This window comes from Streptomyces shenzhenensis (assembly GCF_021462265.1).
Taxonomy (GTDB): domain Bacteria; phylum Actinomycetota; class Actinomycetes; order Streptomycetales; family Streptomycetaceae; genus Streptomyces; species Streptomyces shenzhenensis.
Genome location: NZ_JAJONF010000001.1, coordinates 336,660 through 394,042, shown reverse-complemented (window position 1 = coordinate 394,042; position 57,383 = coordinate 336,660). Strand labels below are relative to the sequence as shown.

General features: G+C 65.3%; 49 protein-coding genes, 2 tRNA genes and 2 pseudogenes. 24 read left to right on the top strand and 29 right to left on the bottom strand.

The features are described from left to right. Positions 1-51: 51 nt before the first annotated feature. From LQ326_RS01875 to pgsA, 4 genes and pseudogenes are all read right to left on the bottom strand, one after another. Positions 52-603 (bottom strand): LemA family protein, encoded by a 552-nt coding sequence (locus tag LQ326_RS01875; protein ID WP_234531701.1) that lies wholly within the window; start codon positions 601-603, stop codon positions 52-54. A 194-nt stretch (positions 604-797) separates the two neighbouring features. Beyond that, complete coding sequence (locus tag LQ326_RS01870) at positions 798-2,006, bottom strand: glycosyltransferase family 4 protein (RefSeq protein WP_234531699.1); 1,209 nt, start codon at positions 2,004-2,006, stop codon at positions 798-800. Then, a complete protein-coding gene (locus tag LQ326_RS01865) occupies positions 2,003-2,911 on the bottom strand; it encodes a phosphatidylinositol mannoside acyltransferase (RefSeq protein ID WP_234531697.1) in 909 nt (302 codons plus the stop codon). The genes LQ326_RS01870 and LQ326_RS01865 overlap by 4 nt, the downstream gene beginning before the upstream one ends. Beyond that, a pseudogene (gene pgsA, locus LQ326_RS01860) lies at positions 2,908-3,643 on the bottom strand (phosphatidylinositol phosphate synthase). Before pgsA ends, LQ326_RS01865 begins: the two are co-directional and overlap by 4 nt. A gap of 221 nt (positions 3,644-3,864) precedes the next feature. Between pgsA and LQ326_RS01855 the strand changes: the two are divergent. Beyond that, entirely contained in the window at positions 3,865-6,063 is a 2,199-nt protein-coding gene (locus LQ326_RS01855) for an elongation factor G-like protein EF-G2 (protein ID WP_234531695.1), read from the top strand. Positions 6,064-6,258: 195 nt separating this feature from the next. Further along, positions 6,259-7,902, top strand: a complete 1,644-nt coding sequence (locus LQ326_RS01850) for an AbeC-like domain-containing protein (protein WP_234531693.1) — start codon at positions 6,259-6,261, stop codon at positions 7,900-7,902. Between the two features lie 62 nt (positions 7,903-7,964). Here the strand turns inward: LQ326_RS01850 and LQ326_RS01845 are convergent, their stop codons facing one another. Further along, the gene (locus LQ326_RS01845) at positions 7,965-8,525 is read right to left on the bottom strand and encodes an HIT family protein (protein ID WP_181801780.1); all 561 of its coding nucleotides are present in this window, start codon (positions 8,523-8,525) and stop codon (positions 7,965-7,967) included. A gap of 67 nt (positions 8,526-8,592) precedes the next feature. On the opposite strand from LQ326_RS01845, the gene LQ326_RS01840 reads away from it, so the two are divergent. Beyond that, a complete protein-coding gene (locus tag LQ326_RS01840) occupies positions 8,593-9,261 on the top strand; it encodes a potassium channel family protein (RefSeq protein WP_234531692.1) in 669 nt (222 codons plus the stop codon). A 31-nt stretch (positions 9,262-9,292) separates the two neighbouring features. Here LQ326_RS01840 and thrS read toward each other — a convergent pair whose 3' ends face one another. From thrS to LQ326_RS01825, 3 genes are all read right to left on the bottom strand, one after another. After that, on the bottom strand, positions 9,293-11,269 hold the full coding sequence (gene thrS / locus LQ326_RS01835; RefSeq protein ID WP_234531691.1) for a threonine--tRNA ligase: 1,977 nt from the start codon (positions 11,267-11,269) through the stop codon (positions 9,293-9,295). A 110-nt stretch (positions 11,270-11,379) separates the two neighbouring features. Next, positions 11,380-12,615: a hypothetical protein gene (locus tag LQ326_RS01830; RefSeq protein WP_234531690.1), complete on the bottom strand. Its 1,236-nt coding sequence runs from the start codon at positions 12,613-12,615 to the stop codon at positions 11,380-11,382. Next, positions 12,612-13,178 carry a DUF4365 domain-containing protein gene (locus LQ326_RS01825; RefSeq protein WP_093505297.1) on the bottom strand — a complete coding sequence of 189 codons (567 nt, stop codon included), beginning with the start codon at positions 13,176-13,178 and terminating at the stop codon, positions 12,612-12,614. Before LQ326_RS01825 ends, LQ326_RS01830 begins: the two co-directional genes overlap by 4 nt. 168 nt (positions 13,179-13,346) lie before the next feature. On the opposite strand from LQ326_RS01825, the gene LQ326_RS01820 reads away from it, so the two are divergent. Together LQ326_RS01820 and LQ326_RS01815 are read left to right on the top strand one after the other, a co-directional pair. Further along, on the top strand, positions 13,347-14,072 hold the full coding sequence (locus LQ326_RS01820; RefSeq protein ID WP_234531689.1) for a 3'-5' exonuclease: 726 nt from the start codon (positions 13,347-13,349) through the stop codon (positions 14,070-14,072). A 638-nt stretch (positions 14,073-14,710) separates the two neighbouring features. Further along, the gene (locus LQ326_RS01815; protein ID WP_234531688.1) at positions 14,711-15,088 is read left to right on the top strand and encodes a hypothetical protein; all 378 of its coding nucleotides are present in this window, start codon (positions 14,711-14,713) and stop codon (positions 15,086-15,088) included. An 82-nt stretch (positions 15,089-15,170) separates the two neighbouring features. On the opposite strand, the gene LQ326_RS01810 is transcribed toward LQ326_RS01815, so the two are convergent. Beyond that, positions 15,171-16,964, bottom strand: a complete 1,794-nt coding sequence (locus LQ326_RS01810) for a PLL family lectin (protein ID WP_234531687.1) — start codon at positions 16,962-16,964, stop codon at positions 15,171-15,173. Between the two features lie 809 nt (positions 16,965-17,773). Between LQ326_RS01810 and LQ326_RS01805 the strand changes: the two genes are divergently transcribed. After that, positions 17,774-18,361 carry a hypothetical protein gene (locus LQ326_RS01805; RefSeq protein ID WP_234531686.1) on the top strand — a complete coding sequence of 196 codons (588 nt, stop codon included), beginning with the start codon at positions 17,774-17,776 and terminating at the stop codon, positions 18,359-18,361. 478 nt (positions 18,362-18,839) lie between these two features. Here the strand turns inward: LQ326_RS01805 and LQ326_RS01800 are convergent, their stop codons facing one another. The 5 genes from LQ326_RS01800 to LQ326_RS01780 form a co-directional block, all read right to left on the bottom strand. After that, entirely contained in the window at positions 18,840-19,562 is a 723-nt protein-coding gene (locus LQ326_RS01800) for a M48 family metallopeptidase (RefSeq protein WP_234531684.1), read from the bottom strand. Then, positions 19,549-22,635 carry a type I restriction endonuclease subunit R gene (locus LQ326_RS01795; RefSeq protein WP_234531682.1) on the bottom strand — a complete coding sequence of 1,029 codons (3,087 nt, stop codon included), beginning with the start codon at positions 22,633-22,635 and terminating at the stop codon, positions 19,549-19,551. Before LQ326_RS01795 ends, LQ326_RS01800 begins: the two co-directional genes overlap by 14 nt. Beyond that, the gene (locus LQ326_RS48210; protein WP_234531680.1) at positions 22,632-23,858 is read right to left on the bottom strand and encodes a restriction endonuclease subunit S; all 1,227 of its coding nucleotides are present in this window, start codon (positions 23,856-23,858) and stop codon (positions 22,632-22,634) included. Before LQ326_RS48210 ends, LQ326_RS01795 begins: the two co-directional genes overlap by 4 nt. Then, on the bottom strand, positions 23,855-26,296 hold the full coding sequence (locus LQ326_RS01785; RefSeq protein ID WP_234531679.1) for a type I restriction-modification system subunit M: 2,442 nt from the start codon (positions 26,294-26,296) through the stop codon (positions 23,855-23,857). Before LQ326_RS01785 ends, LQ326_RS48210 begins: the two co-directional genes overlap by 4 nt. Before the next feature lie 232 nt (positions 26,297-26,528). Further along, the gene (locus tag LQ326_RS01780; protein ID WP_234531678.1) at positions 26,529-27,626 is read right to left on the bottom strand and encodes a hypothetical protein; all 1,098 of its coding nucleotides are present in this window, start codon (positions 27,624-27,626) and stop codon (positions 26,529-26,531) included. Positions 27,627-27,902: 276 nt separating this feature from the next. Here LQ326_RS01780 and LQ326_RS01775 point away from each other — a divergent pair, with 276 nt between their 5' ends. The 3 genes from LQ326_RS01775 to LQ326_RS01765 all read left to right on the top strand — a co-directional run bounded on the left by LQ326_RS01775 (position 27,903) and on the right by LQ326_RS01765 (position 30,729). After that, the gene (locus LQ326_RS01775; RefSeq protein WP_234531677.1) at positions 27,903-28,163 is read left to right on the top strand and encodes a helix-turn-helix domain-containing protein; all 261 of its coding nucleotides are present in this window, start codon (positions 27,903-27,905) and stop codon (positions 28,161-28,163) included. A gap of 7 nt (positions 28,164-28,170) precedes the next feature. Continuing rightward, complete coding sequence (locus LQ326_RS01770; protein ID WP_234531676.1) at positions 28,171-29,805, top strand: hypothetical protein; 1,635 nt, start codon at positions 28,171-28,173, stop codon at positions 29,803-29,805. A gap of 102 nt (positions 29,806-29,907) precedes the next feature. Then, a complete protein-coding gene (locus LQ326_RS01765; RefSeq protein ID WP_234531675.1) occupies positions 29,908-30,729 on the top strand; it encodes an alpha/beta hydrolase in 822 nt (273 codons plus the stop codon). Positions 30,730-30,732: 3 nt separating this feature from the next. Here the strand turns inward: LQ326_RS01765 and LQ326_RS01760 are convergent, their stop codons facing one another. Next, positions 30,733-32,184, bottom strand: a complete 1,452-nt coding sequence (locus LQ326_RS01760) for a helix-turn-helix domain-containing protein (protein WP_234531674.1) — start codon at positions 32,182-32,184, stop codon at positions 30,733-30,735. A gap of 348 nt (positions 32,185-32,532) precedes the next feature. On the opposite strand from LQ326_RS01760, the gene LQ326_RS01755 reads away from it, so the two are divergent. Both LQ326_RS01755 and LQ326_RS01750 read left to right on the top strand, forming a co-directional pair. Then, complete coding sequence (locus LQ326_RS01755) at positions 32,533-32,892, top strand: hypothetical protein (protein ID WP_234531673.1); 360 nt, start codon at positions 32,533-32,535, stop codon at positions 32,890-32,892. After that, complete coding sequence (locus LQ326_RS01750; protein ID WP_234531672.1) at positions 32,889-33,305, top strand: ATP-binding protein; 417 nt, start codon at positions 32,889-32,891, stop codon at positions 33,303-33,305. Before LQ326_RS01755 ends, LQ326_RS01750 begins: the two co-directional genes overlap by 4 nt. A 96-nt stretch (positions 33,306-33,401) precedes the next feature. On the opposite strand, the gene LQ326_RS01745 is transcribed toward LQ326_RS01750, so the two are convergent. Further along, positions 33,402-36,284 carry an NACHT domain-containing protein gene (locus LQ326_RS01745; RefSeq protein ID WP_234531671.1) on the bottom strand — a complete coding sequence of 961 codons (2,883 nt, stop codon included), beginning with the start codon at positions 36,282-36,284 and terminating at the stop codon, positions 33,402-33,404. Between the two features lie 109 nt (positions 36,285-36,393). Between LQ326_RS01745 and LQ326_RS01740 the strand changes: the two genes are divergently transcribed. The 10 genes and pseudogenes from LQ326_RS01740 to LQ326_RS48550 all read left to right on the top strand — a co-directional run. Beyond that, entirely contained in the window at positions 36,394-37,005 is a 612-nt protein-coding gene (locus LQ326_RS01740; protein ID WP_234531669.1) for a hypothetical protein, read from the top strand. A 212-nt stretch (positions 37,006-37,217) separates the two neighbouring features. Then, complete coding sequence (locus LQ326_RS01735; protein WP_234531664.1) at positions 37,218-37,502, top strand: hypothetical protein; 285 nt, start codon at positions 37,218-37,220, stop codon at positions 37,500-37,502. Then, positions 37,499-37,708, top strand: a complete 210-nt coding sequence (locus LQ326_RS01730; RefSeq protein WP_234531663.1) for a hypothetical protein — start codon at positions 37,499-37,501, stop codon at positions 37,706-37,708. The genes LQ326_RS01735 and LQ326_RS01730 overlap by 4 nt, the downstream gene beginning before the upstream one ends. Then, positions 37,705-37,860, top strand: coding sequence for a hypothetical protein (locus LQ326_RS01725; RefSeq protein WP_234531662.1), 156 nt, complete (start codon positions 37,705-37,707; stop codon positions 37,858-37,860). The genes LQ326_RS01730 and LQ326_RS01725 overlap by 4 nt, the downstream gene beginning before the upstream one ends. Before the next feature lie 41 nt (positions 37,861-37,901). Next, positions 37,902-38,075, top strand: a complete 174-nt coding sequence (locus LQ326_RS01720; protein ID WP_234531661.1) for a hypothetical protein — start codon at positions 37,902-37,904, stop codon at positions 38,073-38,075. A gap of 412 nt (positions 38,076-38,487) precedes the next feature. Beyond that, entirely contained in the window at positions 38,488-39,087 is a 600-nt protein-coding gene (locus LQ326_RS01715; RefSeq protein WP_234531659.1) for an MT-A70 family methyltransferase, read from the top strand. Beyond that, positions 39,088-39,261: a hypothetical protein gene (locus LQ326_RS01710; protein WP_234531658.1), complete on the top strand. Its 174-nt coding sequence runs from the start codon at positions 39,088-39,090 to the stop codon at positions 39,259-39,261. Beyond that, positions 39,258-41,456 carry a type IV secretory system conjugative DNA transfer family protein gene (locus LQ326_RS01705; protein ID WP_234531657.1) on the top strand — a complete coding sequence of 733 codons (2,199 nt, stop codon included), beginning with the start codon at positions 39,258-39,260 and terminating at the stop codon, positions 41,454-41,456. Before LQ326_RS01710 ends, LQ326_RS01705 begins: the two co-directional genes overlap by 4 nt. Before the next feature lie 285 nt (positions 41,457-41,741). Next, complete coding sequence (locus LQ326_RS01700; RefSeq protein WP_234531656.1) at positions 41,742-42,596, top strand: replication-relaxation family protein; 855 nt, start codon at positions 41,742-41,744, stop codon at positions 42,594-42,596. Positions 42,597-42,687: 91 nt separating this feature from the next. Then, positions 42,688-43,494 (top strand): annotated as a pseudogene (locus LQ326_RS48550) (recombinase family protein); the annotation flags it as partial. An 81-nt stretch (positions 43,495-43,575) separates the two neighbouring features. On the opposite strand, the gene LQ326_RS01690 reads toward LQ326_RS48550, so the two are convergent. The 10 genes from LQ326_RS01690 to LQ326_RS01645 all read right to left on the bottom strand — a co-directional run bounded on the left by LQ326_RS01690 (position 43,576) and on the right by LQ326_RS01645 (position 53,195). Beyond that, a complete protein-coding gene (locus LQ326_RS01690; protein ID WP_234531654.1) occupies positions 43,576-44,247 on the bottom strand; it encodes a hypothetical protein in 672 nt (223 codons plus the stop codon). A 187-nt stretch (positions 44,248-44,434) separates the two neighbouring features. Beyond that, positions 44,435-44,509: transfer RNA gene (locus LQ326_RS01685), tRNA-Val, on the bottom strand. A gap of 39 nt (positions 44,510-44,548) precedes the next feature. After that, positions 44,549-44,995, bottom strand: a complete 447-nt coding sequence (locus LQ326_RS01680; protein ID WP_234531653.1) for an SRPBCC family protein — start codon at positions 44,993-44,995, stop codon at positions 44,549-44,551. Between the two features lie 119 nt (positions 44,996-45,114). Continuing rightward, the gene (locus LQ326_RS01675) at positions 45,115-47,853 is read right to left on the bottom strand and encodes an exo-rhamnogalacturonan lyase family protein (protein WP_234531647.1); all 2,739 of its coding nucleotides are present in this window, start codon (positions 47,851-47,853) and stop codon (positions 45,115-45,117) included. 111 nt (positions 47,854-47,964) lie between these two features. Continuing rightward, positions 47,965-48,543 (bottom strand): hypothetical protein, encoded by a 579-nt coding sequence (locus tag LQ326_RS01670; RefSeq protein WP_234531646.1) that lies wholly within the window; start codon positions 48,541-48,543, stop codon positions 47,965-47,967. A 16-nt stretch (positions 48,544-48,559) separates the two neighbouring features. Next, positions 48,560-49,456 carry a carbohydrate ABC transporter permease gene (locus tag LQ326_RS01665; RefSeq protein ID WP_234531645.1) on the bottom strand — a complete coding sequence of 299 codons (897 nt, stop codon included), beginning with the start codon at positions 49,454-49,456 and terminating at the stop codon, positions 48,560-48,562. Next, positions 49,453-50,415, bottom strand: a complete 963-nt coding sequence (locus tag LQ326_RS01660; protein WP_234531641.1) for a carbohydrate ABC transporter permease — start codon at positions 50,413-50,415, stop codon at positions 49,453-49,455. The genes LQ326_RS01665 and LQ326_RS01660 overlap by 4 nt, the downstream gene beginning before the upstream one ends. Before the next feature lie 11 nt (positions 50,416-50,426). Beyond that, complete coding sequence (locus LQ326_RS01655; RefSeq protein ID WP_234531639.1) at positions 50,427-51,710, bottom strand: ABC transporter substrate-binding protein; 1,284 nt, start codon at positions 51,708-51,710, stop codon at positions 50,427-50,429. Between the two features lie 872 nt (positions 51,711-52,582). Next, positions 52,583-52,654, bottom strand: a tRNA-Val gene (locus LQ326_RS01650). 76 nt (positions 52,655-52,730) lie between these two features. After that, positions 52,731-53,195 (bottom strand): TIGR02611 family protein, encoded by a 465-nt coding sequence (locus LQ326_RS01645; RefSeq protein ID WP_234531637.1) that lies wholly within the window; start codon positions 53,193-53,195, stop codon positions 52,731-52,733. A gap of 191 nt (positions 53,196-53,386) precedes the next feature. Between LQ326_RS01645 and LQ326_RS01640 the strand changes: the two genes are divergently transcribed. Together LQ326_RS01640 and LQ326_RS01635 are read left to right on the top strand one after the other, a co-directional pair. After that, on the top strand, positions 53,387-53,800 hold the full coding sequence (locus LQ326_RS01640) for an SsgA family sporulation/cell division regulator (protein ID WP_004002642.1): 414 nt from the start codon (positions 53,387-53,389) through the stop codon (positions 53,798-53,800). Between the two features lie 270 nt (positions 53,801-54,070). Then, the gene (locus tag LQ326_RS01635; protein ID WP_181806804.1) at positions 54,071-54,631 is read left to right on the top strand and encodes a CGNR zinc finger domain-containing protein; all 561 of its coding nucleotides are present in this window, start codon (positions 54,071-54,073) and stop codon (positions 54,629-54,631) included. Positions 54,632-54,700: 69 nt separating this feature from the next. On the opposite strand, the gene LQ326_RS01630 is transcribed toward LQ326_RS01635, so the two are convergent. After that, positions 54,701-54,853 carry a hypothetical protein gene (locus LQ326_RS01630; RefSeq protein ID WP_234531635.1) on the bottom strand — a complete coding sequence of 51 codons (153 nt, stop codon included), beginning with the start codon at positions 54,851-54,853 and terminating at the stop codon, positions 54,701-54,703. A gap of 222 nt (positions 54,854-55,075) precedes the next feature. Further along, entirely contained in the window at positions 55,076-55,531 is a 456-nt protein-coding gene (locus LQ326_RS01625) for a hypothetical protein (RefSeq protein ID WP_234531633.1), read from the bottom strand. 312 nt (positions 55,532-55,843) lie between these two features. Here LQ326_RS01625 and LQ326_RS01620 point away from each other — a divergent pair, with 312 nt between their 5' ends. Beyond that, positions 55,844-56,362 carry a DsbA family protein gene (locus tag LQ326_RS01620; RefSeq protein WP_234531632.1) on the top strand — a complete coding sequence of 173 codons (519 nt, stop codon included), beginning with the start codon at positions 55,844-55,846 and terminating at the stop codon, positions 56,360-56,362. 26 nt (positions 56,363-56,388) lie between these two features. Here the strand turns inward: LQ326_RS01620 and LQ326_RS01615 are convergent, their stop codons facing one another. Then, positions 56,389-57,213, bottom strand: a complete 825-nt coding sequence (locus tag LQ326_RS01615) for a GNAT family N-acetyltransferase (protein ID WP_234531631.1) — start codon at positions 57,211-57,213, stop codon at positions 56,389-56,391. Positions 57,214-57,383: the final 170 nt, after the last annotated feature.

The window sequence follows — 57,383 nt, the reverse complement described above, 5'->3', positions numbered from 1 at the left end:
TGGACCAGTCCACAGCAAGGGCCAATGGGAAGCCGGTGGATCCTTTTGCGGTCAGGCCGGGCGCTCGACCAGCGCGGGGGGCGGTTCGTCGTCCATCTCGAAGGCCAGCGGGAAGGGGGCGTGTCCGGCCAGCCGGAACCAGCGGACCTTGCGGTGTTCGCGCAGCCGGCGGGCCGCGCCGACGGCGTCGTTGTGGAAGCGGCGGGCCATCGGCACCCGGCGCACCGCCTCGGCCAGCTCGCTCGCGGCCGCCTCGCCGCCGGGGGCCTGACGGACCTCCTCGACCTGCTGCGGGTGCTCGAAGACGGCACGCAGGGCCTGGCTCAGCTCGCTCTCCGCGACCTCCCGCTGCTCCTCCTCGGCCTGCCGGGCGGCGTGCGCGGCCTCGTACAGCACGATCGAGGCGGCGGGATCCAGCACGCCCGAGGTCGCCAGTTCCTGGGCCACGGAGGCCCGCCGCAGCAACTGGGCGTCGAGGGCGGCACGGGCGGCGTCGATGCGCGCGTGCAGCCGGTCGAGACGGCCTGCGGTCCAGCTCAGGTACAGGCCGATCACCGCGAGGGCGGCGAGGATCCAGAGCGTCCAGATGAGCGTTGCGGTCACGGGCCGAACGCTATCGGACGCGCCCGCGGCAGCGCCCCGGGAGGGGCGCGGGGCCGCGTTCGACACGCGGCTGCCGCCGCGATGGGGGTCCCCCCGCGTCCCCCCTCGCGAGCGAAGCCGAGAGTGGGGGAGCGACCAGCCACGACGGCGCCGCAGCCGTCAGACGGCACGGCGAGGCGCCGCCGGCGGAGCGCTCAGTCCCGCGCCAGCCCGAACCGCGCCCGCAGGCCCGAGCGCTCGTCGGTCGCCACCGCTGCCGCGCCCGCCGTCACCGTCTCGTAGACGGACATGATGTCCGCGCCCACGGTGGACCAGTCGAAGCGCCGTACGTGCACGCTGCCGCGGGCGCTCAGCCCGGCCCGGCGCTCCGGGTCCTTCAGGAGCCGTACCGCCGCTTCCGCCAGCGCGTCCGCGTCCTCGTTGGCGAAGAGCTCGCCCGCCGTGCCCTGGTCCAGGACCTGGGTGAAGGCGTCGAGGTCGGAGGCGAGCACCGGGGCACCCGCGGACAGGGCTTCCACCAGGATTATCCCGAAGCTCTCGCCGCCCGTGTTGGGTGCGACGTACAGGTCGAGGCTGCGCAGGAATCGGGCCTTGTCCTCGTCGCTGATCATGCCCAGGAACTCCACTCGGGAGCGCAGCTCGGCGGGGAGGGACTCGACCGCGGCCTCCTCGTCGCCCCGGCCGGCCACCAGGAGCCGGGTCTGCGGGCACTCGGCGAGGATCCTGGGCATCGCCTTCATCAGCACCGGGAGGCCCTTGCGGGGTTCGTCGATGCGGCCGATGAACCCGATCGTCCCGCCCGCCGGACTGCCACCGCCGCCCTCGGCCGCGCTTCGCGCCCCTGCCGACTGCCACTCGGGGCGCGGCTCCGCCCTGGCGAAGAAGTCGACGTCGACGCCGTTGGGGATCACGACCGCGTCCCCGCCGAGGTGCTCGACCAGCGTGCGGCGGGCGTACTCGCTCACCGCGATCCGGGCGCTGATCTTCTCCAGGGCGGCCTGGAGGATCGAGTACGCGGCGATCATCGCGCGGGAGCGGGGGTTGGAGGTGTGGAAGGTCGCCACCATCGGGCCCTGCGCCGCCCAGCAGGTCAGCAGGCCGAGGGAGGGCGAGGTCGGCTCGTGGATGTGGACCACGTCGAACGCGCCGTCGTGCAGCCAGCGGCGTACCCGAGCGGCGGACAGGAACCCGAAGTTGAGCCGGGCCACCGAGCCGTTGTAGGGCACCGGTACCGCACGGCCCGCCGAGACGACGTAGGGCGGCAGCGGGGTGTCGTCGTCGGCGGGGGCGAGGACGGAGACGTGGTGACCGAGGCCGATGAAGTACTGGGCGAGGTCGCGGATGTGGAACTGGACGCCGCCGGGGACGTCCCAGGAGTAGGGGCAGACGATGCCGATCCTCACGACGGTCCCTTCGCGGGGTCGAGGTCGGCGAGCCACAAGCGCTGGAGCATGTGCCAGTCCTCCGGATGGTCGGCGATCCCGGTGGCGAAGGCGTCGGCCAGCGCCTGTGTCATGACAGACGTCCGCGCGGCCTTGTCACCTGTCTCGGGTACCTCGATCGGGGCGTGCACCCGGCCCTTCATGACGGGGGTGTCGTCGTACCAGAGCGTGACGGGGAGCAGCTGGGCGCCGGTCTGCTGGGCCAGCAGGGCCGGACCGGCGGGCATCCGCGCGGTGTCGCCGAAGAAGCCGACCTCGACGCCGGAGGCGGACAGGTCGCGGTCGGCGACCAGGCAGACCAGGCCGCCGTCGCGCAGCCTGCGGGCCAGGGTGCCGAAGGCGGTGCCGCCGCTGTGCGGCAGGACCTCCATGCCGAGGCCCTCGCGGTAGGCGACGAAACGGTCGTAGAGGGTCTCGGGTCTGAGCCGCTCGGCGACCGTGGTGAACGGGGTCCGCAGCTCGGTGGTGACCCAGGCGCCGGCCAGGTCCCAGTTGGCCAGGTGCGGCAGCGCGAGGATCACACCGCGGCCGGAGGCGAGGCCGTCGGTGAGGTGGTGGAGGTCCTTGACGTCGAAACCGGTCCGGATCCGCTCCTCGCTCCAGGACGGCAGCCGGAAGGACTCCATCCAGTAGCGCAGGTACGAGCGCATGCCCGCGCGGGAGAGCTCGCGCAGCCGCTCGGGAGTCGCGTCGGGCAGCACGTGCGCGTAGTTGGATTCGAGCCGCTGGACACCCTTGCCGCGCTGTTTCCAGGCGAGGTCCGCGACGGAGGTGCCGAGGCGCACGGCGACCGGCTCGGGGAGCTTCTTGACGGTGCTCCAGCCGAGACCGTACAGAGCGTCGGTGAGTCGGTCGGCGGCGGTCACTGCGCGGCCTCGCTCCCGTGGGAGGCCTTCTCCCGCTCGGCCGCGGCCTCCGCCTCGGCGGACTCCCGGCGGACCGTGACGACCCGCTGGACGAGGGTGACCAGGCTGCCCACCGCGACGGCCCACAGGGCGATCGGCAGCAGGATCTGGATGCCCGGGACACCGAACTTGTGGAAGCCGGCCAGACCCGCGGCCACCAGCGAGATCACCAGGCGCTCGGCGCGCTCCACCAGACCGTTGACGGCCACCGGCAGCCCGATCGACTCGCCGCGCGCCTTGGTGTACGACACCACCTGGCCGCTGGCCAGGCAGAAGATGGAGACCGCGCACAGGACATCGTTGTTCCCGTTGCCCGCGTACCAGAGGGCGAAGCCGCCGAAGACGGCGCCGTCGGCGACCCGGTCCAGGGTGGAGTCCAGGAAGGCGCCCCAGCGGCTGGTGCGGCCCAGCTGGCGGGCCATGTTGCCGTCCACCAGGTCCGAGAACACGAACAGGGTGATCACGATCGTGCCCCAGAAGAACTCGCCCCGGGGGAAGAAGACCAGCGCGCCCGCGACCACCCCGGCCGTGCCGAGGAGCGTGACCGTGTCCGGGCTCACGCCCCGGCGGATGAGAAACGCGGCGAACGGTGTGAGGACACGCGTGAAGAATGCACGCGCGTACTTGTTCAGCATGGCCTTCCCGACGGTCGTTGCGCCGTGCGGCCCCTGCTGGCCACCCCGGCTGGCCCATCGTAGCCACGCGCGTGTGAGCGCGACGGACGGGCACTCACAGTCGGGACCGGCGGCGGGCCGGAAGCGTCCCGCGGGCGCGATCGCGTCCTTCGTATGGACGCGCCGTGACGGGAGTGGAAAGCTCGAATAACCGCGGGCGTCATCGCAGCCGCCACCGCACGCGGCCCGCCATGCTCGCCCGCGCCCACAGAGACCTCACCGTGCACGGGAGGCAGAACCATGGGCGACAAGGCCAAGGAACACCCCGGAGCCGCCGGCAGGGCAAGGGCGGCCGACCACCCCGCGTCTGTACGGAATGTGGTGCTGGTCGGCCACTCCGGATCGGGCAAGACCACCTTGGTGGAGGCTCTCGCGCTGACCGCGGGAGCGGTGAACCGGGCGGGCCGGGTGGAGGACGGCGCAACCGTCTCGGACTACGACGACATCGAGCACCGGCAGCAGCGCTCCGTACAGCTGTCGCTGGTACCGGTCGAGTGGAACGGAATCAAGATCAACATCCTGGACACCCCGGGATACGCCGACTTCGTCGGAGAGCTCAGGGCCGGTCTGCGCGCCGCGGACGCGGCCCTCTTCGTCGTCTCGGCCTCGGACGGGGTGGACGGCTCGACCCGGATGGTCTGGGAGGAGTGCGCGGCGGTCGGGATGCCGCGGGCGATCGTCGTCACGCACCTGGAGGCCGCCCGCGCGGACTTCCAGGAGATGACCCGGGTGTGCGCCGAGGCGTTCGGCGCCGACGACCCCGACGCCGTACTCCCCCTCTACCTGCCGCTGCACGGCCCGCAGGGCCCGGACGGGCACGCGCCCGTGACCGGGCTGGTCGGCCTGCTCACAGGGAAACTGTTCGACTACTCCACGGGGGAGCGCAAGGAGTCCGAGCCGGGACCCGACCAGCTGCCGGACATCGAGGAGGCCCGCAACCGGCTCATCGAGGGGATCATCTCGGAGAGCGAGGACGAGACGCTCATGGACCGCTATCTGGGCGGCGAGCAGATCGACGTCAAGACGCTGATCGAGGACCTGGAGCGGGCCGTGGCACGCGGCGCCTTCTTCCCGGTCCTGGCGGCCGCCCCGGCCGCCGACGGCGCCCGCCAGGGCCTCGGCACGGTCGAGCTCCTGGAGCTGGTCACCGGCGGCTTCCCGACCCCCTTCGAGCACCCCACGCCCGAGGTCACCACCATCGACGGCACACCGCGCGACATCAAGCCGTGCGACACCGGCGGCCCGCTGGTGGCCGAGGTGGTCAAGACCGCCTCCGACCCGTACGTCGGCCGGGTCTCGCTGGTCCGGGTCTTCTCCGGCACCCTGCGCCCCGACGAGACGGTCCATGTCTCCGGGCACGGACTCGCCGACCGCGGCCACGAGGACCACGACGTCGACGAGAAGATCGGCGCCCTGTCCACACCGTTCGGCAAACAGCAGCGCCCGGTCACCCACGTCATCGCCGGCGACCTCGCCTGCGTGGCGAAGCTCGGCCGGGCGGAGACCGGCGACACCCTCTCCGGCAAGGACGACCCGCTGCTCATGGAGCCGTGGCAGATGCCCGACCCGCTGCTGCCGCTCGCCATCGAGGCGCACAGCAAGGCCGACGAGGACAAGCTCTCGCAGGGCCTCGCCCGGCTGGTCGCCGAAGACCCCACCATGCGGCTCGAACAGAACCAGGACACCCACCAGGTGGTGCTGTGGTGCCTCGGCGAGGCGCACGCGGACGTCGCCCTGGAACGGCTGCGCAGCCGATACGGCGTCCAGGTCGACGTCGTACCGCACAAGGTGTCCCTCCGGGAGACGTTCGCCGAGAAGTCCGCCGGACGCGGCCGGCACGTCAAACAGTCCGGCGGACACGGGCAGTTCGCGATCTGCGAGATCGAGGTGGAACCCCTGCCTGGCGGCTCCGGCATCGAGTTCGTCGACAAGGTGGTCGGCGGCGCGGTGCCCCGGCAGTTCGTCCCGTCGGTGGAGAAGGGCATCCGGGCCCAGGCCGTCAAGGGGGTCGCCGCCGGCTACCAGCTGGTCGACGTGCGGGTCACGCTGCTCGACGGCAAGGCGCACTCGGTGGACTCCTCCGACGCCGCCTTCCAGACGGCCGGCGCGCTGGCGCTGCGGGAGGCCGCGGCGGACGCGAAGATCCATCTCCTCGAGCCGGTGGCCGAGGTGTCCGTGCTGGTCGGCGACGACTACGTGGGCGCCGTGATGAGCGACCTGTCCGGGCGGCGCGGCCGGGTGCTGGGCACCGAACAGACCAGCGGCGGACGCACCCTCGTCAAGGCCGAGGTACCGGAATTCGAGATCGGCCGGTACGCGGTCGACCTGCGCTCCCTCTCGCACGGCACGGCGCGGTTCAGCCGCTCGTACGCGCGGCACGAGCCGATGCCGCCGCAGATCGCCGAGAAGATCCGCGAACAGGCCAAAGAGGCCTCCTAGCCGGTCCGGCAGTGGAACCGCGGTGCGGAACAGGGGGCGCGACAGCCGGCAACGGGGGCGTTCGGCGGGCGGCTTCGGCCGTCCGCCGAACGCCTGTCGGTGGCTGGGGATACTCTGACTACTTGATCAACAGGTGTGCGGAGTACGGAAGTCGGGAAGGCCGCAGAAGCGGGATGGCGGCAAGTGGGGGCGGGAATGAGCTTCGAGGACTTCTTCGGGCCACAGGTGCCCAGGCCGGGCGGCGAGGCGCAGGCACCGACCTACGCCCTGGCGTCGGCGGCCTACCGGGACACGCCGATGGAGGAGATCAAGAAAGCCGACAACGAGTGGCACCAGTCCACGGTCAACGAGGGCCGCAAGTGGGCGAAGATATTCCGGCCCAACTTCGGTGAGGCGTACTCCCAGGCGGTCATCGACCGCATGCTGGGGGTCGGCCGCAAACCCCTGATCCAGTCCTTCGGCAGCGAACCGCAGGTGGTCGTCGAGCACTGCCTCGCGGCCAACCGCATCCGCCGGGAACGCGACCTGCGGCTCACCGCCGTCATGCTCCTGTGCGGCGTGCTCTTCCTGCCCGGTCTGCTGGTCTGGCTGGGGGTCTTCCAGCTCCGGGCCACCATGCTGAAGGCCGACAACAAGCGGGTCTCCGGGCTCGGCAGCGCCCTGCTGGCCGCCGTCGGCGTCCTCGCGGTCGTCTTCCTGATCCGGATGCCGCTCACCGGCTTCTGGGGATGGTACGCGCGCGGCTGCATCGTGCTTCCGGCCGTCGGCTGGTACCTGGCCAAGCGGCTGTGCGAGCGCACCGCGAGAGACCTGCGCGCGGCCTGGGACGGCCTGCTGTCCGGCGGCAGCGTCGGCGCCAAGGTCCCGGAGGCGGTGCCGACCAGCCCCGACCAGGCCGCCGCCGAGCAACTGCGCCAGTCCCTGGCCCGGCTCAGCGCCGAGCAGCAGTCCAACTCGGTCTTCTACGCCGGTCCCAAGGGCATACTCGGCATGGGCACCCGGTGGGGCTCCTGGCACCTCGCCGAGGAGCTGGTCCCGCTCGATCCGGTCAAAGGCGTCCACGAGTTCCGTGCCTGGACGGTCGTCCGGGAGATCGAGAAGGAGCTGAGCGTGCTGCACCGGCAGCACCTGAAGACCGGCGGCTTCCCGCCACCGCAGGTCAAGCACTGGATCGTCACCCATGTCGGAGAGGGCGCCAAGGCGGTGCCCAGGCCCGAGGGGGCCGACTACCGGGTGGGCCCCTCGGACGTGGAGCGGATCTGCAACGACAACCACTTCGACAAGGGCGAACGGCACTACCTGGGCGTGCAGTGGCCCCACCTGTGGAACGGCGACCTGATCATCACGATGATGACCACCGTCACCGTGCTGAAGGAGACCTTGCGGATCGAGGTCACCGGACACGCCCTCGGACCGGTCAACGGCCTGTTCGGCGGCAAGCCCGAGGCCCCCACCAAGACGGTAGCCAAGACCGTCAGGTTCTGGGAGACCCGGACCGTCAAGCTGCCCCTGGTGACGCCGGACGAGGTGGTCCGGCTGGGCGCGCGAGCGGTGATCAGCTGGTATCCGCCGCTGCTGAAGTGGCTGGGCGGTTCCATAGGCCTGCCCGAGCCGTTCGGCCTCCGGCACGCCTGGGCTGACCAGCCCTGGAAGCACCGCTTCATGGCCGACGACGCGCTGCGCGCGGCCACGCCGGTGCTCCGGGCGGTGCACCGGGCCGCGTTCACCGTGCTCAAGGAGCACGACGTCAACATGGACAAGTTCAACGCGCGGGCGGGAGCGCTCAGCGGGTCGGTCCAGGACGCGGCGCCGAAGAAGGCCGACACCTACGACGCGTGACAGCGGCGGTTCCCCTCCCCGTGTTCCGGGGACCCGTCTTCCGGGGAGGGAAACCGTCGGGCCTACACCGCCGGCCAGGCCTCGGCCAGCATCTTGCGGGTGTCCGCCAGCAGCTGCGGCAGCACCCGGGTGTGGCCCACCACCGGCATGAAGTTCGTGTCGCCGCCCCAGCGCGGGACGATGTGCTGGTGCAGGTGGGCCGCGATACCGGCACCCGCCACCGAGCCCTGGTTCATGCCGATGTTGAAGCCCTGGGCACCCGAGGCCGTGCGCAGCGCGGTCATCGCCTGCTTGGTCAGCTCGGCCAGTTCGGCCGTCTCCGGGCCGGTGAGGTCCGTGTAGTCGGCGACATGGCGGTACGGGACGGTCATCAGGTGGCCGCCGTTGTACGGGTAGAGGTTGAGCACCGCGTAGACGTGCTCGCCGCGCCTGACGACGAGCCCGTCCTCGTCGGACTTGGCCGGGATCGAGCAGAAGGGACAGCCGTCGTCGGCCCCCGGACCGGTCGGCTTGTTCTCACCCTGGATGTAGGCCATCCGGTGGGGTGTCCACAGGCGCTGGAACGCGTCCTGCGTCCCCACTCCGATCTGCTGCTCCGGCTCACTCGTCATGCCAAGCAGCATATGGCTTCGCCCGTTCGCGGCGTGTCGCCGGGGCCGGGGCAAAGCGGTCGGCGGCGAAGCTGGGCGGATGGACGACGACAGCCGGCTGACTCGCTGGGAGCGAGTGGCCGAGATCCCGCTCGGCACCGCCTCGCTGGTCTTCCTGGGCGCGTACGCGGTGCATGTACTGGTGCCCGGCCTGGCACCGTCCGTGCACGCCGTCCTCCTGTCACTGACCTACAGCGCCTGGGCACTGTTCGCCTTCGACTTCGCGGTGCGCTGGCGGCTCAGCCATGAAGGACCGGGGTTCGTACGGCGGCACTGGCTGGACGCCGTCGTCCTGCTGCTGCCCCTGCTGCGGCCGTTGCAGATCGTGCGGACCTACGAGGCGCTGCAGCGCCGGAAGAGCAAGCAGCCCCGGCTCGCGCTGCACGCGCGAGTGGCGCTCTACTCGGGGTTGTCGATCGCACTGCTGGGATTCGCGGGCGCGCTCGTCGTCTACCAGGCCGAACACTCGGCCCCCCACGCCACGATCCGCACCTTCGGCGAATCCGTCTGGTGGACCTGCGAAACCCTCGCCACCGTCGGTTACGGCGACTTCGTCCCGGTGACCACCGAGGGCCGTGTCGTCGCGGTGGGACTGATGGCCTGCAGTCTGGCACTGCTGGGGACGGTCACGGGATCGTTCTCGAGCATGCTGCTGCAGCGGTTCGCACTGGGCGAGGACGAGAAGAAGCCCCCGGAGAAGGGACCGTGATCTCCGAGGGCTCCTTCGAAGCCGAGCGGGGTCAGACCTGGGTCCGCTCCTCGACCACCTTCACGATCTTGGCGATGGCCTCGTCGAACGGGATGCCGTTCTCCTGCGAGCCGTCGCGGTAGCGGAAGGAGACCGAACCGGCCGCCATGTCCTCGTCGCCCGCGATGACCATGAAGGGCACCTTCTGCTTCTGGGCGTTGCGGATCTTCTTCTGCATGCGGTCGGAGGACGCGTCCACCTCGACCCGCAGGCCCTTCTTCTTCGCCTCGGCGGCGAACTTCTGCAGGTACTCGACGTGCCCGTCACCGATCGGGATGCCCACCGCCTGGACCGGGGCCAGCCAGGCCGGGAAGGCGCCCGCGTAGTGCTCCAGGAGCACCGCGAAGAACCGCTCGATGGAGCCGAACAGGGCACGGTGGATCATCACCGGGCGCTGCTTGGTGCCGTCGGCGGCGGTGTACTCCAGGTCGAAGCGCTCGGGCAGGTTGAAGTCGAGCTGGACGGTCGACATCTGCCAGGTGCGGCCGATGGCGTCCTTGGTCTGCACGGAGATCTTCGGGCCGTAGAAGGCGGCGCCGCCCGGGTCGGGGACCAGCGGCAGGCCCTGCTTCTCGGCGACCGCGCGCAGCGTGTCGGTCGCCTCCTCCCAGACCTCGTCGGAGCCGACGAACTTCTCCGGGTCCTTGGTGGACAGCTCCAGGTAGAAGTCGTTGAGGCCGTAGTCGCGCAGCAGGTTCAGGACGAAGGTGAGCGTCTTGTCGAGCTCGTCCGCCATCTGCTCCTTGGTGCAGTAGATGTGCGCGTCGTCCTGGGTGAAGCCGCGGGCCCGGGTGAGGCCGTGCACGACGCCCGACTTCTCGTACCGGTACACGGTCCCGAACTCGAAGAGCCGCAGCGGCAGTTCACGGTAGGAACGGCCACGCGCGTCGAAGATCAGGTTGTGCATCGGGCAGTTCATGGGCTTGAGGTAGTAGTCCACGCCCTCGTCGAGCTGCATGGGCGGGTACATGCCGTCGGCGTACCAGTCCAGGTGGCCGGACGTCTCGAAGAGCTTCCCCTTCGTGGCGTGCGGGGTGTAGACGAACTCGTAGCCCTCCTCCTCGTGCCGGCGGCGCGAGTAGTCCTCCATCACGCGGCGGACGATGCCGCCCTTGGGGTGGAAGACGGCGAGGCCGGAGCCGATCTGCTCCGGGATGGAGAACAGGTCCAGCTCGCTGCCCAGCTTGCGGTGGTCGCGCTTCTCGGCCTCGGCGAGGAAGTCCAGGTACTCCTTCAGCTCGTCCTTGGACGGCCAGGCGGTGCCGTAGATGCGCTGGAGCATCGGGTTCTTCTCGCTGCCGCGCCAGTAGGCGGCCGCGTTGCGCATCAGCTTGAACGCCGGGATGAGACGGGTCGACGGCAGGTGGGGACCGCGGCAGAGGTCCTTCCAGCACAGCTCGCCGGTCTTGGCGTCCAGGTTGTCGTAGATCGTCAGCTCACCGGCGCCGACCTCCACGTCCGCGCCGTCGTCGCTCGACGCCGAGCCCTTGAGGCCGATCAGCTCCAGCTTGTACGGCTCGGAGGCCAGCTCCTCGCGGGCCGCCCCGTCGGTCACCACACGGCGCGAGAACCGCTGGCCGCGCTTCTGGATCTCCTGCATCTTCTTCTCGACGGCCTTGAGATCCTCGGGCGTGAACGGCTTCGCCACGTCGAAGTCGTAGTAGAAGCCGTCCTTGACCGGCGGGCCGATGCCCAGCTTGGCCTCGGGGAAGATCTCCTGGACGGCCTGGGCCATGACGTGCGCGGTGGAGTGGCGCAGGATGTTGAGGCCGTCCTCCGAGGAGATCTCGACGCCCTCGACGGTCTCGCCGTCCTTCACCTCGTACGCGAGGTCCTTGAGCTCTCCGGCCACCCGGGCGGCGATGATCGAGCGCTCGCCGGCGAAGAGCTCGGCGGCCGTAGTGCCCGTCGTCACCACGCGCTCTTCCCGCTCGGAATCGCGTTGGATGATCACACGGACGTCTGACACCGGTCTCTCCTGACTGAAGGTGGATGCGGCGCCATACCAGGAGCGCGCGCAATACCGGATCGTACCGACCCGGCCCCACCGACTGCGAAACGGTTACCGACAGTGCGGGGTCAGTCGCGCTCGTCCCCGTCGCACGCCTCCTCGAAGAAGGCCCCCCTTTCGGCGTGCTCCTGGATCGACTTCAGCAGCCGGTCCCGGTCGGACTCGTCCACCTGCACCGGTACGACGCCGGAGGCGCTGGACAGCCGCCGGAAGCCGCCCCGGCTCTCCAGCCGCCCGTGCACCCGCACCGGGAGCCCCACGAGGTGGGCCTGCCCGGCGATCCGGTAGTCCTCCTCGTCGAGCGTGACGCGGAGGTAGGGCACCTCGGCGCCGGCGATCACCCGCAGCCGTACCGCGCCCTCGCCGCGCGGCTCCGAGCGGCGCATCCGCACCACGGCGCCGGTGACCCGGACCGCGACCGAGGGTTCGTCGCGCAGATAGCGGGCGCCGGCCTCGCGCAGCACGGGCAGGTCCCCGGGCGAGAACTCGACGGGCTCGGTGGTCGACGCGCAGTCGTCGGGAACCCCGGCGCCCGGTGCCCACTCGACGGACATCCGGGCGCCCTCCGTCCCGCGTACGAGCAAGACGAGGGCGTCGGTCAGTTCCCGGCTGACGCCCGCCTCGACGGCTCCGTCGAAGGCGTCCATGCCGCCGGTGGCCCGCTGGTAGTCGATGGCCTCGCGGGCGGCGTACAGGGCCTGGTGGAGGCGTAGGGCGAGGGGCCGGCCGGTGCCGACGGGCACGAAGGCGGTCAGGCCGCGACCGCCCTCCGCCGAGCCGACGAGGACGGACTCCAGCATGGCGGCGGCCGCGCGCTTGTGCCGGGCGCCGTAGTAACCCGCACGCGCGCGGGTGGCGAGCGCGCCGGCCAGCAGGGTCTGCCGGGCCGCGGTGCGCAGCTGCTCCTCGGCCGTCCAGGACGCGGCGTCCGCCGGCCCGCTGGGCACGTCCCGCCACCAGCGGATCTCGTCGCTGGGCACGGCGAGCCCCACCAGCACCTCGCGCGCGGCGGGTGTGCCGAGGCGCGCGAGAGCGGTGAGCGCCTCCCCGAGCAGATCGTCACTGTCCGGGAAGGCGCGGCTCTCGGGTACCAGCAGGCTGGTGCCGGTGCTGCCCGGCCCGGGTGGGGTCCAGCGGCCGTAGCGTCCCGGGGCTCCCCCGCGCCGCTGCCAGCCGTGCCGGCGCAGCAGTGCGCCGAGCACGGCGGGGTCTACGTCGGCGGGCTCGGGCGGACGGTTCCAGTGCGGGTCGTCCGGATGCGGCCGGACCTCCCGCAGCTGCTCCTCGTACGGACGGCGCCTCATGGTCTGCCTCCCGTCCCGACCCGCGTCATGATCTCGCACAGCGCCCGGTCGTCGAAGATGCGCGAGGTCGGGACCCGCACGGTGGTCCGGTGCCGGCCGGTGATCGGGTGCCCTGCCAGGTTGACCCAGTAGCAGCAGTGGCGCAGATCGAGCCGGTCGTGGCTGGCGCGCAGCCAGTCGTCCTGGGAGCGCGGTACCAGCATCACCACCAGGATCTTGTGCACCGACACCGGTGTGCGGGCGAGCTTGCGCAGGTGGTCGTTGTCCAGCGTGAAGGAGAAGAAACGTCCCGGGGGGTTCGGTGCGATCTGGTAGGTGCACTTGAGCTGCACCTTTATCGTCACCTCGTCGTCGACGGTGTGACCGGGTGAGCCGTGGCTGACGTGCCAGTCGATGCCGTTGTCCGGGAACGGCTGCGACAGCGAGCAGCCGGCCGCCGCCGCGACGGCGTGCAGATAGCCCACCTGCAGTGTCTCCATGCAGGCGGTGGTGGCGAGTGTGCCGCGATGAGGGCCCGTACGTTCGGGCAGCAGCCCGCCCCGTTCGGGCTGCGCTATCGCCATGACCAACAGCCTTCCCAACCGGCAGTTTCCCCGTGGCGGGCCGCTGAACTGCAAAGACCCGCACTCCTGTTGTGTCCTTCCGGCGTACGCCGCAAACGGCCCGGGTATCACCAAACGGGCAGAAGACGGAACGTCACCTGCCATAGGTGAACAAGGAGTTGTATGGGCATGACGTGCTGGTACGAGGGGCCCTTGGCGGCCTTCGACACGGAGACCACGGGCGTGGACGTGGAGACCGATCGCATCGTGTCCGCCGCGGTCGTCGTCCAGGACGCCCCGGGCACCCGCCCCCGGGTGACCCGCTGGCTGGTCAACCCGGGCGTGCCGGTGCCGGAATCGGCGACGGCGGTGCACGGGCTGACGGAAGAACACCTGCAGCGCAACGGCCGCTGGCCGGCGCCGGTGATGTACGAGATAGCCGAGGAACTGGCCGAGCACGCGGCGCTGCACCGCCCGCTGGTGGTGATGAACGCGCCGTTCGATCTGACCCTGCTGGACCGCGAGTTGCGCCGTCACCGGGCGTCCTCGCTGGACCGCTGGTTCGAGGCGAGCCCTCTGCTCGTCCTCGATCCCCGGGTCCTGGACAAGCATCTGGACCGCTACCGCAAGGGTCGCCGCACCCTGACCGACCTGTGCGCGCACTACGAGGTCACGCTCGAAGGCGCTCACGACGCGGGCGCGGACGCGCTCGCCTCGCTGGAGGTGGTACGGGCGCTGGGCCGCCGGTTCGCTCCCCGCCTGGAGCGCCTGACCCCGGCCGAGCTGCACAGCCTGCAGACCACCTGGCACGCGGCACAGGCGCGTGGCCTCCAGGCGTGGTTCACCCGCAGCGGCACCGCGGAGACGGTGAACACGTACTGGCCACTGCGGCCGGAACTGCCCACGGCGGCGTGAGGGGCGGGGCGCCGACACCGCGCAAAAGGCCGGTCTGCACAGGCAGACCGGCCTCCCGGTGGTGGGCGATACGGCTCCCCTCTGGAACACGAAGGCCCAGCTCCAGGCCCTCCGGCACCTTGTTGCCACGCTTCCCCGGGCGGACGTGCCGCCGGTGGAGCGGGAACCCCGACCCACCCCACGCACAGCCAAGCAGCTTCGGGGGAAGCGGCTCAAAGAGCTTGTTGCCGCGTACGAGGCCGGTGGCACGCTCCGAAAGCTTGCTGATCAGTTCGGGGTGACACCCCAGACGGTGAGCAACCTCCTCAAGCGCCAGGGCATCACCCCTCGGTGGCGTCGCCTCACCGAAGCGGACGTTGACGAGGCTGAGCGACTGTACGCCCAAGGCTTGTCACTGGAACGTGTTGGCGATCGCCTGGGCGTTACTGGCTGCGCGGTGCGCTACCGACTCAAGAAGCGCGGCGTACGAATGCGTGACCCGCACGAGCGAGGGTAGTCACGAACTTCGCCATTCACATCTGCCCCATCTATCGCCACTTCACAGATGGGGCTGGTTTTTCCTTTTCCAATATGGACGGGATCTTACGCTCGGCGAGCTATAACTAACAGCACCAACCACTAAACGGAAGGAACTTCGAATGAGTGAACAACAACCAGATATGCAACCACAGGTTTCAGCGGCGGCGGAAGAAGAACGCAAGCCGGTCGTCTTCGCCGTACGCATTGATCCAGTTCTACGAGAACAGATTGAGGGGCTACGCGGCATAACCGAGCAGAGTGTCAATGACGTCGGTGTCGAAGCCATCAACGACTGGGTTACGAAGACGCTTGCCGATGAGGCCATCCAAGAGAAAGCTATGGCCGAGTTAGACGCCGAGGAGAAACGGCTCCAGGAGCGGCGGGCTGCTATTGCAGGCATCCTCGGACAGCAGGCCACGGGAGCGGAAGCTACAAGCGAGGCCGCTCCCGAAGCAGGTGCTGCGAGCCGAGGTGGTCGACGAGGGAGACAAAGCTAGCGGCACTTACAACCTTGGCTGGCGCTCACGATGATCATAGAGGGAGAACGCAAACGCGCTCTCCCTCTCGGCTTATGACAACCTACTGAGGCCACGCATGTCGTAGGGTGCCGTGCATGGCGTCGTAGTAAAGCACCTGCAAGACTGTGCCGTAAGTAATAGCAAGTGGGTAAGAGCCAACATCGACGTTGGGGCCTTCGCGGCTTGAAGGCGAACCGCCGAGACCGTCTAGGTTTTCGAAATGCCAACCGTTGGAATCCGTCCAGGCATGGCGCAACTCATGCCACTGACTGTCGTAGTACAGAACTTCGAGTGAGGAACCGCTCATAGTAGCGCTAGAGTACAGGCCCACATTGAACTGATCTGGCCCAACTGAACCGGTGCCGTCCAAGTTCTCAAAGTGCCAGCCAGTAGAATCACTCCAGTCGTGGCGTAATCCTCCGGCTGAAGCGTCATAGCTAAATACCTGTATGGTCGAGCCAGCTATAGTTACCGATGGGTTTTGACCTATCGCATCGTGGTTGCCGGAGATCGTGCCGAGGTTCCCGCCATCCAAGTTCTCAAAGTGCCAACCTAGTGAATCGGCCCAGGTATGTCGTAGAAGTTGGTTGGTCGAGCCGTAGTAGAACAGCTGGAGGTTCCCGCTGGCGTCAATTGTGCTGGCCAGCGAAATGCCTGGGTTTGCAAGGTAGTTGCCAGCCTGGCCAGCTACAGAGCCACTATCCCCATCTAGGTTCTCGAAATGCCAGCCGTTCGTGTCTGCCCAAGTGTGGCGCAGGTTGCCATTGGCCAGGTTCGGATAGAACAGCTGGAGGCTTGTGCCGTAGACGACTGCCGTGGAGGCCACGCCCATATTCCCGGCAGAGTCGAGTGTTTCGAAGTGCCAGCCGTTGGCATCCGTCCAGGCATGGCGCAAGGAATTGGCCGTCAAATCATAGTAGAAAACTTGAAGATAGCCGTTATACACAGTCACCGATGGAGACTTACCAACCGCATCGGCAGTCCGACCATTTGATCCACCCGCACCATCGAGATGCTCAAAATGCCAGCCGTTCGGGTCGTTCCACGCATGCATAAGATATCCATGTGACTGGTCATAGTAGAAGGTTTGCAGGGTACCGTTGTAGTTCACTGCCGCCGGATTCAGGCCGAGCGTGCCAGGGTCTTGACCAACTGAACTGCTTCCACCATCCAGGTTCTCAAAGTTCCATGAGAGGGGAGATGTGGGCGCTGGTGGGTTAGCTACGGCCGCAGGATGATGTATGACCGCCTGTATTGAGTACCCGGCCCAACCGGCCATACTGAGATGGGCATTCTTATTATCAAGAGACCCACTACTTATAGAGGCTGAGCTGTCAGCGTTGATTGTGTTTTGGTTAATTATTCCGACACTACTGGCCCCGACAGTATTTATGATCGCCGCATGACCGAAGCCGCCATCATCTAGCGTAATGACATCGCCTGAGTTCAGGTTAGAGATTGCTCCATTGTCCTCCTTGACCAGACCGGATGGCACACTATTCACCAATGTGTTGCCGTTGCCGTACCAAGTCGAACTCGTCCATCCTTTCGTTAGGTAAAGGCGATTGACCATCTCGACACATTGCCACTTAGTGCCCGACAATACGCTGTTGACATAGTTATTCCCCCAGCCATTTGACGAGCTATTGCCGTTGGAGTACACATCGACTCCACTGCCTCCCAACCACTCTGTGCCAGCCACCTCAACAGTACCGGCATTATCCGTGCGGGTATTTGAACGACTGGCATGAGCGACTGGTTGGTCAACGTACGCTGTTACGGAAAACGCGGCTAACACAGTAACCGCAAACACAAATAGGTTCGCTCGCCTTAAAACTAATTTGACACTGGACATCTTAACCTTTCTTTCCTGATTACGTGAGACTGGGAATGCGTTTATCGAAACCTAGTTAACGGTTCCGCTCGCCGGAGTCATACTTTTTACTGCTGTGCCAAATGCTGAATCGACCCCATGGAGGAGAGTCTGAGTGCCACACGACTTGTTCTTCCAGGGAATGTATACATAGTAGTAATTCCCCACCAGAGAACCGCCGGGATATTTCTCCGTATATAACTGGCCGGTTACTGGGTCTGTATCAGTGGGCATAACTCTAATGAGAGCACCGGCCGGGCCACCTTCTCCAGTCGAGTTGAAATGCGCAGCATCACATCCCTTACTACTTAATGAGGCGAGACTAATCCATATGGTATTAGGTTGGCCAGTCCTGGGATCATACGTACTAGAGCTAGCGACATAGTAAGCATCACTAACTGTGGCTGGAAGGGGAACCTGCACACCCCACTCCTTTACGGAAAGGTGTTGCTGTGCTTGTTGAGCCTGATCAGGGTTACCAGCTGAAGCGTTTTGCGCACTAGCGCTGCTATGCAATATTACCCCAATGGTAACAATCCCAACCGCCATAACAGTAGCTGCCCCAAGAAGAGTCTTCGTGTGCATATTAGGGAACAGTCCCCTTAAGGGTTGGTGTAGTTTCATATCTCATCATCCTCTACTTATTGCGCCGAATTATAAAGAAATCCCCCACTAATGCAATAGACAAAATGCGAATATGTACCGCTCGACCTCCGGCTGTACCGGTAAAGACTTGTGTAATGCCGCAAGATTCGTTAATGTTAACTCAGAAAGTAATCAGGACAACACCTATGGATCACAAACGGCCCTCTGGCGGCTTCGCCATTATCGGAATCATTGCAATCATTGCAGTAGTCACATTTGCGAGTCTTGGCGGTTGGTATGTTTACCGTCGAAGTCACAACGGCAATAAGAGCAACACTCCGGTCAGCTCATCCACCAAGGGCGCAGTAAAACAAGGACCCGCTAGCGGGAATACAGGAACACCTCAACAGAACGTGGACAAGTATTTAGATGTAAAAGAGTTGGGGATCAAGTTTAAGCTGACCGACCCCATTAAGGACGCGTACTACGAAGTTAAGGATTCAGCCAAGAACGGCAAGCCGGTCATAGCCCTCTATTTGCACTCGCTCGACGCTTATCCTCACTGCGCGCCAGCCAATGACCCGGACGGATTCGCATCCCTTATGACGTTCGCCCCCGGAGCACAAGATCCAGTGAACGGAGACTTCGAGAGCACATACCCAGGCGCACCGCTTATCAACGGCCTCCGTTATTACATTGCCCCGGCGCAATATGACTGCACCGGCGGTGCCGTGAACGTCGCTCCCATGCGAGACGCGTTTAACGCCGCGTACAAAACCATTGTAACGGACTAATGTCCCCTATCTTGCAACCTTCCGCGGGCGCAGTTGGCCACATTTCGACGCATCATCCCTCCGCGCTTCTTGTGCTGTATCAGCGATAACCTGTCGCGTAGCAAGAGCGCCCGTCCTCTTATCTAAGGACGGGCGCTCTATTGAGTCAGCCCGTCATTCTGCCGGGCTGTTAATTTTGCCTGCTATCCAGCCTCCCGAAGCTATGCGCTCAATGACCTGGGCCAAGAGGCGCTTCAGGACTGGGTCGACAAGAAACTTGCCGATGAGGACGTGCACACCAAAGCCATGGCTGGCATCGAGGAAGAAGAACGCAGGCTCAGTGAGCGGCGCGCGGCGGCTGCAACTAGCTCAAGCGAAGCGCCGGGTACCAGCTCCAGTCGTGGCAGTCGGCGAGGTAAAGTCTCTGACTAGTAAGCCGGAAGCCCGTAACTTAGTGATGTTCTGTATTCGCCTGCGAGAAGCTTGTCCTCCAGCGCAGTCATTTCCACTGCTCCTCTGCGAGCGGTGAATTGTTCAGCTGGTCACGGAGGCTTCGCCAGTTCGGCATGAGCCTCTCCATGAGCTTGGTGAAACGGTCGTCGTGGTGGCGCTCCAGATAATGCGCCATCTCGTGGACGACGATGTACTCCAGGCACGCCGGGGGCTTCTTCGCAAGCTCGACGTTGAACCAGATATGTCCGGTCTCGCGGTTACAGGACCCCCATTTGGTTTTCATTCGCTTGATGCTCCACCGCGGCACCGATACGTCGAGGATCGGTTCCCACTTGGTGATCAGGGCCGGGATCGCATGTCGAAGTTGCTCCCGGTACCAACGGTCGAGCAGTTGGCGTCGTCGTTCGGCTGTGGTGCCGGCCGGCACGTACAGCAGCAGTCGCTCACCGTCTAGTTCGAGGTGAGCCTGCCCGGGGCGTTCAACGACCTTCATTCGGCGTCGAACGCCCCACACATAGTGAGACTCGCCTGTGACCATCTCTCGCGTGGACTGCCGTGCAGCCGAGAGAAGTTGCTCGCGCTGCCCTTTGATCCACGACAGGCGCTGGATCACGGCGAGCCGCACCTGCTCATCGTCGAGCTGGTGCGGTGCTGCTACCCGGACGCGGCCGAGCGGCGGATAGACGCCGATGTGCAGGTTCTTGATGTTCTTGTAGATGACGTCGACGTCGATGCCACGGATGGTGAGGCAGGCACTAGCGGTACTCATGACGTGCCTTTAGCAGTTCAAGCAGTTCGTCAAGCCGGTCGAAGTCGGTGGGCAGCGCCTGAGCGAGCGCGCGCCTGACCTTCTTCTCTTTCATCGCATTGCCCACCCACGAGTCGGGCTTGGTGTGGAGGATGGTGGTGTCCACCACTGCGGCCAGCTCCGGTGCATGGTCGAAGAAGTCGATCAGAGCGCGGCGGGCACCGTTGTTGGCCCACTCCGGGTACTCGGTGTCTGATTCGCCCTTACCGAGCTTGGAGGCGTGCTCCAGTAGCTGCGCGAGGTATTCCTTGTAGTCCAGAGCACCCTGCCGACGCTCTTCGAGTATGGCGTCGAGTAGCTCCGACATCTTGTCGTAGTACTTCGGGTTCATCGGGCGCTCGTCGATGATCACCTTGCGCATGTTGTTGGTGATCGTCTCGGCCATCGCTTCGGGATCGTTCTTGATGCCCGCGGGAAGCTTGTTGAGTGCCTCAGCCCCCATCTCGACGATCAGATGGATCAGCCCAGTCTCTTGAAAGTCGGAGACAACCTCGGAGGGACTGGCGCTGATGTACGTGTCGAGCAGGTGCCGCATGCCGGCCTCGTACTGCTTGAAGTCGACGTTCTCGCCAGCGCCGAGCTTGACCTCTTCGCGCACATTGGTGTAGTGGGCGATCTCGTCCTTGATCGCTGCGGCATCGGCGTCGCTATAGCCAGCATCCTGCATTTCGTTGGCAAGGTTGCCGTACGCACGGGTCACGGCCGCAACGGTCTTGTAGAGCTCAACCCGCTTGGGTTCGTTGGCCTTGAGCTGCTCGGCGTTACCCTGCTCGCGGGCGCAGAAGTACTGCTGGTACTGAAGGGTGTCCTTCGGCGGTTCAACCGGCTCACAGAGAGCCCGGATCTTCTCCAGCGCCTCATCGAGATCGTCGCGGGCCTTGTCGATCCGGTCGGACAGCAACCCCTCGATGTCCTTCGCCTCGTAACCTTCGAGGGCACCACCGGTGTAGTCCGTGATCGCGGACTCAAGAGAGTTGAACAGATCGCGATAGTCGACGATGTAACCGTAGTCCTTGTCCTCGCCGTCGAGGCGGTTCACGCGGCAGATCGCTTGGAACAGGCCGTGATCCTGCATCTTCTTATCGATGTACAGGTACGTCGCGCTCGGGGCGTCGAAGCCCGTCAGGAGCTTGTCGACGACGATGAGCAGCCGCATCTGGCCCGGGTCGTTGATAAATCGGTCCTTGACGTCCCTCTCGAACTGCTCGACCTTGCTCATCGCCTTATCGGCGGGCTCGTTGAAGTGGTCCGCGAGCATCTGCCGGTAGATCTCGTACTGGCGCAGCCGTTCGGTGGCGCCGTGGCCGGAGTCTTCCTTGGAGATGTCGCTGGCCTGTGGCGTGTACGACGTGACGATGGCGCACCTGCCCTTAAAACCAGCCTGGATGAACAGTTCGTAGAACTTGCACGCCTGGTAGATGCTCGAACTGACGAGGATGGCATTGCCGCGGCCATCCGACAGGCGCGGCTTGATCTCCATGTCGAGCAGGATGTCGTTGACTATCTGCCGGGCGCGGGGCTCCGAGCTGACGACCTTCTGGATGGTGCCCCAGCGTTTCTTTAGCTCGGCGCGGGAGAGGTCCGTCATGCCCCGGGTCTTGGCCTCAAACCACTGGTCGACCTTTGCCGGCGAGGTCAGGTCCTGGTCGATGTTGCGAGCCTCGTACCGCAGATCAAGTACGACGCCGTCGGCCACACCCTCGTCGAACTTGTAGGTGTGGATGAAGCTGCCGAACCGCTCGATGGTGGTGGCCTTGTCCACCTTGAGCAGGGGCGTACCGGTGAAACCGATGAACATGGCGCCCGGCATAAGCGCCTTCATGGCGTCATGCATCTTGCCCGACTGGGTGCGGTGGGCTTCGTCGACGAAGACGAAGATGTTGCCCTTGGCGTGGAAGTCCCTGGGGATGGTCGCGTTCAGCTCACGGATGAACTCGTTCTCGGCCTCGTCGCGAGCGCTCTCGTCTTCCGAGCTGCGGAACTTGTGAACCAGCGAGCAGACCAGCCACTCCTCGCTCGCATTCAATGTGGCAAGTAGGTCGCCACCGCTCTTGGTGCGGTAGATGGACTCGTTGACCCCGCGGAAGACCTTCTCGATCTGATCATCCAGTTCGGTTCGGTCAGTGATGAGGAGCACGCGGGCGTCCGGCTGGTTCTCGCGGATCCACTTCGCCAGCCACACCATGGTCAGCGATTTTCCAGAACCCTGGGTGTGCCAGATGATGCCGCCCTCGCGCTGGGCGATCCGCTCCTGGGCCGCCTTGACGCCGAAGTACTGGTTGTGCCGACAGGTCTTCTTCTGCCCGGCGTCGAAGACCATGAAGTCGTGAACCAGCTCGAGCAGGCGCTCCTTCGAGCAGAGCTGGGTCAAGGACCGGTCGAGCGGGTCGGCGATGTCGGACGGTTCACGCCATGTCAGCCAGTACTTCTCCGCTGTGTCGATGGCGCTGTAGCGCAGCCCTTCGACGTCGTTACCAGCCATGACGAGCTGTACCGTCGTGAAGAACGGACGGATGAACTCGGGCCGCTGGTTTCCGATGCTCTGCCGGATACCTTCAGAGACGGCGACCTTCGAGCGTTTAAGCTCGATCGTCCCGAAGGCGATGCCGTTGACGTACAACACGATGTCTGGTCGCTTGGTGTGCTGCCCCAGCACCGTCACTTCCTCCGCCAGGGCGAAGTGGTTGGCTTCGGGGCGCGCCCAATCGACGAGCCACACTGTCTCCGTTTGCTCGCCGACTCCGGGCTTGACCTTCACCCCATACCGGAGCAGGCCGTAGACGTCCCGGTTGGCCTCGTACAGATCGCGGCCACCACCGAGCGAGGCATCGCTTTTCAGCTTGTCGAGCGCCTTGTTGATGAGGTTGTCGCTATAGCCCCGAACACGGAGGTTCTGCGTGAGTAGCTCGACATCGACGTTGGAATTCGCCGCGCGGTACTCCCAGTTGCCGAGGTACTCGTAGCCCAGTGAGTCTCGGAACAGCTCGACGACGCGATCTTGAGTTTTGCGCTCAGGTTGACCGACGTTACTCATGCTGCACCCTCCTCGACAGGTAGGCGAGTACGGCCGGTCAGGAGCTGTTGCATCATGCCTTGCTTGACATGCTGTGCCTTCGCGAGTCGCTGGCGGATCAGATTCATCTCGCCATCAGCGTCATCTAGCGCCGCAGCGATCGCCTGCTGTTCGTCGAAGGGAATAGCGGGAATCTTAGTGTTCCTGACCTGCGCCAGACTGATCTGCGGGTACGCTTGCCCAGTTACGATTGACTCATAGTACTCCCGCATCGAATGTTGCGATAGGTAGTGATAAACATAGCCAGGATCAAATCGACCGTCCCTAATCCGCACTCTTGCGATATGCTGATTAATGTTCGCCTCGCCGACGTTTACCAACCGGACGACGCGTCCGACGTAGCCGGTAATCGTCACCAGGATGTCTCCGTCGGCAATCCGACTCCGACGCAACATATGATTGGCAGCTGGCGAGATGAACATTGACTGCCTCATATCTAGGCCGCGCTCAGAGACGCACTCACTGCGAAGAAATGGGACGCCACTGGACTCCCAGGCAAACCCATATGTCGTGGGTGTAGCACCCTTCGTGATGGATGCCGAGATCTCTCCCAGACGAACGTTAACCCACGGATTGGTGCAGCCGGAGAGGCAGGTCTTGCCGGTCAGAAGTTGCTGCATCATGCCCTGCTTGATCGCTTGCTTCTTTGCGATCATCCGCTCAATAGTGGAAATTAGGGCGTCTACATCTCTGAGACCTTCCGCAATGAGGCGCTGTTCCACTAGAGGGGGCAATGCAATCTCAAACGATGAGAACTCCGACTTATTCACCAATGGAACTGCTTGCTCGCCAGCACGCTCACGAACGAGCGACGACAAGATATTGACTGCATAATACAGGAACTCTGAGTCAACCTGGCTGGACGGGACGATCGAGTTGATTTGCTGGTTCGTCGCTAGAGCGCGATCAGCAAGTCCGACCTTCCCAATCGTGGAGCCAATGCAGACAAAAAGCGTTGAGCCTGCAGGAACTCGTCTCGACCGGGAAAATCCGCGGGCGGAGAGCATCTTTCCTGATGCTGATACATACTTCTTTTGACCGAGATCCGCAGGACTGACGAACATGTACTCATGACCGTAGTTGGAGCGATCGCTAGTCGACGGCGTGCTACCGGTCACCACCGTGCCAACCGAGCCAATCTGCGCGCGGCTCCAACCGTGAGGAAGCGTTGCCGCTGCGTTCACGAGTCGACCCCCATCTTGGCGAGATGGCCAGCCACCATGGCTCCCAATTGTTCTAGCTCAGTGTTGATGGCCACGACTGTCTCTGCATAGCGCTCGCCCAGCTCCGTAATACGGCTCACGAGTGCAAGCGTCAGCAATTCAGCCTCAGACGCCATGCGGTTGGTGATCGTCGCATGCCACTTGTCGTCGAGAACCAGTTGCTTGATCTCGGGCTCGGCAAGGTCCCCGTATTTCTTGAGGGTCGCGAGATCGAGGGCGGCCTGGGCTTCCTTGGCGGTCTTCTTGGCGACAGCCTCTTCGTTGTACAGCTTGATCAGGTGCTGGAGAGCCTTGATCTCCTGCGGGTCAGTCCCTTCGTGCCGCGCCACCTTGAGCCGCGTCGAAGCGAGGGCCTTAGAGATCTTGCCGTCGTCCATGGCCTCGGCAAGCAGGCCATCCTCTACAGCATGTTCCTCGATGTACTCCTCGACAGCACGACTTGCCTCCTCGGCTGCCGCATGCAGTGCGTCGACCTTGGACTGCTCATCCGCAAAGTAACGAGTGACGACAAGCGTCGGCGGGATGAGGTCCATCTTGTACTTGGTGGCGCTGCGACCAGAGCCGATGACGAGGTCTGGGGTCTCGGAGAGCTTGCGTTCCTTGTCCTCGATGGTCTTGCGGGGCTTCGCCGCCTCACACCACCCGTCGTTCATGATGAGGAAGACGTCGTCGTGCATGACGCCGTGCCAATAAGTCATGAGCTGCTCGTAGACGTCGTACTCGTCGAGCAGAGGGGTGTTCTTGAACCGGGCCAGCAGATCATCACTGATAACAGCGATCAGGTCCTTGGGGACAGCGTCCGGGTTGAGCGCTTGCAGGACCGGCCGGTGTGCGGCGAACCAGTCGTCAACCTGGCCGCGGACGTCCATAGCGAACTTCTGGAACTCGTCAGAGTCCAGGATGGCCTGTTGCACCTCAGTCACCCCGACAGCCAGGTCGCTGTAGCCGGGGCGGTTCGGCTTGAAGAGCGTGGCACGAAGGCTCGGGAACGCCTCCCAGTACCCGTTGAGTGCGTCCAGGTCGCGGTCCGGGATCCCGCCATTCAGGTGGGCGTGAAGGTCCTGGATGTCCTCCGGCTCGGAGGAGTCGATGTACCGCGGGATGTTGAGGTTGTAGTCGTTCTTCGGGTCGGCGATCTCGTGGAGCGGCACCATGCGCGAGTAGCGCTCGATCTCGGTCTGCTTGTTGAAGACGTCGACGATCTTGTGGATGTCCTGGCTGCGGAGGCGGTTCTTGTTGCCGTCCTTCATGAAGCCCTTAGAGGCATCGATCATGAAGACGCCGGTGCGCGCCTGGGCGTTCTCCTTGTCGAGGATGATGATGCAAGCCGGGATGCCGGTGCCGTAGAAGAGGTTCGCGGGCAGGCCGATGATGCCCTTGATGTAGCCACGGCGCAGCAACGCTCTGCGGATGGTGGCCTCGGCGTTGCCACGAAAGAGAACCCCGTGGGGCAGGATGACGGCGGCCTTGCCGTTGCTCTTGAGCGACTTAAGGATGTGCAGCAGGAAGGCGTAGTCACCGTTCTTCTCCGGTGGCCGGCCGAACTCGAATCGCCCGTATTCGTTCTCCAGGCCGTTACTCCACGACTTGATCGAGAACGGCGGGTTGGCGACGGCGAAGTCGAAGGTCCGCAGTTGACTCCCTTCAGTGAACTGCGGGCTAGTGATTGTGTCGCCCTTCAGGATGTCCGGCGCCGCGTCCTCCTTGCCATGGAGGATCATGTTCATCTTGGCCAGCGCCCAGGTGGCGTTGTCCTTCTCCTGGCCGTAGATAGTGATGCCGCGCGGAGCCTCGTCGGCCACCTTGAGAAGCAGCGAGCCCGACCCGCAGGTGGGGTCGTAGACGGTGTGGTCCTGTCGGGTTTTCGGCCCGATCCCGACGACCTTGGCGATGACCCGCGACACCTCGGCCGGGGTGTAGAACTGGCCCTTTGACTTACCCGATTCCGTAGCGAAGTGCCGCATCAGGTACTCGTAGGCGTCGCCGAGCAGGTCATCGCCCTCAGCGCGACTACCACGGAAGTCTAGGTCAGCGAAGATCGTCACCAGCTTGGAGAGGCGATCCTGCATCTCCTTGCCCTTGCCGAGCTTCTCCTCGTCGTTGAAGTCGGCCAGGTCGATGACCTTCTCAAGCCCGTTAGCCTCGGCGAGCTTGCTGATGATCTTGTTGATCTTGTCGCCGATCTCCTTGTCGCCCTTGAGGGCGACCATGTCATCGAAGGACCCGCCGGCGGGGACGTCGATCAAGGAGGAGCGGTCGGTTTTGGCCTTGTCTGTCACGTACTTCACGAACAGCAGGGTCAGGATGTAGTCCTTGTACTGGCTGGCGTCCATGCCGCCACGCAACTCGTCACAGCTCCGCCAGAGCGAGCTGTACAGGTCGGACTTCTTGAGAGCCACTAGCACGCCACCCCCTTGCCTGCATCGAGACCGGAGCCTGACCGCAATTCCGCGGTGAGGTGTACGCGTGACCTGTCCATCCTTCGGCGTCCATCCTTCGCATGCCAGTGCGTGACAGCAGTGTCACTAGTGGTGATACTCCAAGCGAGTGCCTCAACGATATCGCTGAGTACTGACAGAGGATGCGGTTGGCGCGCATCCCCCAGGGGCTTGGCTTCTATCAGCAAGTCGATCACGACAGTTCCCCCTCCAGCACCCACACGAACGCCACCCCGCCCTTGGGGAACGTCCAGCCCTCGTAAGCAACTTCGACGCTCGGTGACGGATCGGACGCAGCAAGTGCGGTGTACCGTGGCTGGCGCGGACCAGAGAGGTAGTCCAAGACGTTCATGTAGCGGATACCGCAATCGCCGTACCAGAGTTCAGCCCTGAAGTCCTTGGTCGGCTGCGCGAGGTCGAGGTGTAGGACATGTCCGTGCTGCTGCACGAGCACGCGGTAGGCATACGAGACGGTGACCGGCTCCCCGGTCTTCACGTCACCGCCGAGGCCCACGGTGCAGACCTGGCCCTCCTTGCGGACGCTGCGCCGGATCTTCTGCGACTTGCCGTTCACGGCGACCTGCACGAGCTCGAATACCTCGGGCGACGACGCATCGAGGCCGTGAACAGGCTCGAAGTACCACGTCGCCGTAGACGCCGGGTCGGTCAGAAGTTCCCGGTAGGTGTCCAGGTCGGAGACACAGGAGAAGCGGAGCACTGGGCTCGACGGCACGAAGCGGTACTCCCACCGGATGGTGGCGACGAACATCGCGCCTCGGCCCTCCGCCGGCCCCTTGGCCCAGGGCGCGAGCGATACCGCAACGCGGGCGTCCTCCCATCGCTGCTTGGCTCCGATGATCTGCTTCCGGAGGTCCTGGTAGGCGTCAGCCGCCAGTTCGTTGTCACCGAGCCGGATGGACAGGCAGTTCTCGACGATCCGGTCGAGTGTCTTCGGGGACGCCACGTTCGTCAGGGCCTCCGGCGCGAAGGCGAAGCCGTCGACCACCGCGTCACGGATGGCAGGAGCCTCCTCCGAGAGCACCTTGCGGAGACGCTGGTTGGCCCGGACTTCGGCGTCGGCCTGGTCGATGTACTCGAAGAAGATGGCGATCAGGCCCGTAGTGAACAGGGCCGACCCGACATCCAACACGGGAAGGTCGTTGAGCCAGCTCCAACCCGCATGGCCAGCGGCCCAGTGCGCTAAGACCATGAAGGCAATGCCGACAACCGTTGCGACGGTGGCGAGGAGTGCGAGCTTGGTGCGGTAGAGACGTTGTAGCGGGCTCTGCATACAAGATCAATTGTAACAAATGTGCAGCTCAGCTCCAATGCCGAGCGCAGGAAGACCCCGGGCCGCAAAGGGTGCGAGCCGGGGTCTCCAGGGTGCGGGGCTATCCGCCGCCGGTACCGCCGCCACCACCGTTGCCGTGCGCCATGACCACCACCTCCTCTGCTTCCGAGAACTGCCTACGCGAGGCAGCATAGGACACATAGTCATGGGATGCAGAGAGTTGGGATACATAGTCTCTGGATCTTGAGGCTTGGGACATATGAGCTAGGGCTTGCCATGGCAAAACAGCCCATCTCAGACGCCGCCCAGACCTTCGGAGCCCGGGTACGCGCCCGCAGGAACGAACTCGGCAAGAGCCAAGAACGCCTCGCCGACGACAGCGGCATGCACTGGACGTTCATCGGGCAGGTCGAGCGTGGTCAGCGCAACGTCAGCTTGCACAACATCCTGAAGCTGGCCGAGGCGCTCGGCGTGGATCCCGCAGAGCTGGTGCGGGGGTTGAAGTCGCCAGGGGGCGACGAGAGCGACAAAGACTGAGGGTGGTATGAAAAACAGGGTCGACTGGACCGACGAGCGGCTCGGATCCACCGTTTACGAAGACATGGTCTCCGTCCTCATCAGTCGTCTCCATCCACAGGCACAACGTATTGATGGATCCGGTGGCGATGACGGCCGCGATGTTCAGCTTCCCCTGCCTACTGGCTTGGAAATCTTCGAGTTGAAGAGCTTCACCGGACGCCTGGACGAGAAGTCGGGCAGAAGGAGGCAAGTCAAGAACTCTCTCAACAATGCCGCCAAACACAACCCAGTAGCCTGGCACCTGGTGGTTCCCATCAATCACACCGATGGCGAACTCAAGTGGTTCAACGATTTGACTGCTAAGTATCCCTTCCCATGCGTCTGGCGTGGGAAGGATTGGCTCGACAGCCAGATGGCCTCCTACCCGGAGCTTCCGCGTTACTACCTAGAAGGCAGCAACGACGAGATCGTTAGCATGATGCGGGAGATCAACCAAGAGCAAGCTGCCCTCACCCGTGGTGTTACTGACCTAGCAGCTCGTGTACGCACGCTCAAAGATCGCCTCAACTCTCTGGATCCGCACTACTCATTTGGTTTCGAGGCTCATCCGGACGGGTCCGTAAAGATCACAGTCGCACCGCGCTATCCCGGAGCCGAGAGGGATCGCCCTATCACGATGGGCGGAGCCTTCCAGTTTCCCGAAACCGAAGAAGGGAGGAAGGTAGCGCAGGCAGTCCATGACACTTTCAACTACGGCACGGCGACCGTCGTACCCGGGGAGTACGTAAAGCATGTGCAGATCAATGCTCCTGCTGGCTTCGGCGGCACCTACGAAGGTGGCGAACTCCGTATCGGTGCGGCCATCAACACACCACCTCAAGAGCTCCGCGTAGTACTCCGAATTCAGGATGAGCGCGGATTCGTCGTAGCACAGCTTCCGCTCAAGGCGCTTGAAAGCACAGTTGGCTTGCGAGGCGGTGTGCTCACACTAGTTGACCTCAACTCCACAATCAAGGTGACTGCGCGCTTTGACACTGTTACCAGCAGGATCAAGCTGCACTACGATTACCATCAGCCCGACGGCTGCCTCCCCGGGACGCTCCTGCCTACCGTCAATTTCCTTCGGGAGATGAAACCTGAACGCTACTTCGTGATGGAAGTGAACGGACAAGAGATTGGCCCGCCAATCGATATTCCCGAGTCCGGCACAGATGGCTACGCTCTACCGTACAAATTTCTACTTCTACTTGCCGATATTCAGCGAATCAGCGGCGTCTACTTCCCCATGCCCAAGACGCTCACCACTGAGGAAGTGGATGCACTCGGAGATGCCCATGCCTTTCTCACTAACAATACGGCCACAGGTCAGTGGTCCGAACTGAACCTCGAAGTAACGGTAGAAGGTTTGTCCTCGCCAGACATGCAACAGCTAGAGAAAGACAGAGAAGCGCGAGACGTCTGGCTCAACGAACCTCTACTCGTTAAGCTCGGCGACAACACCTATATGCTAGGCGTAACCAGAAAGACCCTCGCTACCGTACGTGTGGCAACATGGCCCGAGATCCCTGATGAAGCTACACCCGATACAAAAGTCACGGTAGCGCTTAAACCGGGTCCTGACCCCTCTGTGACGATCGCTATTTTCAAGCCAGAGACATAGACGGCTCCACATACTGGGGCTGGTAAAGAAACGTCACTATCGCCGAGTTGCTGTAAGCGTGCACTCTGTTGGATCGACTGGCAGCGGCTCTACGCTTGCCCCATGCCCACCACCGCGGAAGTGACAGTCCGCACCCTCGACGGTCTCCACCTCGCCGGCACCTTGGTCGAACCAGGACAGCCAACCTCTCGGGCCATCGTGCTCGTCCACGGTGGAGGGGTCACCCGCGAAGAGGGTGGCTTCTTCACACGGCTGGCGGCTGGCCTGGCCGAGGCGAGTGTTGCTAGCTTGCGCTTCGACCTCCGCGGCCACGGGCAGAGCGAGGGTCGCCAGGAAGACCTCACGCTGTCGGCCATCCTGAACGACATCCGGGTTGTGCTGGCATATGTCCGTGAGGCCACCGGGGCTGAGGACGTCACCCTGCTTGGTGCCAGCTTCGGCGGTGGAATCTGCGCGTACTACGCCGCGCAGCGTCCAGACGACCTCTCCCGCCTGGTGCTCTTCAACCCCCAGCTCGACTACAAGAAGCGGACTATCGACAGCCGGGCGTATTGGGAGAACGACTACCTCCAGGAGGAAGCCGCACAGCAGTTGGCGTCGGAGGGCTTCATCCAGTTCACACCGACCCTGAAGCACGGACGGCCCATCTTCAACGAGGTGTTTTGGATCCGCCCCCATGAGGCGCTCGGCGACGTCCAAGCCCCGACGCTCATCGTGCACGGCACCAAGGACACGTTTGTGCCCATCGAGTCATCACGGGCAGCGGTCGAGCAGTTCGGCGGTCCGTGCAAGCTCATTGAGATCGAGGGCTCGCAGCACGGCTTCGCGGTGCACGACGACCCGCAGTACCTCGATCCCCAGAGCCAGGAGTGGCAGGCGTTCGTCATCCGTACCGTGGCCGAGTGGGTAACGACACCGCTCTGACCGTCAGGAGGCGTGAAGAGCCTCGCGGAAGTCTCGTACCGCAGGCCGGCTGCTCCAGCGGCCCAAGGTGTGCAGCACCTCGGAGAGCACGCGCAGGGTTCGCTCCGACTTCATTGTGTGGGCGACCTGAGCAGATTCGCGGCCGAGCTGGGCAGCTTCGTCGGGCTCACCGCACAGCGCCACCGCAGCGGCACGGCGGGCATTGAAGAACCCCGTGTCACGGCGCGACAGCGTCCCTGCCCCGATCGCCTCACCGAACAGTTCCACCGCGAGACCTGGCTTCCCGGCCTCGGCGTAGGTGACGGCATTGCGGAGCATGAGGGTGTCCTCGGTGAAGTACGCCCCCAGGGGCGATGGGTCGTCGCTGGGCACGGCGGTCAACAGTCCGTGCGCCTCGTCGAGCTTCTGCTTAACGGCGTCCAGCGGTTCACCAGTCATGGCCAAGCCGAGTGCTTCTTGCTGGGTGACCTCGGCTCGCACCCGCGCCGGCAGGCGCCACCGCTCGTGGCTCCCTGCTTGGGCCAGGGTGAGTACCCGCAAGGCGTCGCGGTCGTCGTACGCCATTTGGGACTTCTTGAGCAGGACGTACCCCTGCATAGCCGGGTCGTCGGCTTCCTGCGCCCACTCCATAGCTCGGTCGTACCAAAATCCAGCCTGTCCGGGCTGGTGGATATCCCGGTACAGCCACCCGGCGAACTCCGCCCCGTCGGCCCCGACAGACATCAGCTCACGGCGGATTTTTGGCTTCACGTCCCGGGCATGCTGCTCGATGGCTCCCAGCAGTCCGAGCACCACCGGCAGGATCTTCTTCGGGCCGAGGCTGCCGTCGTCACGCTTGGCGTGGTCGAGCTGCGTGCAGAAGTAGTCGACGACAGGGCCGCCCTGGTAGCGGCGGGATTCTTCCAGAGCGGTTGCCACGCGCTGAAGTTCTTCCAGCCCCCGACCGGGGAGAGCGGCAGCGGCGATGCCGCTGAGGAGCGTTCGACGGTGGAGCGGACTCATGGCCTCGAATTCCGTGGCGGTAGTGCTGTCGGCCGGGAGTGCCGACAGGCTGCCAAGGCCGTTGGCCGCGAGCGCTTCCGCGTCGACGGGTACGAAGACGGGTTGTCCGTTCACCATGACTGGAAGCAGCACCGAAGCCGGAGTGTTGGGTGGTTCCTCGGGCTTCTGGTGGTCGGCCTCGCCCCGCGGAGTGGCAGGAGCCGCGAACTGACGTTCGCTGCCTGGCAGCTTGAACCACAGTAAGTCGGCCGGGATCTTCAAGCTATGCGCCCATTGCATGAGCTTCGAGAGGTCCTGCGGGGCCGCTCCGTTCTCGATCCGGCTGAGCTGGGCCTGGGTCACGCCGAGCCAGTCGGCGACGGCTCCTTGCGACAGAGCTCGTCTGTGGTGCGGATGGGTGCGGTAGGCGTAGAGCACCTGGCCGAAGTGCCAGCTCTCCAAAGCTTCGCGCAACTGTGGGTGCTCCCAGAACTCGGCAGGGAGAACGGGCGGTTGGCCGGCTGACTGGCGCTTCTGGCGGACGCAGGCCCCACACCGATCTCCGGCGTTGTCCCTGGCCAGCCGTGTACCGCACTGGCAGTAGCGGGCCGCTTGCTGTGGTGCCATGTTGCCGCCGCTCCCGCCCTTGGTGCCCCCTGGCCATGCCTACCCAGCGTATTGCCATACGCGGCCCCCGGGGGCAATACGCCGGACGTATATGTCCCCATGCGTGGCCGTAGTTGGCCCGCCAACTGGCCCCCACCAGGCTCGGGAGGCCCCGTTTATCCCCCAGCCGACACGGGGCGGCAAGGAGCCGACGCGATGCCCACAACACCCCGACTGGCCTACGGCTACCTCCGCGTGCTGCCAGGGCTCGGGATAGACGACGTTCTGCGTCTCCACCGCGACCTGGTGGCCTTCGCCGAAGCGCACGGATTGGTGCTCGCCGACGTGTTCATCGAGGCCCAGTGGCAGCAGCTCAAGGCGTGGCACGAAGTCGTGGTCCACTGCCACGGGAAGAACGTACGCCACGTCGTCATGCCCTCGCCGGAACACCTGCACACGATCCCGGTCTTGGCCGAGCTCATGAAGGACGATGTCGAGCGGGAGATTGGCGGCACACTGTGGCTCGCCGCGCCGCTCGAAGCGACCGCCGCTCCCGAACAGGAGGCGCGGCCGTGAACGCCTCCCCCTATACGAGCGAGTTGGAGCTTGCTGCCCAGGCCGACGCTGTGCGATGGGGTCGTCGCCACACAAGAGATGTCTTGTCCGCCTGGCGCTTGCCCGACGACCGCATTGACGACGCCCAGTTGGCGGTCTCGGAGTTGGTCACCAACGCCGTGCGCTGCGTCGGCAACGTGTCGCTCGATGCCGTACCGCCGCGCATCCGGCTGACCCTGCACAAGGAGCCGCATCGGCTCCTCATCTGGGTGGCCGACCCCGATCCCCGGCCGCCGGTGCTCAATGCGTCGCCTGTGGCTGGCGCTGAGAACGGGCGGGGGCTGCTGATCTTGGAACGCATTACGAAGGAGTGGAGCTACTACTTTGTGCCGACGGGCGGCAAGGTGGTGTGGTGTTCGATTGGGCTGGGGTGAGTGGAGCAGCACGTAGGCGTCGGCCCCCGTCTTGAGGACGGGGGCCGGTTTTGTGTGCCTCGACTAGATATGTGACGAGTCATAGCGTTTATCCAACTACACCAGGTAGTCTCGAATAAAGTTCCACGAAGTCGTCACTTCAGATACCGACCGAGAGTTGAAGTCAGCTGAGAACATTTCGCGTTGCATAGCCCGGCACCCAGGAGCATGCATACATTCTTCTAGCCTGCTCGGGCCAAAGTGAGACTGCTGGAGACCGCTGACTCTCCGTGAGTCATTCCTGTGGTAATGCCCACCTGTCAAAATAAGACGAAGCTCTCTTTCGGCAAGTTCCGAAAATCCAAAAGTCCTGAGCTCAATTTGCGCTTCCAGCCCCCGTTCCCGCAACGGCTGGGCTTGCAACGCCGAGTTCAACATTTGCTCAGCCGTTTTCGATTCGCCAAATCTGGCAACGGTCCTGGCAATGAAGCAACGCATTTCCCAGCCAGAACAAGCCTGGAATGCCTCGGACAGTCTTCGCTGTGCTTCATCCAGTTCACCGCACCGAAGCAACAAATCTGCTGACCGCCAGAGGTGTTCGGGAGTCAAATACTGACGCCGGGCCGCTTCAAGAGCCATGCCCACGTTTCCAATATCAAGGTATACGTCTCCAGCGTCGAGCCACTTGCGCGGTGCCTCGCCAGCAAGAAAGGCACAAAGTTCCTGTTCCACATAGCTCTGATGTTTGGTCCGCCAGAGCCAGGCAAGGCCATCCAGGATTGCAGGAGACCAAATTTCGCCTGCGGCAGTTCGCCTGAACAGCAAATCCGCAATCGGCCCATACTTCACCCCCAGCCGACCAAGAATGGCGTTCACGTCCTGCTCCAGCCCATCAGGGTCGAAGCCAAACCCTCGGTAGAAGCTACCGAGCCCGATCAGGTATTCCTCGTCGCTCAGGATTTTGTGCGGGCCACTGTAGAAATCCGTGATGTGACCGACCATCTCGTTGTCCAGAGGGACGTCCGAGTATGACAGCAGTTCCGCTACGGCGTGTTGGACGATCGGGTACGTCTTCCGAGCGTACTCCGACCGCGGACCGAGCAGGTTGCGAATGAGCCTTTTCGCAATGTTGGCTTCTTCTGCTGCGCTCGACTTCGCCCAGCGGAGCAAACAGAGGTTGGTGAAGTTATCGAGGTCATCGCCCATCTGGAACAGATACCATTCGCCGGGCTCGTCGATGTAGATCGAGACTTCCTCAGTATCTTCCTTTTCGGAAGCCAGGTATTCCATGAGTGAGCGTTGCATGACGGCGAGTTCGGGGCCACGTTGCACGAAGAAGCCGGTGCTCAGGAGTAGGTCGTGCATGAGTGGTTGCCAGTCGATGGCGTCCGCGATGTCAGAGCAGCTACCAAAGCCCGCGAAGGACTCCTTTACGTATTCCGTTGCAGTTTCGAGCAACTCCTCCCTGAAACCCTTGACAACGTGCTGGGCGACGCGCGTGCAGACGCTTCTCCGATTGTCATAAAGCCAGGAAGTCAATTGATCTCCCAGCGTCCCGTACTGCTCCAGTACCGTTTTCATCTGGCGGCGAATTTCAGCTTGCCCAGGGCGCTTGAATAGCAAGTGCCTCACAAAGCTCTCGTACAGCCCAAGCAAGCTATGCGGGATTTCGCTGCCAGGTTTTTGCGCGTGGACCTGGCAAAGCATGGTGGCGAGAAGTGGGTTCTTCAGCAGATCGTAGATGCCACTGTTTCTGGCCTGTTGCAAGACCTGGTGAGCCTTGGCTTCACTCACGTTATGCGCACGCATCCAGCCACGGCAGAACTCGGAGAGCTGCCAGTCGTCAAAGGGAGCGATCTCATACGTTTTGAGATCTAGCATGGCGAGTCCGGGTTCGATACTGCGGCCGAGGACGACGAAGCGGAAGCGTGCGGATGCACTTTGGTGGTTCAGGGCAGCTACGAGACTGCTGCGTGCATTGCCCTTGGCCAGTTCATCTGTACCGTCCACGAAGACGAGCCAGCCTTGCGCACCTGATGGCGGCTCAACGAACAAGGTCGCTGCTGGCGATTCCATGAGCAACCCCGCAAGATGTTCCGCTAGGGCCGAGGCCACCCTTTCAGCGAAACCACCCGGACCGGCCAACAATCGAGCCGGGACATAGAGCGGTAGCCAGGTGCCGGCGGGAATGTGATCGCCCGCCAGGAGTTCCCGGCTCATGCGGGCAACAGTCTGTTTGGCCAGCGTTGACTTTCCGGAACCGGCCTCGCCTCGGATCCCGATGTGACCATGCTGTTTGAGGAGAGCGCGCAGCGACATTTCTTCGCGAAACGAGGAATCTTTTGGCGGGCGTACAGAAAGCTCGACGTAGCATGCGGCGGCTGACGGTCTGGTGGTCAGCGGGTCTGAAAGGCCGATTTCGGCAGCGGCTGCGACTTGGGCTGCGAGGAGGTCGCGGAGTTCGGTGGTGAGGGTTGGGGCCTCGGTGAGACTTTGCGGCTCGCCTGATACCTCAAGTTGCGATTGTCTGACCTGCTGGGCTCGTTCTGCACTCTGGGCAGCGAGTTCGAGGCGGCGGGGTTCTAGCTGCTCGGCCGCCCAAGCAGCGAACTGATCAACCCACTCGCGTTGGGTCCGGGCCGCGCCCCCTTTCTTAACCCCGCGCTTCCTTAAATATGTTTCATACCACTCTTGGCGAGCATCCCTGTCTTCCTCTACATCGTCGGGCATTTGCTTGAAGTGGTAGCTAACCTCTAGAGAGAGTTTGAACTGCTCGACCGTGATCCCTCGCGGCCTATACGAGAATTCCCTAAATAGGTCTCTCAAGCGTGCCACTATCGTGCCCTGGATGACCTTGATGCCATCGTCCGTGGATATACCCCACAACTGACAGAGCTCTTGACCAAGCGCCGCTAGGATGACTTCTTTGTCTCGCTGGAGACCGCCATCACGGCTTAGCGCCTGGAAGCGTTCAGTTAAAAAGAACTGATCTTCTGCCACAACACCGTCCCTTCATCCTGGCCCAGATGATACCTGAACTGCAACCACTGCACGTGGCGCTCACTTCGCGCTTGAAAAATGATCTTGAATATGCCTAAATATAGAACATATGAGCGAATCAAATCAAAGATATGAGGGGAGTGAGAACGAGCGATACTTCGCAGCGTTTGATTCCCTGGATCCGTCAGAATTTGTGGCACTCCATCGTGTCGCAGTGAACGAACACGATGAGGATATAGGCAGCGGCGAAATTACATCAGCCTTTGATGCGTTCGAGTCTCAGCGGAAGGGAAATTCCATAGAATCCTTGACCAGTGAGTACCTTGATTTCTTACCGTCCCGTAGCCTTGACCGGGCAAAGCTAGTCTATGAGACATTTGCAGCGAGCCCACATGTGAAAGATCGACTACAGGTCGCCAGGCTGTGCCCCAGAGAGCTTGCTCGTGTTGACTACGACGCAGGGATGGACCTCTGGGATCGGTTAATCCGCGACCCAGACAAGATTGTACGCCGAGAGGCGCGCGACGAATTTAAGCCGGACGCCCCTGATTTGACTGAGCGCTGGGCTCTTACTCGTGAAGACGCTGTGCGCCTAGATCAGGCGTATCGGTCTGCCGAGCAAGGAATAGACCTTCACTACCCATTCCGTCATGCAGGCGAGCTCGCACTCAAGCACTTCGTCGAGCTCCTAGACGCCAGCGATGAGCCGCAGGTTCGCTAGCTCTTCTTGCCACCGGCAGGATTTCTTGCTGCCAGTCCTCTGGACTGGCCATTTCTTGTTGCCAGTGGCAGTAGACGGTCTTTTTCTGGACCTGTCCTCCTTCGTTCTGATTTGGTTCTCTCATCGCCACCCAAGGCACGCACAACAAATGTGAAGGCCCTGGGAATGGCTTGCATATTGAGAACTCAACAGAGTGAAGGGAGGTCTCGCCCTTGAGCGAGATCATGAGGCGCAATGCGCTTCCACCTACGTCGCGTAGGGCGCGACACATTGTCGCTTCGGCTTCCGAAGCGACGCTTGCCGAACAAGTCGCCATGAGGGCCGTATCGGCAACCGCAGAGTACGGCATGAGCGAGGTGCTGTTCCTCAAGCAGACACAAGCAGTGCTTGAGCAGCAGTGCCCGGATGCAGCGGAAGCCCTGGCCATGATTGCCAATTCTGCCGCGATGTCCATCGCGCAGCAGGTGCGGCGCTTCGGTCAGCGGATGAGCGGATGACTGCCGCTCTGCTGCTCGTGGTCGGGGTGGTGGCCGGCTGGGGCGCCCGGTCGGTCGTCATCGCCAAGCAAAACGCACGCCGTCAGTGGCGCGCGGGTGTGCTGCTCGGTCTGCGACAGCAACAAGTCATGAGCGAAATTGCAGCCCAGCGTCGCAGGTCTGAAGAACAGATGCGACGCATTGTCTACCAGAAAGGCGGTCAGTGAAGCACGACCTCATAGTTCCGGCGGTTGTCGCCGGGGCATACGTCGTCGGCCGCATCCAACAATGGATGCGAGACCGACAGAACAACGAGGTGGGATACCACCTCAGCAAGGCGTACGACGCCATGAGCAAGAAGAGGGGAAAACCGGAGTGAACTCGGCAACACACACAGCGGTCACCGTTCCGCATGGGTTCATGAAAACGAGCAGCATCACGAAGCTGACCGACGCCTTTCAGGAAGCTTTCTCAGCAGCCTACAACGAGGAGAAACAGCGCAAGCAGGACGCGAAAACACGGCTGCGGGCAGCGCTGGACAGCGTGAGCGAGTTCGAAAACTCCACGGCGCACGAGGAGTACCGCCCGGCGTGAACCGTGGCGGCCCGTTCGATGGGTGGAAACAGCGCTACGCAAACGTGTTGGCGCTGTTTCTCATTACGGCGTTTGTGGCGCGGTGGATATTCGATCTCCTCGCGCCGATGTTGCCGCTTCTCATACCTGCGGCGATCGGGCTGGGTATTTGGCGGTTCGTACGTCATCGGCGGCAGTGGTAAGTCGGGCTGAGACACAGTGTCGTTGTGAATAGCACTTCGACTTTCTCACTGCCCGACCTGTGCGCAAAACGAGCGCACCAACAGATGGTGCTAATCGTGTGCTCGCCTGCAAGTTCGGGCGAATTTTCGAGCGAGTAGACGATTTTCAAGATCATCTCCATGTCCTAAATGTATACATAGCTCCGGGGCGGCCTGCCGACCGGAGCCAAGGAAAGGAGGAAACAAAGCACGTGACGGAAAATGCAACAACAAGGCGGGAGATCCCCGCCCGGTTTCGGACCATCTTGGCGGATCCCCCATGGGATCACCAGCAGTCCGGGAGAAAGGGGGCAGAGCGGCACTACCGGCTCATGAGCCTCGAACGCATCAAGGCCATGCCTGTGGCCGACCTGGCGGAAGAAAACAGTCATTTGTGGCTTTGGGTCACAAATAGCTCACTCCGTGACGGGTACGACGTAGCCGAGGCTTGGGGCTTCACGCCCCGGTCGATCTTGACCTGGGTGAAGTTCCGCCTCGGTCTGGGCAGCACGCTCCGAAATGCTTCCGAGCATGTGCTGTTCTGCACGCGTGGCAAGGCTCCGGTCAAGTTCAAGTCGCAGCCGACCTGGTTCAACGCCCCCGTGGCAGCGCACTCGGTGAAACCCGACGAGCAGTACCCGCTCATTGAGCGACTGTCAGATGGCCCATACATCGAGCTATTCGCCCGCAGGCGTCCCCCGAGCACCCGAGGGTGGTCAATCTGGGGCAACGAGGTGGAGTCGGACATCTGCATCCCGGGCTACCCGGTTCCCAGTGATCACCGCCACGCCCCCACCGAAAGGGGGCGGTAGATGACCCCACGAAGATCACGCAGCCAGCGGCCGGAACGCCGGTTCGTCGTGGTTGGCGTACGCCGGGAACCGACCGACGTGCGGAAGCTCGCGAAGGCTCTGCTGGCGGTGGTGCTCGCCGAACAACAGCGCACCGCGGATGCCGTTGAACCCGAGGAAGGTGTTCGCGGATGACCGCTGCTACTACGGGCAAAGACTTGCAGTTTGCCCGGCTGCACCTGCCGCGCCCGCTCGACGCTGACGCCGTGCTCGCCCTCTTGGGCCGGCTGGCGTCGGATCGACAGACGGGGCACCTCGTGCTTGAACTTCGCGCCGAAAGCGGTAGACACGTGCGCTACTTGCTCGGTGCGCGCCCGGTAGATATGGCGCGGCTGGGACATCTGCTCGGGCACTTCCTGCCTGGCTCCTTGCTCGAAGACGACCCGGCACAGCCTCCAACTCGTCCGCCGGTAACAGCAGCGGGGCGCCTGCGGGTTCGTCCCGCATATCTTCCGCTGAGCATGGACGCACCCGAGAACGTCTCCCGGGCGGTGCTTTCGGCACTGGCCGTGCCCCTGGCGGAGGACGAGGCACTCGTAGTGCAGCTCGTGCTCGGGCCCCGAGTTCTGCCGAGTGTCCTGCCCACAGACCTGCCCGACCCGAGCCTTCCCCTCCTGCGGCAAGCCCTGATCGGCACCAGGCCGGCGGGGGCGGAGCTTCGGGGTCGCGTCAGACGACGGGTCGAGCACCCGGGTTTCCAGGCGATCATCCGCGCTGGTGCGGCGGCTGCCACGCAGCAGCGGCGAACCGCACTGCTCCTCGGTGTCTTGTCCGGCCTGACCGTGGCTCAGGGGCCGGGTACGCGCATCCGGCTCGTCCACGACAGCGCGGAGCGCCTCAACGAGGGGCGTCGGCCATGGCTGTGGCCGCTCAAGTTGTCGGTGCCGGAGATCGCTGGGCTCCTAGCCTGGCCCTTGGGCGACGAGGAGTTGCCCGGACTGCCGCCGCTGCACCCGAAGCCGCTGCGCGCATCGGCACGAGTCCACCAGGGTGAGCGGGTCTTCGCCCAGAGCGCGGCTCCAGGCGACGGTGACCGGCTACTCGGCGTATCGGCCAAAGATCAGACCATGCACGGCGTGGCCTACGGCCCGAGCGGATCTGGGAAGACAAATGTACTTTTGCGTCTCATCCTGGCAGATATCTCGGCTGGCCGCCCGGTGGTCGTACTTGACCCGAAACAGCAGCTCATTGACGACATATTGGCGCGGGTGCCTGCCGACCAGGTCGACCGGATCGTGGAGCTGAACGCCGCCGACGCCTCGCCAACTGGGTTCAACCCCCTGGATGTTGGCCATCGCGACCCGGATGTAGTCGCCGACGGGATCTTGGCCGTGTTCGCGGCAGTGTTCGCAGACGGCTTCGGTCCGAGGACTGCCGACATCCTTTCAGCAGGTCTTCGAACGCTTGCCCGAGGAAGTCGACCGAACCAGCCAGTGAGCCTCGTGGATTTGCCCCGGCTGTTCACCGACCCGGCGTTCCGGAGGCCATTCGTCGGCCGCGTGCAAGGCGACCTCGCCCTGGCTGGGTTCTGGGCGTGGTACGACGATCTCGCTCCGGCCAACCAGGCCGCCATCCTGGCAGCCCCCATGAACAAACTACGACAGTTCCTGCTGCGGCCAGCGGTGGTACGGATGCTCGACCAGCGGTCGGGGAAGTTTCGGCTGCGCGACGTTTTCCGCACCAACAAGGTCGTACTCGTCCCTCTCAATGAGGGCTTGGTGGGAGGAGGGACGGCGAGTCTGCTCGGCAGCTTGGTCATCGCGGAGGTCTGGCAGGCCGTGCAGGAACGGGCCAGCGAACCCGGCGCACATCTGCGGCCCGGCACCGTGTACGTCGACGAAGCACCCCGGTTCGTCCACCTGCCGACCTCGCTCGCCGATGCCTTGGCCATCTCGCGAAGTTTGTCCGTAGGGTGGTTTTTGGCGGCACAGTTCCGCAACCAGTTCCCGTCGGAGCTACGAACGGCCGTGGACATAAACGCGCGGAGCAAGGTGGTGTTCGCGACCGAGGCCGACGACGCGCGGGACATTGCGCACAAGCTGGCCCCGGAGTTGGAACCTGCGGACTTCATGAGCTTGCCGCGCTTCCACGCGTACGCCAACCTCGTCGCCGACGGTGCGCCTTCCGGCTGGGGGCTGGTGCGGACGCTGCCGCCACCGCCGGTCACTGCCGACGCCGAAGCGGTGCGGGCTGTCGTACGAGCCAATTATGCACCCGTGCAGCCCGCCCCGGCGCTGGCGACGACAAACGCCAGCGAGCCACCGGAAGCGCCCAACACTGCACCGCAGCAGATTGGGCGCAAACGACGCACGAAACCCGCCGAGGAATAGCCGTGGGCCGCGAATAGCGCCCTGGGCTGACCCGTGTCTTCGCCCGTCTGTTCGCTGCTCTGTCCACGACGGAGATCCTCTGCACATTCGTGCAGGACAGCACCGGTCGGGAGCCCACCGCCGGAGGGGACTGACTGCGTCCTCAGTAGTCCAATCCGCATCCCCGGCTCGGCAGGCCGGAAGGACAGCGAAGCGATCCCCGAACCGCTTTGCTCAAACCGGCGGCGTTCCTGGCTGAACAGCCGACCGGCCCGAAAACCCTACATTTAAAAGAAGGGAGAACGAATGAACAAGAATAATGACATCACGAGTCTGCTTGAACTACTTTCCGACCGTGACCTATCTATCCTTGAATCACTGCGGACACACCGCGCACTGACCACCGCACTCATCCGGCGGCTACATTTCCCGATCACGGGAGAGCCCAGAGAACCCGGCAACAGCAACGGGCATGCCACCGAGATGGCCGCCGCGGTGGCGACCATCCGCGTTCTGACGAGGCTGGAGTCGCGACGTCTCATTGCCCGGCTGAGCCGACGGATTGGGGGCGTGCGGGCTGGGAGCTCCGGGATTACCTGGCAGCTCGGGCCGAGCGGCGAGCGACTGCTGCGGGCTCGGCATGCCGACCCAGCACGACGGCGCTACAGCGAACCGTCACCGAGCTTCATAGCCCACACCTTGGCGTGCGCCGACCTGGCAATCCGGCTCCAGGAGTTGGCCCGTGCGGGGGTGATCGAGTTGCTCCGGCTGGAAGCCGAGCCGGAGGCTTGGCGCACCTTCCTGTCGGCGCACGGTGCGCGGGCCTGGCTCAAGCCGGACTTGTTCGCGGCCACCGCCGGCGGGGACTTTGAGCACCACTGGTTCATCGAGGCAGATTGTGCGACAGAGCACGCGCCGGTCATCGTGCGCAAGGCGCTCCAATACCAGCAGTACGCCGCGACGGGAGTCCACCAGCAGGAGCACGGGTTGTTCCCGGCCGTGGTCTGGGTCGTGCCCGACACCAAGCGGCAGAGCGCCATCCGGGCGGCGCTGGCCGCTGAGCCACGGCTCCGCGAGCCGGTGGCCGCTGGAATGTTCCAAGTGGTGACAACCGATCAATTCCCGGCACTCGTAACAAGCGCTGGCCTGGCCAACCCTTAAACGGGCTTGGCCAGCCAAAATGGCCCTCGGTAATTGGCCATAACCGAGTTAAAATGGGACTGCCAAATACCCGGAAACAAGGAGGAATTGAATGAAGCAAAAGCAAAAGGCTGCTCAACGGGTCACCGGTGACGACTACGTAGCGTACTTGCGTGTCTCTACCAAGGGACAGGTCAACACCGACTACAACCCTGAGGGGCTGTCACTCCCCGCCCAGCGCGAGAAGGTTGAGGAGCGAGGCCGCGAGCTTGGCTCCGCCAAGGCCGCCGAGTTCGTGGACCCCGGGCGCACCGCCCGGACCATCGACCAGCGCCCTGAGTTCCAAGCGATGATCGCCTACCTGCGCGAACACCCCAACGTGCGCTACGTCATCGTCTACATGTTGAGTCGGTTCGCCCGGAACCGGTTGGATGACGCGATCATGGTGGCGGCTCTGGAGCAACTCGGCGTCAAGCTGATCTCCGCCGTCGAGAAGAACATCGACGACACCCCGGCTGGACGGATGCTCCACGGCTTTCTCGCCGTAGTCAACGAGTACGTCTCCAACCAGAGCGCCGAGGACGTCAAGTACAAGATGGGGCAGAAGGCCAAGAACGGCGGCACGATCACCCGCGCTCCGGTCGGCTACCTCAACACAATCGAGCACATCGAGGACCGCCGGGTCCGGACCGTCATCATCGACCCAGTACGCGGCCCGCTCATCCGCACCGCCTTCGAGCTGTACGCCACCGGCGAGTACACCCTCGCCGACCTGGCCGATGAGCTCTACGAGCGGGGCCTGCGGATGGTGCGCAACGCCAAGTACCCGGAGCGCGGCATCTCGCCGAACCGCCTGGCCGTAGTCATCCGGGATGACTACTACACGGGGTGGATCACCTACGAGGGCGAGAAGTTTCGGGGACGCCACAAGCCGCTCATCTCGGAAGACGTCTTCGACCGGGTGCAGGACATCGCCAACAGCCGCACCCAAGCCCAGGAGCTACGGCGTGTCCACCACCACGAGCTGAAAGGCTCGCTGTTCTGCGGCTCCTGCCTGCGTCGTCACGGCGAACGCCGCCGCATGATCCTGAGCCAGGCCACCAACCGGCACGGCAACACATACCGGTACTTCTTCTGCACCGGCCGCTACAGCCACACCTGCGAGCTGCCCTACGTCCCGCTCGGGCGGGTCGAGGAAGCTGTCGAGGCCCACTACGCGACTGTCCGGTTCACGCCCGAGTTCACGAGCGCGATGCGTGCCGACCTGGCTGCCATGCTGGACGAGCAGCAGAGCACGACCAAGCTCCTCCATGCCCAGCTCACCAAACAGCTTCGTGAGCTCGACACCAAGGAGACCAACCTCATCGACCTGGCCGCCGACGGCACACTGCCACAGGGCAAGATCAAGACCAGGCTGCGGGAGATTACCCGGCAGCGGGACCGTCTCACCGCCCGGTTGCAGGACACCGACCAGGATCTCAGCGTCACAGCAGAGATCATCGAGACGTGCTTGCAGCTCCTCGAAGACCCGCAAGCGCTCTACCAGCGCTGCGACGACCAGCAGCGCCGCCAGCTGAACCAGGCTCTCTTCGAGTCCCTGTACATCCATGAGGGACCGGACGGCGAGCTGCGGGTTGGTCACCAGCTCAAGGAGCCGTTCGACACCCTGCACGTGGCCCAGAACAGTGGCCCCAAGCCCACAGACGGCCCAGCGGCCCCCGGTAGCCCCCATGCCGCCGTGCGTGCCCCCAAACGCACACAGCGCCCTCCCCAGGTGGGGGCGGGCGCTGCCAGGCACCAAACAGGGGCCGCCCTGGCGGACGGCCCCTGGAAGGTAACGGGTTCCAATGAACTTCTTATGGTGGGCGATACTGGGTTCGAACCAGTGACCTCTTCGGTGTGAACGAAGCGCTCTCCCACTGAGCTAATCGCCCGGGAACGCAGAGAACGATACAGGTACCGGCGGGTCTCGTTCAAACCACTCCAAGGTGCCTGAGCAGTCCGCGCCGTCCCGCCCGCATCATCAGCCGGTGATTGACACGGAAGAACGGCCGTCCGGGGACGGCGAGTCGGCGCAGCAGCGCCTTGTGCACGTCGACGGCCTGGTCGTAGCGGGCGAGGGTGCCGGTGCCGGTGGTGGTGATCGTCCAGCGGGACCAGCCCTCGATGTCACCGGTCATCGCGACCTCCAGGACCCCCGCGTCCGGGTCGTGTCGCGTCTCGCGCGCGGTGAACGTGAGGTCGTACGGCAGGGCCGAGCGGATGGTGAGGACGCCGGTGGTGTCGTTCAGCCGGCTCACCGAGCGCACCTGCGGCCACCAGCGCGGATAGTCCTCGACCCGCTCCAGCGCGGCGAAGACGGCGGTGCGGGGCACCGGCAGGGGCCACAGGCTTCGGAAACGGTAGTGGGTCCAGTCCATGGGCGGAGTCTTTCCGGGCGGGCGATCCGAGTACGCGTACTCATGGCTGCCCCAAGTGACCTGGACCACACTCGACGGCAGGAGCGCCGCCGCCCGTGTGGCGGCGCTCCCCCGCCTTCCTATGACGGCATCTTGTCGCCGAGCAGCGCCAGGTTCTCGATGGCCGCGAGCCCGTACAGCGCGGTGTCGTTGGAGGACACCCAGCTCGCCTCGCTGCCCGCCACCAGCGTGACCGGGCCGGAGAGCGGCTCGGTCCGCCACGGTGAGGACTCCGTGTAGCCGTCGGAGTTGTAGAACTTCGTCCACGCGCGCTGGGCGAGCGTCGCGTCGCCGGTCTGTACGGCGGCGTACGCGTCGAGGCGCGAGTGGCCCTGGAAGAGCAGCAGGGTGCCGAAGTTCGAGCCGTAGCGGGCCGCCTGCTCCGCCTTGGTGGCGTTGAAGTAGCGGCAGTAGTCGAGGTACGCCTCCTTGAACTTCGGCATGTCGATCAGGTGGATGAGTTCGGCGCAGAGTTCGTTGAGACCGAAGACCGCCGAGAGGTGGGAGACGGAGACCACCGCGGTGGTGGCGGTCGCGAACCTGCCGGTGTCGAGGTCGTAGAGGCCGCTGCCCTGGACGAAGCCGTTGGGCTGAGCCGCGATGCCCTCCATGGTCGACAGGACGCGGGCCTTGGCCTTCTCCCACTTGGGGCCCTTGCGCTCCCACTCGGTCAGCCAGGCCGACACCAGGCCGCTCCAGTCGGTGCCGAAGCCGATGGAGAGGGCATGCCGGTCGGGGGTGTAGGGATCGGTGCGGACCTTGCGGAGCGGGTCCAGGACGAGGAAGGTCTCGTCGGAGTCGACGTTGGCGGCCATGAGGTCGCCGACGCGTTCGTCGGCGGTGAGGAAGTAGTAGAAGCGCCGGTAGGTGGTGTTGGAGATGCGCTGCTGTTTGGCGCTGTCCGCGTAGTGCTGGACGCCGTGCCGGGTGCCGAGGCCGGCCCACTGGCCGAGATGGTAGACGTCGACCTCGCCGGTGTGCCGGGTGAGCGCCTCGGCGAACCGGAAGATGTCCGCGCGGCCGCTTCTCAGGTACGCGTACCAGAGCCACAGGTCGGGCGAGAGCTCCGAGTTGTCCCAGGCGTAGCCGCCGATGTCGTACCGCCACTGGTGGCGCACGGTGTCATAGGTGTGCATGAAGTCGCCGTAGTCCCAGAAGCCGTACCAACGGCGTTGCTCCACCTGGTCCTTGTAGTAGGTGAAGAGGAAGTCGAGGTGGTCCTCGATCTTCGCCTTGGCGGCGGTGGAGCGGTCGGGCTCGGAGTAGAGGCCGGGGCCGAAGACCTTGGCCTTGACGAGCTGTCCGGGCGGGGTGGTGAGCTGCGGCAGCATCCGTACGGCCGCGGCCTGTTCGGCCAGCGTCTGAGCCGAAGGGGTCGACTCGTTGGCCCAGAAGAGGAGTTCGGAGGTACGGGCGATGCCGTACGGCGTGCCGAACTCGGGCTCGTAGTCCTCGTAGGTGATGTTGAGGCCTTCGAGCTGCTCGGCGTAGGTGTCCTGGCCCATGCCGTCGTGGTAGAAGCGCAGGTCCATCGGCTGGGCCTCGGGGGACCAGAGCCAGAGGGTGACCTCGGCGGCGCCGGTGTGGGCGTCGCGGATGTCGAGCTGTGCCGGGAACTTCTCCCAGAAGTCGCGCAGGCCGAAGGAGAACCCGCCGCTCGCCCCGCCGACGTAACCGAACCCGGAGGCCCGCCTGCCGCCGCCGGCCGCGATCCAGCCGTACCCCTTCTTGGTCCGCTTGCGCAGGGTGAAGCCGTCGGCGGAGAGCTGGGCGAGGGTGTAGTCGCCCCAGTGCGGGACGTACTGGAGGCGGGTGGTGACACGCTGGTCCCAGGTGGCCGGGTCGGGGAGCTTCTGCCCCGCGTACTGGGCCGCCTGGACGGCCGCGCCCGGGTCGCGGCGCAGGCCCGTGATGCCCTGAACGGCCTCTCGCAGCAGGCCCGTTCCCTCGCCGCCGATCCGCACATGCCGGTCGTACGCCTCGTCGCGCATCGGGACGGTGAAGCGCACGCCCAGCCCGCGGACGAAGTCGCCGCTCGCCCTGCCCGGCTCCTGGGTGCCGTCGTAGGTGATGGTGTGGACCATCCGGAAGGAGTCGGCGCCCGCGTAGAAGTAGAGGCGGATCGAGAACGGCAGCCAACCGCGGCTGCCCTTGCGGTGCTTGCCGTCGACGCGGACGACGGCCCGGACGGGGCCCTCCTGCTCCACGGTGACGGAGTCGATCGCGCCGTCGAAGCGCTCGGTCCTGACCGTGCCCTGGTCCTCGTCCTCGATCTCGGGCTGGCGGATGAGGACCAGCCGCCCGTTCCTGGCGATCTCGGTGGAGCCCCGGGTGACGGACTTGACGATCGCCGAGCCGTTCTTGCCGATCCGCACGGTGATCACGCCCGTGGAGACGTCGATCGTGCCGCCGCTCTTGTCGACGGTGACCTGCTGAGCGGGGGCGGCCGGTTCGCCCGCCGCGAGGGTGAGCTTGCCGTTGCCGGAACTGACCGCGTGGGCGGTCCACTTGAGGGAGCCGTCGGGCCAGTAGGCGATCGGCCAGGACTGGACGGCCACGGCCTTGCCATCCGCGTCGGTCAGCGCGAAGGTCTGGTCCTCCTGGAACGCGCCCATCGGCCAGGGCACGCCGACGGTCGAGCCGGGCGCGGCGCCCAGGCCGCCGTCCTCCAGCCAGTCCAGGGTCACCGGGTCCGCGTCGGCGGCCTTGGGCCGGGGCGCCGCCTGCGCGTCCTTGGCGCCCAGCGCCCAGCTGAACTGGGCGGCGGCGCCGGCGACCGCGGCCGCCTTGAGGAGGGACCTGCGGGGGATGGGAGACATGGTCCGCCTTTCCTTTCCGTGCGAGTGCGGGGACGGTCATGGCCCCGGGATGGTCAGGGGCATGACAGAGAGGGGTGCGGCGCCGGGGCGCCGACCCTGGTGCCGGGCCGGTCAGCCGTGGCGGAGCCGGTGACGCTCCTCCACGGCGACGGCCGCCGCCGCGAGGGCGCCCAGCACGGGCACCGCCAGCGGCGCGATGAGCAGAGCGGAACAGACGACGAGGACCGCTCCCCCGACGAGCAGGAAGGATCCACCGGGGTCGAGGACGGTACGCCGGCCGGCCGCCGCGAGCAGGGTGCGCCAGCGGTCGCCGGGCGCCCAGACGGCCGCCGCCCGCAGTACCGCCACCGCGAGACCGATCACCGCGAACAGACCCACGGCCCCGACGAGCGGTCCCCCGGGCAGCCCGGCCCGCACGGCCTGGACGTCCACCCAGGCGGCGGCGACCGCGCCCCAGCCGGCGAGCCCGACGGCCCACCCGCCGGGCAGAGCGGCCCGGAAGTCGCTCACGAACTCCCGCCAGCCGCCGCCCACCTGACCGGTACGGCGGCGCAGATGCCGGGCGCCGGCGGCGAAGGCGGCCGGACAGGTGACGACTCCCAGGGAGGCGACGGCGATCCACACGCCGGTGAGCAGACACTCGGCGAAGACGCCGAACCTCTCCGAGAAGACGGAGGGTTTTGCGCGCACGTCGGCCACGACGTCATCAGCCCTTCAGTCCGGAGGTCGCCATTCCGTCGATCAGGTAGCGCTGGAAGGCGAGGAAGAACAGCAGCACGGGCAGCAGCGCCACCAGTGACATGGCGATCATCCCGCCGTAGTTGGCCGCCACGCCGTCGGAGTCGCGGAACATCATCAGGCCCAGCGAGACCGTGTACTTGCCGGGCTCGTTGAGGTAGATCAGCGGGCCCATGAAGTCGTTCCAGGCGTTGATGAAGGTGAAGATCGCGCTGGTGATCAGGGCCGGCCGGCACAGCGGCAGCACGATCGACCAGTAGATGCGGAAGTGCCCGCAGCCGTCGAGCCGGGCCGCCTCGTCGAGCTCCCGGGGCAGGTTCCGCATGAACTGCACCATCAGGAAGACGAAGAACGCCTCGGTGGCGAGGTACTTCCCGATCAGCAGCGGGGTGTAGGTGTTGATCCAGCCCAGCTTCTGGAACATCACGTACTGCGGGATCAGCAGCACGTGGTACGGCAGCAGCAGGGTGCCGATCATCAGGGAGAAGAGCAGGTTGCGGCCGGCGAACCGGATGCGGGCGAAGGCGTAGGCGGTGAGCGAGCAGGAGATCAGCACGCCGACGACGGCGCCGACGGCGTAGAAGAGGGAGTTCTGGAAGAACGTCCAGATGCTGATGTCCGCTATGCCGTCGGCGAGGCCCTTGAAGTTGGAAAGGATCGGGTGGGACGGGACCAGCTGGAGGCTGTTGATGATGTCCTTGCTGGGCTTGAACGAGGCACCGATCACCCAGACCACCGGATAGAGGATGACCGCGAGGATCAGCAGGGCGCCGAGATGCCAGCCGAGGGAGCCGGTCCGGCGGCGGCTCGGCAAGGGCTGCTCGGCCCTGGTCGCGAGCGTCGGTTCGGTGGTGGCCGCGCTCATCGGGCGCCCTCCTCGTAGTGCACCCACTTCTTCTGGGACCAGAAGAGGACGGCCGTCACCAGGGCCACGGCCAGCAGCAGCATCCAGGCCATCGCGGCGGCGAAGCCCATCTGGGCGTTCTTGAAGCCCTGCTCGTACAGGTAACAGGTGTAGACGAGGGTGGCGTCGGCCGGTCCGCAGGTGCCGTTGGAGACGACGTAGGCCGACCCGAAGATCTGGAAGGAGTGGATGGTCTCCAGCAGCACGTTGAAGAACAGCACCGGGGAGATCATCGGCAGGGTGATGTTCCAGAACCTGCGCAGCGGCCCGGCGCCGTCCATCTCGGCCGCCTCGTAGAGTTCCCTCGGTACCTGCTTCAGGCCCGCCAGGAAGATGACCATGGGCGCGCCGAACTGCCAGACGGTCAGCGCGACCAGGCAGTACAGCACCCAGTCGGCGTTGCCGACCCAGCCGCCGACGTGCCAGCCGAAGACGGACTGGGTACGGTCCACGATCGCGCCGTCGGAGAACAGCGACCGCCAGACGAAGCCGACCGAGACGCTGGCGCCGATGAGCGAGGGGGCGTAGAAGGCGGCCCGGTAGAAGGCCTGGCCGCGCCGGCTCTGAGCGAGGAGCATCGCCACCCCGAGGGCGAGCAGCAGCTTCAGCGGGGTGCCGATGACCACGTACTTCGCGGTCACCTCCACCGACTTCTGCCAGCGGGGGTCGTGGAACATCTTGGTGAAGTTGTCGAACCCGACCCACTTCGGGGTGTTGAAGAGGTTGTAGTCGGTGAACGCGAAGTAGAGCGAGGCGGCCATCGGGCCCGCGGTCAGCAGCAGGAAGCCCGCGATCCACGGGGACATGAAGAGGTAGCCGGCGAGGTTCTCGCGCCGGCGGCCCGGCCGCCGCCCCGTGGTGGCGGAGACGGCCGAGCGCGGCTTGCGGGCAGCGGGCGGGGAGTCCTTGACGAGCGTCACGGCGGGTCCCATCAGGCCTGGAAGGCGGCCTCGGACTCGGTGAAGAACTGCTTCACCGCGTCCGCGACCTTGGTCTTGCCCTGGCCGAGGTCGCCGCCGATGCGCAGGAAGGCGGCCTCGATGGTGTCGGCACCGGAGGGGTGCGGGGTGATCGTGCCCAGGACGCCGGCCTTGGCGGTGTCGTCCTCGTACTGCGCGATCTCCTTGTTCACCGCGTCCGTCGGCCGGTACGCCGAGTACTGCTCGGTGCTGGCGAGGATGCCCCGGTCGTAGCCCATGATCTTGCCGACCTCGGGGTCGTGGACCATGAAGTCGATGAACTGGGCGACTTCCTTGGGGTGGGCAGTGCGGGCGGAGGCGCTCAGCATCAGGGAGGCGAGGTACTGCCCGGTGTGCTTGCCGTCCATGGTCGGGATCGGGGCGAGGCCGTAGGTGCTGTCGCCCTCGGCGGAGTAGCGGACGGTGAAGTTGTCCCAGGTGAACTCGGAAGCGCCGTGGCCGGCGGAGAGGGAGGACTTGGGGAAGTCCTGGGCCACGACCTTCGGGTCGGTGACGATGCCGGCCTTGACCCGGTTGTAGCCGTCGGTCCACCACTCCGTCAGGTCGGCCTTGTCGAAGCCGAGTCCGTCGTCGGTGTAGAACGCCTTGCCGTTCTGGCGGAGGTAGAGGTCGTACAGGTACATGATGCTGAAGTAGCCGGTGTCCCCCGCGACCTTCGTCCTGTCGTGGATGGTCTTCAGGGCCTTGAAGTAGTCGTCCCAGGTCCAGCCCGCGTGCGGCTCGACGCCGGCTTTCTCGAAGACCTTCTTGTCGATGACCAGCGCCATGGTGTTGGAGCCGACGGGGACTCCGAGCTGCTTCCCGTCGACCTCGCCGACCTTCGTCACCCCGGCCCGGAAGTGATCCAGGCTCAGATTTCCCGCCTCGACCTGTGACTTGAGATCGAGGAGAATTCCTCGCTTGTCGTACTTCCGGAGAAAGGTGACGGCGTTTTGGAAAACGTCCGGGGGATTTCCGCCGGCGGCCTGCGTCTGGAACTTCTCCCAGAAGGACGCGTACGTCTGAAAGTCGGTCTTGACCTTGATCTTCGGGTACTTCTTCTCAAAGAGCGCGATGGTCTTGTTGATCTTCTGTGCGCGTTCCTCCGCACCCCACCAGGAGTAACGGATCGTCACCGTTCCGTCCCCGGCACCGCTGCCGCCGCACCCGGCCGTCGCGGCGAGCCCGACCGCGGCCGCCGAGGCGCCGGCCGCCTTCAGGATGGTGCGCCTCTCCACATTCCTGCCGGTTCCCACAGTCAGGCCCCTCCCCGCAGCGTCGCCGACGCCTGCATGAATCGTTTCAAGTAAGCGCTTGCTGGCACAAGTTACGGAGGGGCCGGTGAGGCGTCAATGATTCGGACAGGAATTTCTTGGGGGCGGGGTGGGCGGGGTCGGGCGCGGCCGGGAGGGTGCGGGGGCACTGGGTGGGTGACACCGCAGGTGAGCGGCGCACGGTCGGGGGGTCGAACGTGAAGTGGCTTGCGGGGGGCGGGTGTTACGGGTTGGCTTCGATGAATGGGTGGGGCGGCGAGGGGCGGACGAGGCGCTTCGGGTGGACACTCCGGCCGACGGAGGGGTGAGGAGGATGGCGGGCCGCCCGAGGTGCGGTCGCCGCGGCTCCGCCGGGGCGCGGAGCGTGGGGCTTGGGCGTAGAGCCATGGCGGCCGCGGGGTGCGAAGCGTGGGCGCGCAGGTGCGTGGCGGGGGGCTTGGGCGTAGAGCCATGGCGGCCGCGGGGTGCGGAGCGTAGCCGCGCAGGTGCGTGGCGTGGGACTCGCCGCGCACGCCTCCGACCACTGCGGCGGGACGCCGGTCGGCGAGCAGGGCCGGCTCCGGGGTACGGTCCCCGGTCCGGAAACGTCCGTGCCGGAGGAACCCGCAGGCAGCGGCCACCTGCCGACCGAAGGCGATCGCACGCCCGCAGACCCCTGGCCGCGCCCCTCGCGTTCAGGTTCCGGCGCCCCGCCAAGGAGCCGCGTCGCCGCCTCGCCGCCCCCTCGCCGCCCCCTCCGCGCCTCCACGCGACAGCCGCGCCGCACGATGCAACCTTGGCCGCCGTAGCTCCACCCAAGGGCCGGGAACGACCACGGCCCACCTGCTCTCTCGCAGGTGGGCCGTGGTTCCGGGTGGGCGATACTGGGTTCGAACCAGTGACCTCTTCGGTGTGAACGAAGCGCTCTCCCACTGAGCTAATCGCCCGGGCACAGGAAGAAGATTACCCCATGTCAGGGGGTGCCCCCGACCAGTCGCCGGGGGCCTGTGGCCGGCGGCCGGATCACTCCTCGATCCTCCAGGGCATCACGATCCCGAATCTGGAGACGTAGATCCCGACCCCGGCACCCACGACCACCAGGCCGATCGTCGTGAGCGCGATGTTACGGCGGCGCACCTTGGGGTCGAGCGCCTTCTGAGCCGCCTCCGTGACCTTGCGCTTCGTCCAGCGCAGCACCAGCTGGGCCCAGACGAACTCGGTCGCCCAGACCGCCATGCCGGCGAAGATGATCACCCAGCCCGGTCCGGGCAACGGCAGCAGGACGATGCCCACGCCCACGATCGCCAGACCCACCGCGAAGACCCCGGCCTGCCAGCTCAGGTGCAGCACCCGGCGCGCCTTGATGAACTCGGGCGCCCGCGATCCGAGCCCCCGCTCGTCACGTGCCCGGTCCGTCGTCGTCCCGTCCACCTCGCTCCCGTCCGAGGCCACAGCGACCTCGCCCGGTTCGTTACTCCCCGTATTCATACGAACAAACCCTACCTGAGTGATTCCGGTCACTGGAATGGTCGTAGATCGCGTCCAGCTTCTCGGCCAGAAGAGTTACGTAAACACACGCAAAACACTCAGAGGGGTTTACAACGGCACCGTAGGTGGCATGTCGATTTCGCCGACGTGCGAATCCCCGAGCGCACACTGAGCGAAAGGCCCTGGCGCTTATGAACACCACGGTCAGCTGCGAGCTGCACCTGCGCCTCGTTGTGTCGAGCGAGTCCTCCCTGCCTGTCCCCGCAGGCCTGCGGTACGACACGGCCGACCCCTACGCCGTGCACGCCACCTTCCACACCGGAGCCGAGGAGACCGTCGAGTGGGTGTTCGCCCGCGACCTACTCGCCGAGGGACTGCACCGCCCCACGGGCACCGGCGACGTCCGCGTCTGGCCGTCCCGCAGCCACGGTCAGGGCGTCGTGTGCATCGCCCTGAGCTCTCCGGAAGGGGAAGCCCTGCTCGAAGCCCCCGCGCGAGCCCTGGAATCCTTCCTGAAGCGAACAGACGCCGCCGTGCCGCCCGGCACGGAACACCGGCACTTCGATCTCGATCAGGAGCTCTCCCACATTCTGGCGGAGAGCTAGGGCGCGGCCCCTGAAAGCCGCCCGGCGCCGTCCACTCGGGGAGACGGCTCGGGCCAAGACAACCGCATAACGGCAGCACCGGCGCCGCCACCGTGTTCGGTCACGGGGCGGCTCCGGTGTGTCCGCACGCCCGGGGAACCGCCGCCGGGCGGCGAGCGTTCTACCGGACAGTCCCGAGAGGGACAGGGGACGGTACGGGGCCGCCGTATGTCGCTACCATCGGCCACCATCGGCGGGCGCCCGCCCGACCCTCAGGCCAGGGAGCGAAACGTGCTGATCACCCACGACACCCGGTGTTCTCTCGACGCCGTGGTGGATCTGGTGAACACCGCACCGGAGGACGACACGGCGGCGGACGGACTGGCCGATGTCGCGGCTCTCCAGGATTTCGTACGAAACCACGACATCAGCGATGTGGGTGTGCTGTCGGAGTTCGATCTTTCGGCAGTGCGCAAGGTCCGCGGACGGTTCGCGGGGATCTTCGCCGCTCCGGATGCCCGGACCGCGGCCGGGATGATCAACGAGCTGGTCGCCGCGGCGGGCACCACCCCCCGCCTCACGGATCACGACGGCTATGACTGGCATGTGCACTACTTCGCGCCCGGCGCCTCGGTGGCCGACCATCTCGCCGCCGACTGCGGGATGGCGCTCGCGTTCTTCGTCGTCGCCGGGGAGCAGGAGCGACTGCGGCGCTGCGAGGCCCCGGACTGCCGGCGCGCCTTCGTCGACCTCTCCCGTAACCGTTCACGTCGGTACTGCGACAGCAGGACCTGCGGAAACCGTCTGCATGTCGCCGCGTACCGGGCGCGCCGCAAGGAGGCTGCGGGCTGACCCCGGGAGTACCGGGCGTCGATGCCGACGCCGGTCCCGGCGGGTGACGCCGGGACTGGCGGGTACGGCTCACAGCCACAGCAGGTCGTGCAGCGCAGCCATGAGGAGCAGACACCCGATCACCGCTAGGAAGATCATCAGCGGTGGCTGGGAAAGGGCGAAGAGGCACCCGCGGGGCTCGTCCTTCGACGGCGCGGCCTCGCTCTGTTTCGTGTCCAGCATCTCGCGGCGATGATGTCCCAGCAGGCACCCGCCACGCGATCAACACGCCCGGAATGGGCTGGAGTTCGTTGAATTCCGCGATGTCCGTTTCGCTTCCGCTCACCCTCTGAACACTTCGGCGCACACCACGGACGCACTGTGTCGTTTCAATGCCTCATGTGATTGTCATATGCATGCGGTCGCGACCCGGCTGAGCAGCGCCGCACCCACCGCCGGCGAGTGTCATATCCCGTGCTTCTTGAGGATGGCCTCGATGTCACCGAAGTCGTCGTCCGAGCCGGTGCTCCTGGGGGCCGCCGCGGGCCCGGCCGCCGGGCGGGTGGCGGGGCTCAGGGACGGTGCCGAGGCGGTGGGGGCGACGGCGTCGCGCTGTGCGCCCCGGGCAGCCGCCTTGCGCTCGGCCCGGGTGCCACGGGTGCCGCCGCGCCGGCGCTCCACGGCGCGGGTGGCCGAGAAGAGGGCCCAGGCCGCGCCGAGCACGCCGAAGCCCGCCCAGGCGGTGGGGCTGAGGGCGGTGTCGGCGAGCCAGCCGACCACGCCCGTCATGACCAGGCCGATGGGGACCAGGGAGTAGGCGGCGAGCCGGGCCGCCGCCAGGTACCGCTTGCGATAGGCGGTGACCACGGCGATGCCCAGGCCCGCCACGGACACGGCGGAGCAGACTGTCTCGGCGATCATCCGGTCCTCCTGCGGGCTGCGTCGGGCGGGCGGGGCGGGGGCGGCGTGCGCGCGCTGCTCCGCCTCTTCCATCCTGCACCGCCCAGCCCGCGCGATCCATGCCCAGGTCCGACAATCAGGGGCATCTCGGGGTCCTCTCCGGGTCACCTCCACCCCAGGTACGAGCTACGACCACAGCCACCGCGACTCCGGCCGGTGCCTGCCGGCGGCCACCACACCTCCCCGGCAGCCGGGCACCAGCCGTGTCCGGTGCCGGCCGGCGGCCGTCGGCTCGATTGGGTCCATGGAGCACGGGCTGGAAGACTGGGCGGCATGAACGACTCCTCCGTGCACACCGGCGCCCTGGTTCTCGACGTCTGGTGTGAACTGCAGTGTCCCGACTGCCGCAGGGCGCTGGACGATCTCCGTGCCCTGCGTGCCCGGTACGGCGACCGGCTGGAGCTGCGGCTGCGGCACTTCCCGCTGGAGAAGCACAAGCACGCGTTCGCCGCCGCGCAGGCCGCCGAGGAGGCTCTGGAGCAGGGGAAGGGCTGGGAGTACGTCGAAGCGGTCCTCGGCCGGGTCGAGGAGCTGGACCGCGGGGGCGAGCCGTTCCTGGTCGAGGTGGCCGGTGAACTGGGCCTGGACGCCGAAGAGTTCGACACCGCGCTGATCGACGGCCGGCACATCCTGATCGTGGACGCCGACCAGGCCGAGGGCAAGGCCATCGGCGTGACCGGCACCCCGACCTATGTCATCGGCGGCGAGCGCCTCGACGGCGGCAAGAGCCAGGAGGGGCTGCGGGAGCGCGTGGAGCAGATCGCGGACCGGCTGCTGGCCGGGCGGGGGTGACCGCCCCGGTCCCTGGCCCCCGCCCCTCAGATCAGGTCTTTGTAGAAGGAGTAGGAGCGGACGACGTACCCCAGCGACTCGTAGAGCCGCTCGGCCGGGGTGTTGCCGGCGAACACGTTGAGGCACAGGACGTGCTCTCCGGCGGCGATCGTCTGTGCCTCCGCCAGCAGCATGAGGGTGCGGCCGTGCCCCTGTCCGCGGTGGGCCGCGTCGGTTTCGACCCGGTACACCCACACGCCGTCCGCCCGGACGCCCAGCCACAGGATGCCGACGCGCTTCCCTTCGTGTTCGAGGACGCTGAGCCGCACACCCTCCGTGGCGAGGCCCTGCGGCAACAGCCGCGCGTGGTCGCGCCGTGACTTCTCCCGTGCCTCGGCCTCGGGCACGCCCCGCTCGTTCCACGTGCGCGCGTACTCCTCGGAGGCGTGCGCGAGCCACCCCTCGTACTCGGCCTCGGTCAGGTCACGGGCCCGACTGCCCTTCGGCAGCACAGGCGGGGTGTCGCCGAGCGGCTTCTGCATACCGCGGTTGCGCAAGACGTACCCGAGTGCCTCCACGAGGTGCAGGGCGGGTTCGACGGCGGCAGGCACTTCCACCTCGATCTGCCGGCAGCCCCAGCCACGCGCCACCTCCTCCGCGGCGAGCGCGGCCACCGTGGCTCGCCCTCTGCGGCGGTCGGGCTCCTCGATCCGCAGGTCGATGATGCGGGCACCCAGACGGCCGAAGGCCTGTGAGGTGCCGAGGTGGAGGGTGCCGACGGGTCTGCTGTTCACGCACACCTGGAAGCGGCGGGACAGTGCTCCGTCGGCGCCGTGCTGGAGCGGCTCGGTCGGCCGCAGGGTCGTGGTCATCAGGGGTGTTCTACCCGCCCGGGGCCTCGGGCGTCAGCCCAATAAAGCCCGGACGTCAGCCCGATAAGGCCCGATAAGGCCAGGTCAGCCCGATAAGGCCCGGACGTCAGGGGGAACAGAGCCGGACGTCAGCCCGACGATGCCGGACGACAACCCGACCAAGGATCCGG

Bases quoted from the DNA above. Each gene is read 5' to 3' on its own strand.
- LQ326_RS01855 (WP_234531695.1), top strand. From the start codon at position 3,865: ATGGGCGACAAGGCCAAGGAACACCCCGGAGCCGCCGGCAGGGCAAGG.
- LQ326_RS01850 (WP_234531693.1), top strand. From the start codon at position 6,259: ATGAGCTTCGAGGACTTCTTCGGGCCACAGGTGCCCAGGCCGGGCGGC.
- LQ326_RS01845 (WP_181801780.1), bottom strand. From the start codon at position 8,525: ATGCTGCTTGGCATGACGAGTGAGCCGGAGCAGCAGATCGGAGTGGGG.
- LQ326_RS01840 (WP_234531692.1), top strand. From the start codon at position 8,593: ATGGACGACGACAGCCGGCTGACTCGCTGGGAGCGAGTGGCCGAGATC.
- LQ326_RS01830 (WP_234531690.1), bottom strand. From the start codon at position 12,615: ATGAGGCGCCGTCCGTACGAGGAGCAGCTGCGGGAGGTCCGGCCGCAT.
- LQ326_RS01825 (WP_093505297.1), bottom strand. From the start codon at position 13,178: ATGGCGATAGCGCAGCCCGAACGGGGCGGGCTGCTGCCCGAACGTACG.
- LQ326_RS01820 (WP_234531689.1), top strand. From the start codon at position 13,347: ATGACGTGCTGGTACGAGGGGCCCTTGGCGGCCTTCGACACGGAGACC.
- LQ326_RS01815 (WP_234531688.1), top strand. From the start codon at position 14,711: ATGAGTGAACAACAACCAGATATGCAACCACAGGTTTCAGCGGCGGCG.
- LQ326_RS01810 (WP_234531687.1), bottom strand. From the start codon at position 16,964: ATGTCCAGTGTCAAATTAGTTTTAAGGCGAGCGAACCTATTTGTGTTT.
- LQ326_RS01805 (WP_234531686.1), top strand. From the start codon at position 17,774: ATGGATCACAAACGGCCCTCTGGCGGCTTCGCCATTATCGGAATCATT.
- LQ326_RS01800 (WP_234531684.1), bottom strand. From the start codon at position 19,562: ATGAGTACCGCTAGTGCCTGCCTCACCATCCGTGGCATCGACGTCGAC.
- LQ326_RS01795 (WP_234531682.1), bottom strand. From the start codon at position 22,635: ATGAGTAACGTCGGTCAACCTGAGCGCAAAACTCAAGATCGCGTCGTC.
- LQ326_RS01780 (WP_234531678.1), bottom strand. From the start codon at position 27,626: ATGCAGAGCCCGCTACAACGTCTCTACCGCACCAAGCTCGCACTCCTC.
- LQ326_RS01775 (WP_234531677.1), top strand. From the start codon at position 27,903: ATGGCAAAACAGCCCATCTCAGACGCCGCCCAGACCTTCGGAGCCCGG.
- LQ326_RS01770 (WP_234531676.1), top strand. From the start codon at position 28,171: ATGAAAAACAGGGTCGACTGGACCGACGAGCGGCTCGGATCCACCGTT.
- LQ326_RS01765 (WP_234531675.1), top strand. From the start codon at position 29,908: ATGCCCACCACCGCGGAAGTGACAGTCCGCACCCTCGACGGTCTCCAC.
- LQ326_RS01755 (WP_234531673.1), top strand. From the start codon at position 32,533: ATGCCCACAACACCCCGACTGGCCTACGGCTACCTCCGCGTGCTGCCA.
- LQ326_RS01740 (WP_234531669.1), top strand. From the start codon at position 36,394: ATGAGCGAATCAAATCAAAGATATGAGGGGAGTGAGAACGAGCGATAC.
- LQ326_RS01730 (WP_234531663.1), top strand. From the start codon at position 37,499: ATGACTGCCGCTCTGCTGCTCGTGGTCGGGGTGGTGGCCGGCTGGGGC.
- LQ326_RS01720 (WP_234531661.1), top strand. From the start codon at position 37,902: ATGAAAACGAGCAGCATCACGAAGCTGACCGACGCCTTTCAGGAAGCT.
- LQ326_RS01710 (WP_234531658.1), top strand. From the start codon at position 39,088: ATGACCCCACGAAGATCACGCAGCCAGCGGCCGGAACGCCGGTTCGTC.
- LQ326_RS01705 (WP_234531657.1), top strand. From the start codon at position 39,258: ATGACCGCTGCTACTACGGGCAAAGACTTGCAGTTTGCCCGGCTGCAC.
- LQ326_RS01700 (WP_234531656.1), top strand. From the start codon at position 41,742: ATGAACAAGAATAATGACATCACGAGTCTGCTTGAACTACTTTCCGAC.
- LQ326_RS01680 (WP_234531653.1), bottom strand. From the start codon at position 44,995: ATGGACTGGACCCACTACCGTTTCCGAAGCCTGTGGCCCCTGCCGGTG.
- LQ326_RS01675 (WP_234531647.1), bottom strand. From the start codon at position 47,853: ATGTCTCCCATCCCCCGCAGGTCCCTCCTCAAGGCGGCCGCGGTCGCC.
- LQ326_RS01665 (WP_234531645.1), bottom strand. From the start codon at position 49,456: ATGAGCGCGGCCACCACCGAACCGACGCTCGCGACCAGGGCCGAGCAG.
- LQ326_RS01645 (WP_234531637.1), bottom strand. From the start codon at position 53,195: ATGAATACGGGGAGTAACGAACCGGGCGAGGTCGCTGTGGCCTCGGAC.
- LQ326_RS01640 (WP_004002642.1), top strand. From the start codon at position 53,387: ATGAACACCACGGTCAGCTGCGAGCTGCACCTGCGCCTCGTTGTGTCG.
- LQ326_RS01630 (WP_234531635.1), bottom strand. From the start codon at position 54,853: ATGCTGGACACGAAACAGAGCGAGGCCGCGCCGTCGAAGGACGAGCCC.
- LQ326_RS01625 (WP_234531633.1), bottom strand. From the start codon at position 55,531: ATGATCGCCGAGACAGTCTGCTCCGCCGTGTCCGTGGCGGGCCTGGGC.
- LQ326_RS01620 (WP_234531632.1), top strand. From the start codon at position 55,844: ATGAACGACTCCTCCGTGCACACCGGCGCCCTGGTTCTCGACGTCTGG.
- LQ326_RS01615 (WP_234531631.1), bottom strand. From the start codon at position 57,213: ATGACCACGACCCTGCGGCCGACCGAGCCGCTCCAGCACGGCGCCGAC.